At 68.4% G+C, this 51130-nt stretch carries 63 protein-coding genes, 1 tRNA gene and 1 other RNA gene; 34 read left to right on the top strand and 31 right to left on the bottom strand.

Translation table 11 applies throughout. The features are described from left to right. Positions 1 to 108 precede the first annotated feature (108 nt). Together MVF76_RS09110 and MVF76_RS09105 are read right to left on the bottom strand one after the other, a co-directional pair. Positions 109 to 242, bottom strand: a non-coding RNA gene (locus MVF76_RS09110) — RtT sRNA. A gap of 47 nt (positions 243 to 289) precedes the next feature. Further along, positions 290 to 374: transfer RNA gene (locus tag MVF76_RS09105), tRNA-Tyr, on the bottom strand. Between the two features lie 195 nt (positions 375 to 569). Between MVF76_RS09105 and MVF76_RS09100 the strand changes: the two genes are divergently transcribed. Next, positions 570 to 1928 carry a UDP-glucose dehydrogenase family protein gene (locus MVF76_RS09100; RefSeq protein ID WP_297528499.1) on the top strand — a complete coding sequence of 453 codons (1359 nt, stop codon included), beginning with the start codon at positions 570 to 572 and terminating at the stop codon, positions 1926 to 1928. A gap of 6 nt (positions 1929 to 1934) precedes the next feature. Here the strand turns inward: MVF76_RS09100 and MVF76_RS09095 are convergent, their stop codons facing one another. Next, entirely contained in the window at positions 1935 to 2405 is a 471-nt protein-coding gene (locus MVF76_RS09095) for an aminoacyl-tRNA deacylase (RefSeq protein ID WP_297528498.1), read from the bottom strand. A gap of 78 nt (positions 2406 to 2483) precedes the next feature. On the opposite strand from MVF76_RS09095, the gene MVF76_RS09090 reads away from it, so the two are divergent. The 6 genes from MVF76_RS09090 to MVF76_RS09065 all read left to right on the top strand — a co-directional run bounded on the left by MVF76_RS09090 (position 2484) and on the right by MVF76_RS09065 (position 8656). Beyond that, positions 2484 to 3167 (top strand): zinc metallopeptidase, encoded by a 684-nt coding sequence (locus MVF76_RS09090; RefSeq protein WP_297528497.1) that lies wholly within the window; start codon positions 2484 to 2486, stop codon positions 3165 to 3167. A 159-nt stretch (positions 3168 to 3326) separates the two neighbouring features. Continuing rightward, positions 3327 to 4391 carry an efflux RND transporter periplasmic adaptor subunit gene (locus MVF76_RS09085; RefSeq protein ID WP_297528496.1) on the top strand — a complete coding sequence of 355 codons (1065 nt, stop codon included), beginning with the start codon at positions 3327 to 3329 and terminating at the stop codon, positions 4389 to 4391. Then, positions 4388 to 5083, top strand: coding sequence for an ABC transporter ATP-binding protein (locus MVF76_RS09080; protein ID WP_297528495.1), 696 nt, complete (start codon positions 4388 to 4390; stop codon positions 5081 to 5083). Before MVF76_RS09085 ends, MVF76_RS09080 begins: the two co-directional genes overlap by 4 nt. After that, complete coding sequence (locus MVF76_RS09075; protein ID WP_297528494.1) at positions 5067 to 6278, top strand: ABC transporter permease; 1212 nt, start codon at positions 5067 to 5069, stop codon at positions 6276 to 6278. Before MVF76_RS09080 ends, MVF76_RS09075 begins: the two co-directional genes overlap by 17 nt. Before the next feature lies 1 nt (position 6279). Beyond that, the gene (locus MVF76_RS09070; RefSeq protein ID WP_297528493.1) at positions 6280 to 7479 is read left to right on the top strand and encodes an ABC transporter permease; all 1200 of its coding nucleotides are present in this window, start codon (positions 6280 to 6282) and stop codon (positions 7477 to 7479) included. A gap of 274 nt (positions 7480 to 7753) precedes the next feature. Then, positions 7754 to 8656, top strand: coding sequence for a matrixin family metalloprotease (locus MVF76_RS09065; protein WP_297528492.1), 903 nt, complete (start codon positions 7754 to 7756; stop codon positions 8654 to 8656). Between the two features lie 60 nt (positions 8657 to 8716). On the opposite strand, the gene MVF76_RS09060 is transcribed toward MVF76_RS09065, so the two are convergent. Further along, the gene (locus MVF76_RS09060) at positions 8717 to 9721 is read right to left on the bottom strand and encodes a zinc-dependent alcohol dehydrogenase family protein (protein ID WP_297528491.1); all 1005 of its coding nucleotides are present in this window, start codon (positions 9719 to 9721) and stop codon (positions 8717 to 8719) included. 90 nt (positions 9722 to 9811) lie between these two features. On the opposite strand from MVF76_RS09060, the gene MVF76_RS09055 reads away from it, so the two are divergent. Beyond that, positions 9812 to 10279, top strand: a complete 468-nt coding sequence (locus tag MVF76_RS09055; RefSeq protein WP_297528490.1) for a YbhB/YbcL family Raf kinase inhibitor-like protein — start codon at positions 9812 to 9814, stop codon at positions 10277 to 10279. Between the two features lie 245 nt (positions 10280 to 10524). Here MVF76_RS09055 and MVF76_RS09050 read toward each other — a convergent pair whose 3' ends face one another. From MVF76_RS09050 to MVF76_RS09040, 3 genes are all read right to left on the bottom strand, one after another. Next, positions 10525 to 10833: a hypothetical protein gene (locus MVF76_RS09050; protein WP_297528489.1), complete on the bottom strand. Its 309-nt coding sequence runs from the start codon at positions 10831 to 10833 to the stop codon at positions 10525 to 10527. Positions 10834 to 10909: 76 nt separating this feature from the next. Beyond that, on the bottom strand, positions 10910 to 12040 hold the full coding sequence (gene metX / locus MVF76_RS09045; RefSeq protein ID WP_297528488.1) for a homoserine O-acetyltransferase MetX: 1131 nt from the start codon (positions 12038 to 12040) through the stop codon (positions 10910 to 10912). 124 nt (positions 12041 to 12164) lie between these two features. Beyond that, a complete protein-coding gene (locus MVF76_RS09040; RefSeq protein ID WP_297528487.1) occupies positions 12165 to 13076 on the bottom strand; it encodes an ROK family protein in 912 nt (303 codons plus the stop codon). A gap of 340 nt (positions 13077 to 13416) precedes the next feature. On the opposite strand from MVF76_RS09040, the gene MVF76_RS09035 reads away from it, so the two are divergent. Together MVF76_RS09035 and ispG are read left to right on the top strand one after the other, a co-directional pair. Further along, positions 13417 to 14274 carry a sulfurtransferase gene (locus MVF76_RS09035; RefSeq protein ID WP_297528486.1) on the top strand — a complete coding sequence of 286 codons (858 nt, stop codon included), beginning with the start codon at positions 13417 to 13419 and terminating at the stop codon, positions 14272 to 14274. 74 nt (positions 14275 to 14348) lie between these two features. Beyond that, positions 14349 to 15578, top strand: a complete 1230-nt coding sequence (ispG, locus tag MVF76_RS09030) for a flavodoxin-dependent (E)-4-hydroxy-3-methylbut-2-enyl-diphosphate synthase (RefSeq protein WP_297528485.1) — start codon at positions 14349 to 14351, stop codon at positions 15576 to 15578. 64 nt (positions 15579 to 15642) lie between these two features. Here the strand turns inward: ispG and MVF76_RS09025 are convergent, their stop codons facing one another. Next, positions 15643 to 16356: an MBL fold metallo-hydrolase gene (locus MVF76_RS09025; protein WP_297528484.1), complete on the bottom strand. Its 714-nt coding sequence runs from the start codon at positions 16354 to 16356 to the stop codon at positions 15643 to 15645. A 74-nt stretch (positions 16357 to 16430) separates the two neighbouring features. Then, on the bottom strand, positions 16431 to 16949 hold the full coding sequence (locus tag MVF76_RS09020; protein ID WP_297528483.1) for a helix-hairpin-helix domain-containing protein: 519 nt from the start codon (positions 16947 to 16949) through the stop codon (positions 16431 to 16433). Between the two features lie 342 nt (positions 16950 to 17291). On the opposite strand from MVF76_RS09020, the gene MVF76_RS09015 reads away from it, so the two are divergent. The 7 genes from MVF76_RS09015 (at position 17292) to MVF76_RS08985 (ending at position 22011) form a co-directional block, all read left to right on the top strand. Beyond that, positions 17292 to 17870: a DNA-J related domain-containing protein gene (locus tag MVF76_RS09015; RefSeq protein ID WP_297528482.1), complete on the top strand. Its 579-nt coding sequence runs from the start codon at positions 17292 to 17294 to the stop codon at positions 17868 to 17870. Positions 17871 to 17884: 14 nt separating this feature from the next. Further along, positions 17885 to 18478, top strand: coding sequence for a hypothetical protein (locus MVF76_RS09010; protein ID WP_297528481.1), 594 nt, complete (start codon positions 17885 to 17887; stop codon positions 18476 to 18478). Between the two features lie 94 nt (positions 18479 to 18572). Continuing rightward, on the top strand, positions 18573 to 18878 hold the full coding sequence (locus tag MVF76_RS09005; protein WP_297528480.1) for a segregation and condensation protein A: 306 nt from the start codon (positions 18573 to 18575) through the stop codon (positions 18876 to 18878). Positions 18879 to 18939: 61 nt separating this feature from the next. Then, a complete protein-coding gene (locus tag MVF76_RS09000; protein ID WP_297528479.1) occupies positions 18940 to 19347 on the top strand; it encodes an antitoxin Xre/MbcA/ParS toxin-binding domain-containing protein in 408 nt (135 codons plus the stop codon). 205 nt (positions 19348 to 19552) lie between these two features. Further along, on the top strand, positions 19553 to 20407 hold the full coding sequence (locus MVF76_RS08995; RefSeq protein ID WP_297528478.1) for an MBL fold metallo-hydrolase: 855 nt from the start codon (positions 19553 to 19555) through the stop codon (positions 20405 to 20407). 34 nt (positions 20408 to 20441) lie between these two features. Next, positions 20442 to 21542: a cyclic nucleotide-binding domain-containing protein gene (locus MVF76_RS08990; RefSeq protein WP_297528477.1), complete on the top strand. Its 1101-nt coding sequence runs from the start codon at positions 20442 to 20444 to the stop codon at positions 21540 to 21542. Positions 21543 to 21729: 187 nt separating this feature from the next. After that, on the top strand, positions 21730 to 22011 hold the full coding sequence (locus MVF76_RS08985; RefSeq protein WP_297528476.1) for a DUF2934 domain-containing protein: 282 nt from the start codon (positions 21730 to 21732) through the stop codon (positions 22009 to 22011). Between the two features lie 175 nt (positions 22012 to 22186). On the opposite strand, the gene MVF76_RS08980 is transcribed toward MVF76_RS08985, so the two are convergent. Continuing rightward, positions 22187 to 24508: a YgiQ family radical SAM protein gene (locus tag MVF76_RS08980; RefSeq protein ID WP_297528475.1), complete on the bottom strand. Its 2322-nt coding sequence runs from the start codon at positions 24506 to 24508 to the stop codon at positions 22187 to 22189. Between the two features lie 144 nt (positions 24509 to 24652). Between MVF76_RS08980 and MVF76_RS08975 the strand changes: the two genes are divergently transcribed. Beyond that, positions 24653 to 24859 (top strand): YdcH family protein, encoded by a 207-nt coding sequence (locus MVF76_RS08975; protein ID WP_297528474.1) that lies wholly within the window; start codon positions 24653 to 24655, stop codon positions 24857 to 24859. A gap of 3 nt (positions 24860 to 24862) precedes the next feature. Further along, positions 24863 to 25156 carry a DUF3301 domain-containing protein gene (locus tag MVF76_RS08970; protein ID WP_297528473.1) on the top strand — a complete coding sequence of 98 codons (294 nt, stop codon included), beginning with the start codon at positions 24863 to 24865 and terminating at the stop codon, positions 25154 to 25156. A 49-nt stretch (positions 25157 to 25205) separates the two neighbouring features. Here MVF76_RS08970 and MVF76_RS08965 read toward each other — a convergent pair whose 3' ends face one another. Then, positions 25206 to 26264, bottom strand: coding sequence for a 2Fe-2S iron-sulfur cluster-binding protein (locus tag MVF76_RS08965; protein WP_297528472.1), 1059 nt, complete (start codon positions 26262 to 26264; stop codon positions 25206 to 25208). Positions 26265 to 26271: 7 nt separating this feature from the next. Next, positions 26272 to 26628: a hypothetical protein gene (locus tag MVF76_RS08960; protein ID WP_297528471.1), complete on the bottom strand. Its 357-nt coding sequence runs from the start codon at positions 26626 to 26628 to the stop codon at positions 26272 to 26274. Between the two features lie 184 nt (positions 26629 to 26812). On the opposite strand from MVF76_RS08960, the gene MVF76_RS08955 reads away from it, so the two are divergent. After that, positions 26813 to 27052 (top strand): hypothetical protein, encoded by a 240-nt coding sequence (locus MVF76_RS08955; protein ID WP_297528470.1) that lies wholly within the window; start codon positions 26813 to 26815, stop codon positions 27050 to 27052. A gap of 12 nt (positions 27053 to 27064) precedes the next feature. Next, the gene (locus MVF76_RS08950; RefSeq protein WP_297528469.1) at positions 27065 to 27520 is read left to right on the top strand and encodes a hypothetical protein; all 456 of its coding nucleotides are present in this window, start codon (positions 27065 to 27067) and stop codon (positions 27518 to 27520) included. 11 nt (positions 27521 to 27531) lie between these two features. On the opposite strand, the gene MVF76_RS08945 is transcribed toward MVF76_RS08950, so the two are convergent. Beyond that, positions 27532 to 27912, bottom strand: coding sequence for a hypothetical protein (locus MVF76_RS08945; RefSeq protein ID WP_297528468.1), 381 nt, complete (start codon positions 27910 to 27912; stop codon positions 27532 to 27534). A gap of 77 nt (positions 27913 to 27989) precedes the next feature. Next, complete coding sequence (locus tag MVF76_RS08940; protein WP_297528467.1) at positions 27990 to 28760, bottom strand: hypothetical protein; 771 nt, start codon at positions 28758 to 28760, stop codon at positions 27990 to 27992. A gap of 202 nt (positions 28761 to 28962) precedes the next feature. Here MVF76_RS08940 and MVF76_RS08935 point away from each other — a divergent pair, with 202 nt between their 5' ends. Beyond that, positions 28963 to 29277 carry a non-heme iron oxygenase ferredoxin subunit gene (locus tag MVF76_RS08935; RefSeq protein ID WP_297528466.1) on the top strand — a complete coding sequence of 105 codons (315 nt, stop codon included), beginning with the start codon at positions 28963 to 28965 and terminating at the stop codon, positions 29275 to 29277. A 13-nt stretch (positions 29278 to 29290) separates the two neighbouring features. Then, positions 29291 to 29674 carry a peptide-methionine (R)-S-oxide reductase MsrB gene (gene msrB, locus MVF76_RS08930; protein WP_297528465.1) on the top strand — a complete coding sequence of 128 codons (384 nt, stop codon included), beginning with the start codon at positions 29291 to 29293 and terminating at the stop codon, positions 29672 to 29674. A 6-nt stretch (positions 29675 to 29680) separates the two neighbouring features. Here msrB and MVF76_RS08925 read toward each other — a convergent pair whose 3' ends face one another. The 4 genes from MVF76_RS08925 to MVF76_RS08910 are packed head-to-tail and all read right to left on the bottom strand — an operon-like array spanning position 29681 to position 33525. Next, positions 29681 to 30859, bottom strand: a complete 1179-nt coding sequence (locus MVF76_RS08925; RefSeq protein WP_297528464.1) for a glycerol-3-phosphate dehydrogenase/oxidase — start codon at positions 30857 to 30859, stop codon at positions 29681 to 29683. Further along, positions 30846 to 31586, bottom strand: coding sequence for a glycerophosphodiester phosphodiesterase family protein (locus MVF76_RS08920; RefSeq protein WP_297528463.1), 741 nt, complete (start codon positions 31584 to 31586; stop codon positions 30846 to 30848). The genes MVF76_RS08925 and MVF76_RS08920 overlap by 14 nt, the downstream gene beginning before the upstream one ends. Beyond that, complete coding sequence (locus MVF76_RS08915) at positions 31583 to 32989, bottom strand: FGGY family carbohydrate kinase (RefSeq protein ID WP_297528462.1); 1407 nt, start codon at positions 32987 to 32989, stop codon at positions 31583 to 31585. Before MVF76_RS08915 ends, MVF76_RS08920 begins: the two co-directional genes overlap by 4 nt. Before the next feature lie 5 nt (positions 32990 to 32994). Further along, entirely contained in the window at positions 32995 to 33525 is a 531-nt protein-coding gene (locus MVF76_RS08910) for an FKBP-type peptidyl-prolyl cis-trans isomerase (protein ID WP_297528461.1), read from the bottom strand. Between the two features lie 118 nt (positions 33526 to 33643). Here MVF76_RS08910 and folE point away from each other — a divergent pair, with 118 nt between their 5' ends. The 3 genes from folE to MVF76_RS08895 are packed head-to-tail and all read left to right on the top strand — an operon-like array spanning position 33644 to position 36639. Next, on the top strand, positions 33644 to 34264 hold the full coding sequence (folE, locus tag MVF76_RS08905; protein ID WP_297528460.1) for a GTP cyclohydrolase I FolE: 621 nt from the start codon (positions 33644 to 33646) through the stop codon (positions 34262 to 34264). A 55-nt stretch (positions 34265 to 34319) separates the two neighbouring features. Beyond that, positions 34320 to 35825, top strand: a complete 1506-nt coding sequence (locus MVF76_RS08900) for a protein adenylyltransferase SelO (RefSeq protein ID WP_297528459.1) — start codon at positions 34320 to 34322, stop codon at positions 35823 to 35825. Positions 35826 to 35844: 19 nt separating this feature from the next. Next, positions 35845 to 36639 (top strand): inositol monophosphatase family protein, encoded by a 795-nt coding sequence (locus tag MVF76_RS08895; RefSeq protein ID WP_297528458.1) that lies wholly within the window; start codon positions 35845 to 35847, stop codon positions 36637 to 36639. Between the two features lie 294 nt (positions 36640 to 36933). Here MVF76_RS08895 and MVF76_RS08890 read toward each other — a convergent pair whose 3' ends face one another. Further along, positions 36934 to 37365, bottom strand: a complete 432-nt coding sequence (locus tag MVF76_RS08890) for a PilZ domain-containing protein (protein ID WP_297528457.1) — start codon at positions 37363 to 37365, stop codon at positions 36934 to 36936. A 94-nt stretch (positions 37366 to 37459) separates the two neighbouring features. Further along, a complete protein-coding gene (locus MVF76_RS08885; RefSeq protein WP_297528456.1) occupies positions 37460 to 37744 on the bottom strand; it encodes a hypothetical protein in 285 nt (94 codons plus the stop codon). A gap of 307 nt (positions 37745 to 38051) precedes the next feature. Between MVF76_RS08885 and MVF76_RS08880 the strand changes: the two genes are divergently transcribed. Next, positions 38052 to 38996 (top strand): hypothetical protein, encoded by a 945-nt coding sequence (locus MVF76_RS08880; RefSeq protein ID WP_297528455.1) that lies wholly within the window; start codon positions 38052 to 38054, stop codon positions 38994 to 38996. Between the two features lie 20 nt (positions 38997 to 39016). Here MVF76_RS08880 and MVF76_RS08875 read toward each other — a convergent pair whose 3' ends face one another. Continuing rightward, entirely contained in the window at positions 39017 to 39544 is a 528-nt protein-coding gene (locus MVF76_RS08875; RefSeq protein ID WP_297528454.1) for a DUF2914 domain-containing protein, read from the bottom strand. A gap of 198 nt (positions 39545 to 39742) precedes the next feature. Here MVF76_RS08875 and MVF76_RS08870 point away from each other — a divergent pair, with 198 nt between their 5' ends. Continuing rightward, positions 39743 to 40042 (top strand): TusE/DsrC/DsvC family sulfur relay protein, encoded by a 300-nt coding sequence (locus MVF76_RS08870; protein ID WP_297528453.1) that lies wholly within the window; start codon positions 39743 to 39745, stop codon positions 40040 to 40042. Between the two features lie 30 nt (positions 40043 to 40072). Here the strand turns inward: MVF76_RS08870 and zapE are convergent, their stop codons facing one another. Genes zapE through MVF76_RS08855 form a run of 3 tightly spaced genes read right to left on the bottom strand, consistent with a single transcriptional unit; the run spans position 40073 to position 42219 of the window. Beyond that, on the bottom strand, positions 40073 to 41191 hold the full coding sequence (gene zapE, locus MVF76_RS08865) for a cell division protein ZapE (protein ID WP_297528452.1): 1119 nt from the start codon (positions 41189 to 41191) through the stop codon (positions 40073 to 40075). 7 nt (positions 41192 to 41198) lie between these two features. Further along, positions 41199 to 41891 (bottom strand): DUF502 domain-containing protein, encoded by a 693-nt coding sequence (locus MVF76_RS08860; protein ID WP_297528451.1) that lies wholly within the window; start codon positions 41889 to 41891, stop codon positions 41199 to 41201. After that, complete coding sequence (locus MVF76_RS08855; protein ID WP_297528450.1) at positions 41884 to 42219, bottom strand: hypothetical protein; 336 nt, start codon at positions 42217 to 42219, stop codon at positions 41884 to 41886. Before MVF76_RS08855 ends, MVF76_RS08860 begins: the two co-directional genes overlap by 8 nt. A gap of 96 nt (positions 42220 to 42315) precedes the next feature. On the opposite strand from MVF76_RS08855, the gene xthA reads away from it, so the two are divergent. The 4 genes from xthA (at position 42316) to MVF76_RS08835 (ending at position 46013) form a co-directional block, all read left to right on the top strand. Continuing rightward, positions 42316 to 43134: an exodeoxyribonuclease III gene (gene xthA, locus MVF76_RS08850; protein WP_297528449.1), complete on the top strand. Its 819-nt coding sequence runs from the start codon at positions 42316 to 42318 to the stop codon at positions 43132 to 43134. Between the two features lie 397 nt (positions 43135 to 43531). Beyond that, the gene (locus tag MVF76_RS08845) at positions 43532 to 44941 is read left to right on the top strand and encodes an HDOD domain-containing protein (protein ID WP_297528448.1); all 1410 of its coding nucleotides are present in this window, start codon (positions 43532 to 43534) and stop codon (positions 44939 to 44941) included. 124 nt (positions 44942 to 45065) lie between these two features. Further along, on the top strand, positions 45066 to 45743 hold the full coding sequence (locus MVF76_RS08840) for a Crp/Fnr family transcriptional regulator (RefSeq protein ID WP_297528447.1): 678 nt from the start codon (positions 45066 to 45068) through the stop codon (positions 45741 to 45743). A gap of 75 nt (positions 45744 to 45818) precedes the next feature. Then, on the top strand, positions 45819 to 46013 hold the full coding sequence (locus MVF76_RS08835; protein ID WP_297528446.1) for a YgaP family membrane protein: 195 nt from the start codon (positions 45819 to 45821) through the stop codon (positions 46011 to 46013). Positions 46014 to 46148: 135 nt separating this feature from the next. Here the strand turns inward: MVF76_RS08835 and MVF76_RS08830 are convergent, their stop codons facing one another. After that, on the bottom strand, positions 46149 to 46493 hold the full coding sequence (locus tag MVF76_RS08830) for a hypothetical protein (protein ID WP_297528445.1): 345 nt from the start codon (positions 46491 to 46493) through the stop codon (positions 46149 to 46151). Beyond that, positions 46490 to 46876, bottom strand: coding sequence for a hypothetical protein (locus MVF76_RS08825; protein WP_297528444.1), 387 nt, complete (start codon positions 46874 to 46876; stop codon positions 46490 to 46492). Before MVF76_RS08825 ends, MVF76_RS08830 begins: the two co-directional genes overlap by 4 nt. A gap of 213 nt (positions 46877 to 47089) precedes the next feature. Between MVF76_RS08825 and MVF76_RS08820 the strand changes: the two genes are divergently transcribed. Further along, complete coding sequence (locus MVF76_RS08820) at positions 47090 to 48427, top strand: MATE family efflux transporter (RefSeq protein ID WP_297528443.1); 1338 nt, start codon at positions 47090 to 47092, stop codon at positions 48425 to 48427. A gap of 175 nt (positions 48428 to 48602) precedes the next feature. Here the strand turns inward: MVF76_RS08820 and MVF76_RS08815 are convergent, their stop codons facing one another. Then, positions 48603 to 48782, bottom strand: a complete 180-nt coding sequence (locus MVF76_RS08815; RefSeq protein WP_297528442.1) for a hypothetical protein — start codon at positions 48780 to 48782, stop codon at positions 48603 to 48605. A gap of 256 nt (positions 48783 to 49038) precedes the next feature. On the opposite strand from MVF76_RS08815, the gene MVF76_RS08810 reads away from it, so the two are divergent. Next, complete coding sequence (locus MVF76_RS08810; protein ID WP_297528441.1) at positions 49039 to 49911, top strand: alpha/beta hydrolase; 873 nt, start codon at positions 49039 to 49041, stop codon at positions 49909 to 49911. Between the two features lie 82 nt (positions 49912 to 49993). Here MVF76_RS08810 and MVF76_RS08805 read toward each other — a convergent pair whose 3' ends face one another. From MVF76_RS08805 to MVF76_RS13070, 4 genes are all read right to left on the bottom strand, one after another. Further along, positions 49994 to 50290 (bottom strand): type II toxin-antitoxin system RelE/ParE family toxin, encoded by a 297-nt coding sequence (locus MVF76_RS08805; protein WP_297528440.1) that lies wholly within the window; start codon positions 50288 to 50290, stop codon positions 49994 to 49996. After that, positions 50280 to 50519 carry an addiction module protein gene (locus MVF76_RS08800; RefSeq protein WP_297528439.1) on the bottom strand — a complete coding sequence of 80 codons (240 nt, stop codon included), beginning with the start codon at positions 50517 to 50519 and terminating at the stop codon, positions 50280 to 50282. The genes MVF76_RS08805 and MVF76_RS08800 overlap by 11 nt, the downstream gene beginning before the upstream one ends. 122 nt (positions 50520 to 50641) lie before the next feature. Then, positions 50642 to 50947 (bottom strand): hypothetical protein, encoded by a 306-nt coding sequence (locus MVF76_RS08795; RefSeq protein WP_297528438.1) that lies wholly within the window; start codon positions 50945 to 50947, stop codon positions 50642 to 50644. A 74-nt stretch (positions 50948 to 51021) separates the two neighbouring features. Further along, on the bottom strand, positions 51022 to 51130 hold a 109-nt coding region (locus MVF76_RS13070), incomplete at its 5' end, for an IS3 family transposase (RefSeq protein ID WP_411293544.1).

Raw genomic sequence — 51130 nt, 5'->3', positions numbered from 1 at the left:
AGGCCGCTACGCGGCCTGTCGAACCTCTCTCGGTTCAAATCCTCCCCCATATCCGGGGAAGCACTTCCGTTCGCTGCCGGCCATCAGCCGACCGCTTCGCAACCTGTATGGTGGAGGGGGGAGGATTACTCCAGGCCTTCGGCCTTCCGCCCTCCGGGCCGCCGCGCTGCGCGCGTCGTTCAGGCCGCTACGCGGCCTGTCGAACCTCTCTCGGTTCAAATCCTCCCCCATATCCGGGGAAGCACTTCCGTTCGCTGCCGGCCATCAGCCGACCGCTTCGCAACCTGTATGGTGGAGGGGGGAGGATTCGAACCTCCGAAGGCGGAGCCAGCAGATTTACAGTCTGCCCCCTTTGGCCACTCGGGAACCCCTCCCCAAGCGAAGCAGCGTATTTTGGGTGAGCGCCTGCCCCGTGTCAACTCCAGCAGCCGCAATGCGGTCACCCCTGCGCCCGGCAGTTCCGTTCTGGTAGCATGGCGTCCTCGGCCCGGCCCGGACAGCACGCCAAGTGACTGCCGGGCAGGGCATTTTGCCCGAGGCCGGGATCGCCATTCAGGACAGGGGAAGCCATGAAGGTCACCATCTACGGTTCCGGCTACGTCGGCCTGGTCACCGGCGCCTGCCTCGCCGAGGTCGGCAACGAGGTCCTGTGCGTGGACGTGGATCCCGCCAAGATCGAGATGCTCAACCAGGGCCGGGTGCCCATCTACGAGCCGGGACTGGATCGCATGGTACAGGACAACGGCCGCGCCGGCCGGCTCCGTTTCACCCTGGACCCGGCCGAAGGCGTGGCGCACGGACTGTTCCAGTTCATTGCCGTGGGCACGCCCCCGGACGAGGACGGCTCGGCCGACCTGCAGCACGTGCTCGCGGTGGCGCGGACCATCGGCAGCCACCTGGAGGACTACCGCGTGATCGTTAACAAGTCGACGGTGCCGGTAGGGACCGCCGACCGGGTGCGCGAGGCCATCGCCACTACGCTCGCCGACCGCGGCGTTCAGCGCGACTTCGATGTGGTGTCCAATCCTGAATTCCTCAAGGAAGGCGCAGCCATCGGCGACTTCATGAAGCCGGACCGGATCATCGTCGGCACCGACAATCCGCGCACCACCGAGCTGATGCGCGCGCTCTACGCCCCCTTCAACCGCAACCACGACCGGCTGCTGGCCATGGACATCCGCTCCGCGGAGCTGACCAAGTATGCGGCCAATGCCATGCTGGCGACCAAGATCAGCTTCATGAACGAGCTGTCGAACATGGCAGAACGCCTCGGCGCCGACATCGAACAGGTGCGGGTCGGCATCGGCTCGGACCCCCGCATCGGCTACCAGTTCATCTATCCGGGGGCCGGCTACGGCGGCTCCTGCTTCCCCAAGGACGTCAAGGCCCTGGAACGCATCGCCCGCGACATCGACTACGAGGCGCAACTGCTGAGCGCGGTGGAGTCCGTGAATGATCGCCAGAAAAGGGTGCTCTTCGACAAGATTTCACAGCATTTCGGCGACGTTCGCGACAAAACCATCGCGCTCTGGGGCCTGGCATTCAAACCCAACACCGACGACATGCGCGAGGCGTCGAGTCGCGTGCTGATGGAGGCACTGTGGGCGGCGGGCGCCCGGGTGCAGGCCTACGACCCGGTGGCCATGGACGAGTGCCGCCGCATCTATGGCGAGCGGGAAGACCTGAGGCTGGCCGAATCGGCGACGGACGCACTGGAGGGCGCCGACGCGCTCACCGTCATCACCGAGTGGCAGGAGTTCCGCAGCCCGGTCTTCGACCAGATCCGCGCCCGCCTGCGCGAGCCGGTGATCTTCGACGGGCGCAACCTCTACGACCCGGCGCGGCTGGCCTCGCTGGGCTTCACCTACTACGCCATCGGCCGCCCGGTGGCCCGTCCGACGGACACCCGAACCGATTCAGACGCCTGAACCGATTCAGAGGTGCTCGCTGAAACGGCCGAAGCGCGCGTCGCCCATGACCTGGGCGAAGGTTTCGCCATTCATGTGCACCAGCTGCTCGTGGTCACCGGCCTCGAACCAGACCTCGGCCTGTTCGGCCAGCCGGTCGTCCACGACCTCGGGGATACCCCAGGGCGCACCCACCGGCGGCATGGCGCCGGGCTCGCAGTCCTCGAACAGACCGGCGATCTCGGCCTCCGGCGCGAACTCGAGATGGCGATTGAGCTGTCGGTCCAGCTCGCCCAGATCGAGGCGGTGACTGGCGGGGATGACGGCCATCAGATAGCCTTGCTCGTCCTCGAGCAGCACCGGCTTGGCGACGCAGTCGGCGGGAACGTGCGCGAGACGGGCCGTTTCCAGGCTGGTGGCACTGCGGGGATGGGTCACCAGGTCGAAGGTGACCTCCTGATCGGCGAGATAGCGATAGAGCGTGCCAGACATGGTCATGAGCCTGCCCTCCGGAATGACTGCCCTGTGCCTCGATTATAGTTCGCCGGCCGGCGCCCCGCCGGTCCTCGCCCCGCCATGCCGCTGACCCTGGGTATCCTGGCCCTGCTGATGCTGCTGTTCGGGCCGCAGCTCTGGGTGCAATGGGTGCTGCGCCGCCACGCCCGGCCACGGGACGACTTCCCGGGCACCGGCGGCCAGTTCGCCCGCCACCTGCTCGACCGGCTCGACCTCGGGGACGTGCAGGTGGTGACCACCGAGGCCGGCGATCACTACGACCCGCGCACGCGACAGGTGGCGCTGTCCCCGGAACACCACAACGGCCGCTCGCTCACTGCCGTGGTCGTGGCCGCCCACGAGGTCGGCCATGCCCTGCAGCATGCCCAGGGCGACGGCTGGTTCCGGCTGCGCCAGCGCCTGGTCGGTCTGGCGCAAGGCGCGCAGATGCTGGGCAACCTGCTGTTCGTCGCCGCGCCCCTGATCGGCCTGGTCACCCGCACCCCGGTCGCCGGCTGGCTGACGCTGGCCGGCGCCCTGGCCGCCTTCGGGGCCTCGGCGCTGGTGCATCTGGTGACCCTGCCCGTGGAGCTGGATGCCAGCTTCCGGCGCGCCCTGCCGCTGCTGGAGGCGGGGCGTTACCTGCCGCCGCCGGACCGCCCGGCCGCCCGCAGCATCCTGCGCGCGGCGGCCCTCACCTATGTCGCTGCCTCGCTGGCCAGTCTGCTCAACCTCTGGCGCTGGGGCCGGCTGCTGCGGCACTGATGCGGGTTTGACCGCACCGCTGCCAGCCCGTGTAATGCCCGCATAGCGGACAGGGAACCGACCGACATACCGACACCTCGCAAGGGCCTGATCGCACTGCTGCTCGTCGCCGCCGCCGGCGTGACGCTCTACGCCGCCACGCGCCCGGAGCCTGTACCGGTGCGGCTGGCGACCGTCGATCGAGGCGCGGTGGAGGCCACCGTCGCCAACACCCGCGCCGGCACCGTCAAGGCCTGCCGCCGGGCGCGGCTGTCGCTGCCGGTGGGCGGCCAGATCCAGACCCTGGCGGTGCGCGAGGGCGACCGCGTCGAACAGGGCGAGCTGCTGCTCGAACTCTGGAACCAGGACCTCAAGGCTGAACGCACGCTCGCCGAGCAGCAGCTCGCCGCCGCCGGTGCGCGCGCCGAGGAGGCCTGCGTGCTGGCCGAGGTGGCCGAGCGCGACGCTCGCCGCATCGAGCGCCTGTACCGGCAGAAGGCGGCCGCCGAGGAACGGCGCGACCAGGCCGCGGGCCAGGCGCGCGCGGCCCGGGCTCGTTGCGCCGCGGCCCGGGGCGAACGCGAGGTGGCCGCGGCCCGGTTGCAGGTGGCCGAGGCCGCGGTGGCCCGCACCCGGCTGCTGGCGCCCTTCCCGGGCATCGTCGCCGAGATCAACGGCGAGCTGAGCGAGTTCGTCACCCCCTCGCCGGTCGGCGTGGCCACGCCGCCGGCGGTCGATCTGATCGACGGCTGCTGCCTGTATGTCAGCGCGCCGCTGGACGAGGTCGATGCCCCGCGCGTGCAGCCCGGGCAACCGGTGCGCATCCATCTCGACGCCTTTCCGAAGCGCAGTTTCCCCGGCAAGGTGCGCCGGGTGGCACCCTACGTCCGGGACCGCGAACGCGAGGCGCGCACGGTGGAGATCGAGGCCGACTTCGATGTCCCCGGCGTGACCGACGATCTCAAGCCCGGCTACAGCGCCGATGTCGAGATCCTGCTCGAGCGCCACGAGGACAGCCTGCGGGTACCCACCGAGGCGCTGCTGGAGGGTCCGAAGGTCCTGGTCTACGACGCCGACAGCGGCACCCTGCACGCACGCACCGTGAAGACCGGCATCGCCAACTGGCAGTGGACCGAGGTGCTGGAGGGGCTAGAGGCCGGCGAGCGCGTGGCCACTTCCATCGACCGCGAAGGCGTGGTCGACGGCGCCCGCGTGCAGCCGGAATCGGAGCCGACCGGCCCGTGATCGAGCTGGAGGGCATCCATCGCCACTACCGGGTCGGCGACCAGGAGGTGCGCGCCCTCGATGGCATCGACCTGCGCATCGAGGACGGCGAATACGTCTCGGTGATGGGCCCCTCGGGCTCCGGCAAGTCGACCCTGCTGCACCTGATCGGCCTGCTCGACCGTCCCACCGCCGGCCGCTACCGCCTCGACGGCCGCGACGTCACCGCCCTCGACGACAAGGCGCTGGCCGAGGTGCAGCGCCGGCACATCGGCTTCGTGTTCCAGTTCTTTCACCTGGTGCCGCGCATGACCGCGGCCGAGAACGTCGAGCTGCCGTTGATCCTGGAAGGCGTGGACCCCGCCGAACGCCGCGAAAGCGTGGCGCGCGCACTGGCGGCGGTGGGCATGAGCGACCGCGCCGATCACCGCCCGGACCAGCTCTCCGGCGGCCAGCGCCAGCGCGTGGCCATCGCGCGGGCCACCATCATGCGCCCCGGCCTGCTGCTGGCCGACGAGCCCACCGGCAACCTCGACCGCGCCTCCGGCCACGACATCGTCGCCGTGCTGGAAGCGCTCAACCGCGAGGGGGTGACCCTGATCGTCGTCACTCACGACCCGGAACTGGGCAATCGCGCCGGTCGCCGGCTGAAGCTGCGCGACGGCCGTCTGGTAAGCGACCTGCGGGCCGGGACGGATGCTGCGCGCGACTGACCTGGGCCGCTATGCGGCCGGCGCCCTGCGCGGTTTCCGCCTGCGCAGCGCGCTCATGGTGCTGGCCATGGCCATCGGGGTGGCCGCGGTCATCCTGCTGACCGCGCTGGGTGAAGGCGCGCGCCAGTACGTGATCGGCCAGTTCGCCTCGCTGGGCAGCCACCTGCTGATCGTCGTGCCCGGCCGCAACGAGACCGGCGGTGCCGGCGTCGCCATGGCCATGGGCGCCACCCCCCGCGATCTCACCCTGGACGACGCCCTGGCCCTGACCCGCCATGCGGCGGTGCGGCGCGTGGCCCCGGTGGTGGTGGGCTCCGCGCTGGTCGCCGCCGGCGGGCTGGAACGGGAGGCGCCAGTGCTGGGCTCGACCGCCGAGCTGCTCGCAATCCGGCACTGGCCCCTGGCGCAAGGCCGCTTCCTGCCGGCCGGCGACCCCGGCCTCGCCAGCCCGGTGTGCGTACTGGGCGCCAGGGTGCGCCACGAGCTGTTCGGCGCCCAGCCGGCCCTGGGCCGGTGGCTGCGGGTCGCCGACCGGCGCTGCCGGGTGATCGGCGTCCTCGCGCCCGAGGGGCGTTCCATCGGCGTGGACGTTGAGGAGCTGGTGATCGTGCCGGTGGCCAGCGCCCAGCAGCTCTACGACACCCGCTCCCTGTTCCGCATCCTGATCGAGGCCCGCAGCCGGGAAGACATGGAGACGCTCAAGGCCTTCGTGCGCCGCACCCTCACCGAACGCCACCAGGGCGAGGAGGACTTCACGGTCATTACCCAGGACGCGGTGCTCGGCGCCTTCGACGACATCTTTCGTGCGCTCACCCTCACCGTCGCCGGCATCGCCGCCATCAGTCTGGGCGTCGCGGGGATACTGGTGATGAACGTGATGCTGATCGCGGTCGCCCAGCGCACCACCGAGATCGGCCTGCTGCGTGCCATCGGTGCCTCGGGGCGCATGGTCTCCCTCCTGTTCCTGGCCGAAGCGGCCCTGCTGGCACTGACCGGCGCGCTGCTGGGCCTCTTGCTGGGCCTGGCCGGGAGCTGGGTCCTGGGCCGGCTGGCACCGGCCCTGGCCGGTGGCGCGCCGGCCTGGGCGCTGGCCGGCAGCCTCGGCATCGCCCTGTGCACCGGGCTGCTGTTCGGCTGGCTGCCGGCGCGGCAGGCGGCGCGCCTCGATCCCATCCAGGCGCTGGCGAGGCACTGAGATGCGCACCCGCGACCTGCTGCAGCTCACCTTTTCCAGCGTGCGCGCCGCCCGCGGTCGCAGCCGGCTCACCGCGCTGGGCATCGCCATCGGCATCGCTGCCGTGGTGCTACTGACCGCTGTCGGCGAGGGCATACACCGCTTCGTGGTCGCCGAGTTCACCCAGTTCGGCACCCACATCGTGGCCATCAACCCCGGCAAGGCCCAGACCCATGGCGCCTCCATCGGCATCTTCGGCAGCCCGCGCCCGCTCACCCTCGACGATGCCCTTGCGCTGGAGCGCCTGCCCGCTGTGCGCGCCGTAGTGCCGGCCCTGTGGGGCAACGCCGAGGTGCGCGGCAACGGCCGCAAGCGCCGCACCATGGTCTATGGCGTCGGCCCCGAATTTCCGGAGGCCTTCCGCTTCGAGGTCGCCGCCGGCCGCTTCCTCGAGGACGGCGACCCCCACGCGGCGCGCACCCAGGCCGTGCTCGGCAGCCGGCTGAAGCGGGAACTGTTCGGCAACCGCAGCCCGCTCGGCGCCCAGGTGCGGGTGGCCGGCCATCGCTTCCGGATCATCGGCGTCATGCGCCCCAAGGGCACCATGCTGGGCTTCGATCTGGACGACACCCTCTACCTGCCCACCGCCCGCGCACTGGAGCTGTTCAATCGTACCGGCGTGATGGAGATCGACGTGCTCTACCAGCCGGGCACCGACGAGGACGAGCTGGTGGCCGGTATCCGCCGCCTGATCAGCGCCCGCCACGGCCGCGACGATGTCACCATCACCACCCAGAAACAGATGCTCGAGGTGCTGGGCTCGGTCCTCGACGTGCTGACCCTGGCCGTGGCCGGTCTCGGCGGCATCTCGCTCGCCGTCGGCTCGGTGGGGATTCTCACCATCATGACCATCGCCGTCAGCGAGCGCACCGCCGAGGTCGGCCTGCTGCGGGCGCTGGGCAGCACCCGGCGGGACATCCTGCTGCTGTTCCTGGGCGAATCGGCTTTGCTGGCCACCCTCGGCGGCCTGCTCGGGCTCGGGCTCGGCCTCGGCGGCGCCCTGCTGCTCGGCCAGCTGCTGCCCAGCCTGCCGCTGCACCCGGCCTGGCCCTACGTGATCGCGGCGCTGGCCGGTTCCACCCTGATCGGGCTGGCCGCCGGTATCCTGCCGGCGCGACGGGCGGCGCGGCTGGACCCCATCGAAGCGCTGCGCTCGGAGTGATGTCGAGACAGCTAACAGGGCCTGAATCGCTGCCGGTGTGCCCGACCATCATCATCCCTTGAAATACCGGTATGGAAAGCGTAAAAAGCCGCTGCCAAGAGGTCGACACCCGCGTCGGGTTTCCTTGCATCGCTCGACAGCAGCGACCCCAGCAGCGGGTAACCTGCTGATTGCCCGCAGGGAGACGAGATCAGGCATCCAACTTGCATTGACCCGCGCCTCGCCCGAACTCGGTATTCAGACAAACATCACACCAATCAAGGAGAATCGCTTCATGGCCTGTCACCGCCGCGTTCGTTCCAGCCTTCTGGCTGGCATGCTGCTGGTCGCTGCCGCGCCCGCCTCGGCACTGACCATCCAGATCGACTACAGCTACGACAGTGGCTTCTTCGGCCCCACCCAGCAGGCGGTCATGGAAGCCGCCGCCAGCTATCTCGGCAACCGCCTCAATGACCAGTTGACCGCGATCGACAGCCAAGGCATCAACGACTTCACCGCCATCTTCGACGACCCGGGCACGGGCACCGAAGTCAGGCTCGGCAACTATGATGTCGCCGCCAATACCATCGTTGTCTATGTCGGCGCCCGGTCGCTCGGGGGCACCACGCTCGGTGCGGGTGGACCGGGCGGCTGGAGCGCCCGCGGCACTACAACCTTCCTGGACAATGCGCGAACCCGCGGCCAGGCCGGTGTCGACGATTCGCCGCCCACCGACTTTTCGCGCTGGGGCGGCGCCATTACCTTCGACAACGCCACGAGCTGGTATTTCGACGACGACGTCACCACCGACGAGAGCTTCTCCGGCTTCGACTTCTTCAGCGTGGCACTGCATGAACTCGGCCATGTGCTTGGCCTGGGCACCGCGCCCTCCTGGGACAGTTGCGTGAGCGCGAGCGGGGACTTCACCTGCAGCAACAGCATCAGCGTCTACGGCGGGGCCGTGCCCCTGAGCAGCGACCTGGGCCACTGGGCGACGGGCACCCTCAGCCCGGGCGAGGGCGAGCCCGCCATGACCCCCAGTATCGCGGCCGGTGAGCGCAAGCGCTTCACCGAACTGGACTGGGCCGGGCTGCGCGACGTGGGCTGGGAGGTCCAGGCCGTGCCGGTACCGGCCGCCGTGTGGCTGTTCGCCAGTGGCCTCGGCCTGCTGGCCGGCGTGGCGCGACGCCGCGGCTGAAACCCGCCCGCATATTGCCCAAGGCGGGCCGAGGCCCGCCTTGTGCGTTCCGCTCCCCGATCAGAGATCGTTCACCAGCAGGATCTTGCCCGTCGCCTGCCCGGACTCCAGCCGGGCATGGGCATCGGCCACCTGCGAGAAACCGAAGCGTTGCGCATCCAGCAGCGGACGCAGCCGACCCGCATCGACCAGCCCGGCGATCTCGCGCAGGATGGCACCGTGCGCCTCGCGGCCCATGCCGGTGAGCATGGGCAGGAGCATGAACACCGTGTGCAGGCTCGCCCCCTTCTGGAACAGCGGCTTGATATCCAGGGTGGACCGGCCGCTGATGGTCACCACCCGACCCTTGATGCGAATGGCGGAAATGGCGTCGGCGAGCACCTGTCCCCCGACGGTATCGAACACCAGGTCGAAGCCGACGCCATCGGTCTGGCGCTCGACCCAGTCCGCCGGGGTGCTGGCGGTGTAATCGAGTGCCGCATCCGCGCCCAGCGCCCGGGCCTGCGCCTGCTTGATGTCGCTGCCGCAGGTGGCGACCACCCGCGCGCCCCGCCACTTGCCGAGCTGGACCGCAACGTGGCCAACGCCGCCGGTGCCACCATGCACCAGGATGTTCTCGCCCGACTGCACCGCACCGCGTTCCACCAGCGCCTCCCAGGCCGTGATCGACACCAGCGGCAACGCGGCGCTCTCGACCAGCGGCAGGCTGCGCGGTGCGGGCGCGACCAGTCTCGCGTCGGCGACCATGTACTGCGCCAGCGCCCCCGGCAGACCGCGCACGCCGCCGGCACAGCCATAAACCTCGTCGCCGGGCGCGAAATCCTCGACACCTTCACCGACCGACGCCACCACGCCCGCGACATCGGCATGCAGCACGGCCGGAAATTCCGGGCCGACCGGCACCTCGCCACGACGGATCTTGGCGTCCACCGGATTGACGCTTGAGGCCGCCACCCGGATCAGAACTTCCCCCGGGCCCGCTTCCGGTCGCGGCAGTTCGGCCCGCTCGAACACCTCCGGCGGTCCGAAGCGCCGGATGATCATGGCTTGCATCGTTGCCGACATGTCTTCTCCCTTGTCCGGTTCCGATCGATCGAACGACAGAAAGTCGTCTAAGCTTAGGACGGACGCCGGACCCGCGCCAAGGAGCACTGCATGCCACTGACCCTGCATTCCCCCGTCTTTGTCCATGGCGGCGAGATCCCCCGCCGCCATACCTGCGACAGCGACGACGTTTCACCGCCCCTGGCCTGGGACGAGGTGCCGGAAGGCACCCGGAGCTTCGTGCTCATCGTCGACGACCCGGACGCGCCCGATCCCGCGGCCCCGCGCATGACCTGGGTGCACTGGATCCTCTACAACCTGCCGCCGGACTGCCGGGCGCTGCCGGAAGGCGTCACCGCCCTGCCCCCGGGAACCCTCGAAGGCCTCAATGACTGGAACAGCACCGGTTATGGCGGCCCCTGCCCGCCCATCGGGCGCCATCGCTACTTCTTCAAGCTGTATGCGCTCGACGCCCTGCTGCCGGATCTGAACGAACCGACCAAGGCGGAACTCGAGCTGGCCATGGCCTCGCGCATCATCGAGGAGGCCGTACTCATGGGCACCTACCAGCGCGGCTGAAACCGATCCCGATCCGGCAACCTGTCAAACCGGCAAACGTGCCCACGGCACCCAGCCCGGCAAAGGGCAGATCCGCCATCTGGCGGATGCCGTCGGCGACGCACTCCAGCACGGGGAATGACTCCGGGAATCAGCCGGCGAACAGCGGGACGATGTTGTCGTGGCGCTGCTTGAGCGCACGTCGATGTTCGAGCAGGCCTTGGCGACGTTGTGTTTGAGACCGACCCCGCTGTTAACCCGGCGCTTCAGTCGTCGTCTCGGGGCTCGGCGTCCCAGCCCAGTTCGCGGGCACGGGCCAGCGCCTCATCGTGGATGCGCCGGTGCCGCTCGCGGAGTTCGTCGGGCAGGCGGCTGACGAGATGGCCGTAGGGCTCCCAGGCGGAGAATACCTGGTCATACAGTGCCTCCAGCCGACTGTACTCCCAACCCTCGCAGGTCTGGGTCTCGGGGAGGATGCCGAACACCCAGGCATCGCGGATCATCTTGCCGATGTCCGTCATGCCGCCGAATTCGTCATTGTGGATTCCGGGATAGACGCGCTTGCTTCTTCTCATGACAGCTCTTGCACATCGATGTCACCATGCACCGAGGTTCCGCCAATCCGGACCTCGGTGGCCCCGCTCGTCTGCGTCACAGGCCGACCAGGCGGTTCACGCGGCCACTGGCGCGCGCCTCGCGCTTGAGAAAGCGGCCGATCGCGTCGCTGAAGCGGGCCTGGTCGCAGAGGAAGGCGTCATGGCCCTGCAGCGAGGGCAGCGCGGCGAATTCGACCCGCAGGCCGGCCTCGCGCATGGCGTCGGCAATCTCCTCCTGCTGGGCGAGCGGAAACAGGAAATCGGTTTCCACACCCACCACCAGGTTGTCGCGCGTGGCCAGGCGCGCCATGGCGGCGTTGAGCGTACCGCCATGCTCGGCCAGATCGAACCAGTCCATGGCGCGAGAAAGATAGAGATAGCAGTTTGCATCAAAGGTGCCGATGAATTTTCGCGCATTGACCTCCAGGTAGGACTCGACCTGGAACTCGATGCCGAACGGTGGCCGTTCCTCCGCGCCCGGCACCCGCTCGCGACCGAAGCGCTGGTTCCACTCGACGGCCGAGCGGTAGGACAGCAGCCCGATCTTGCGCGCCACGCGCATGCCCTCGACCGGTTCGGTCTCGTAATCGCCGTTCATCCAGGCAGGATCGTTGCGGATCACCTCGCGCTGCAGCGAGCGGATGGCCAGCGCCGTGGGCAGGGCGTGGGCGGCCGAGGAGATGGTCACCAGCCGGTCCAGGGCCTCGGGAAACTGGACCGCGAAGGCCAGCGCCGTCATCCCGCCCAGCGAGGCGCCGATCACGGTGTCGACCCGGGGCAGGCCGAGCGCCGCCAGCGCGGCATGCGCGGCGGCGGCGATGTCCTCGATGGTGAGTTCCGGAAAGCGCATGCCGTAGCGGCGGCCGGTGGCGGGATCGATGGAGGCCGGGCCGGTGGAGCCGAAGCAGCTGCCCAGGGAATTGAAACAGATGACGTGATAGCGGTCGGTGTCGATCGGGCGCCCCGGGCCGATCATGAATTCCCACCAGCCGGGCGTCGGATCCGCCTCGCTGGAGGCCGCGTGCGCCGAGGGCGACAGGCCGGTGAACAGCACCACCACGTTGTCGCGCGCCGGGGCCAGCTCGCCCCAGGTCTCGTAGGCCAGCCGCGCGCCCCGCAGCACGCCACCCCGGCGCATCGCGAAGGGATCGGGCAGATCGACGAAACGGCTGGCCCTGGGTGTCATATCTCGGCTCCGGTTGCTCGCGGGGACACTGCCCCATTCCCGATCAAAGCAATCAGGAATTATGAATCACACGGGCCGCCAAGTATACCCGCTGTCACCGGTGGTTGGAGACGCCCGCTGCGGCTCAGCCCGGCCACTCGCCGGGGGCCCACAGCCAGGCCGCCCCGCGCACCCCGCTGGAGTCCCCGTGCCGGGGCGGCACCAGCCGGGTAATGACGCGATCGGAAAAGATCCAGCGTGCCCAGCGCGCGGGCACTCTTTCGTACAGAGCGGTGATGCGACCCAGGCCGCCGCCGAGCACGATCACGTCCGGATCCAGCAGGTTGATGACCTGGGCCAACGCACGGGCCAACCGGTCGGCATAGCGGTCCAGCGCGGCCTCCCCGTTCGCGTCACCCCGCGCCGCGGCCGCAACCATGGCCTCCGGGCTGGCGTAATCCAGCCCCGCCGCCTGCTCGCGCGCCAGCCAGCCGGGACCGGACAGAAAGGTCTCGATGCAGCCCTGCAGCCCGCACCAGCAGCTCGGCCCGGGTGTCTCCCCGGGCCCGGGCCAGGGCAGCGGATTGTGCCCCCACTCGCCGGCGATGCCGTTGGCGCCGCTCAGGATGGTGCCATCGACGGCAATGCCGGCGCCGGTGCCCGTGCCGAGGATGGCGGCGAACACCGTGCCAGCGCCGGCCGCGGCCCCGTCTCGGGCCTCCGACAGCGCCAGACAGTTGGCATCGTTGGCCAGCCGCACCGGACGATCCAGCAGCGCCGCCAGATCCTCGCCCAGCGGACGGCCGTTCAGGCACACCGAATTGCTGTTGCGCAGGCGGCCGGTTCGCGGTGACAGCGAACCCGGCGTGGCCACGCCCACGCTGGCACGCGCACCCAGTTCCGCCTCGGCCTCGGCCACCAGCGCCGCCATCGCCCGCAGGGTGGCCTCGTAGTCGCCCCGGGGCGTGGGCACGCGCCGCCGCCAGCGGATGGCCCCCGAATCCTCGATGGCTGCCAGTTCGATCTTGGTCCCGCCCAGGTCGATGCCGAAGCGCATCCGCCTTTACCCCCGCGCCCGCCCGTTGCAAAATCCGCCCATTGCGCCGCGCAACCCGCGGCCGCCCGCCGCAGGGGAGGCCAGCCCGCACAGGACACCAGGGCGCGCGCGCGAGGGCAGAACGCAAGCTAGCATACAAGGCCGGGGAGGCCATAATGTGCCTGCATTTGGAACGATAGTGTGCCTGTTCGATTTCAGGGCGAATCCGGCTTCACAGCCTGACCGATCCCCCTTGAACCATGGCGATGGCCATGCTGCTGCGGGCGATCGCCCAGCCTGCCTTGCCAGCTTCGCCCTGAGAATCGAATCCCTGGCGCCCCATGCGGGCTAGAACAACCAGATGACCCACTCAACCATCGTTTCCACCGCCACCCTCGCCGAACACCTCGAGGACCCGGACTGGCGCATCATCGACTGTCGCTTCGACCTGCTGCATCCCGAGGCCGGCGAGGAGGCCTGGCAGCAGGGCCACATCCCCGGCGCCCTGCACGCCCATCTGGAACGCGACCTGTCCGGTCCGGTCACGTCGACCAGCGGCCGTCACCCCCTGCCCGATTCCGAAACCCTGGCGCGTACCTTCGGCCTTTGGGGCATAGGTCCCGATACCCAGGTGGTCTGCTACGACGCCCAGGGCGGGGCCACCGCGGCCCGGCTGTGGTGGCTGCTGCGCTGGCTCGGTCACCCGGCAGTGGCGGTACTGGACGGCGGGCTGGAAAAGTGGACCGACGAACACCGGCCGCTGTCGACCGAGCGGCCGCCCGATCCGGCGCCCGTGGTCTTTCACCCACGGCCCGATGAGGCACTGACGGTGGATGCCCGACAACTGTGCGACAGCCTCGACGACGACGGCGTCTGCCTGCTGGACGTGCGCGACGAGGAACGCTTCCTCGGCGAGCGCGAGCCCATCGACCCCGTGGCCGGCCACATACCCGGCGCCCGCAACCTGCCCTGGCGCAAGAATCTCGATGCGTCGGACTGCCTGCTGCCGCCCGAGGTCCTGCGCAAGATGTACGGCCGCATCCTCGGCAGCGACGACGCCTCGCGCTGCATCGTCATGTGCGGTTCGGGCGTCACCGCCTGCCAGACCCTGCTGGCGCTGGAACACGCCGGGCTGGGCGGTGCCCGCCTCTATCCCGGTTCCTGGAGCGAGTGGATCAGTGACCCTGCCCGGCCGGTGGAAATCGGCGCCGGCGACTGACCGGGCTGGTGGTGCGGGCGCCGGGCGCCTGCGATAATGCGGCCGCATTCCCAGGCAACGCCCCAAGAGTTCCCATGAACCAGAGCCCCATCCGGCGCCGCCGCAGCGTGCCCGTTCAGGTCGGCCCCGTCACCGTCGGTGGCGAGGCACCGATCGCGGTGCAGTCCATGACCAACACCGACACCGCCGACGTCCAGGCCACCACGACCCAGGTGGCCGAACTGGCCCGCGCCGGGTCGGAACTGGTGCGCATCACCGTCAACTGCGAGGCCGCGGCGGCAGCCGTACCACACATCCGCGACCGCCTCGACGCCGTGGGCCTGCGCGTACCCCTGATCGGCGACTTCCACTTCAACGGCCACAAGCTGCTGGAACGCCATCCCGCCTGCGCCGAGGCACTGGCCAAGTACCGCATCAACCCGGGCAACGTCGGCCGCGGTCGCAAGCGCGACGAACAGTTCGCCACCATCATCGAGCTGGCCTGCCGCCACGACAAGCCGGTACGGATCGGCGTCAACTGGGGCAGCCTCGACCCGTCGGTGGTGGCGCGGCTGATGGACGAAAACGCCCGGCGCCCCGAACCGCTGGAGGCCGATGCCGTGATGCGCGAGGCGCTCATCACCTCGGCACTGGAGAGCGCGCAGCAGGCCGAGGCACTGGGTCTCGGCCACGACCGCATCATCCTGTCGGTGAAGATGAGCGGGGTTCAGGACCTGATCGCCGTCTACCGCGACCTCGCCGGCCGCTGCGACTACCCGCTGCACCTCGGACTGACCGAGGCCGGCATGGGCATGAAGGGCGTGGTCGCCTCCACGGCGGCCCTGGCCGTGCTGCTGCAGGAAGGCATCGGCGACACCCTGCGCATCTCGCTCACCCCCGAGCCCGGCGGCGATCGCACCGAGGAGGTCCGGGTCGCACAGGAGATCCTGCAGGCCATGGAACTGCGCGCCTTCGCCCCGGCGGTGGTGTCCTGCCCCGGCTGCGGCCGCACCACCAGCACCTATTTCCAGCAGCTCGCACGCGACATCCAGGATTATCTGCGCCGGCAGATGCCCGCCTGGCGGACACGCTATCCCGGCGTGGAAAACATGACCGTGGCGGTGATGGGCTGCGTGGTCAACGGCCCCGGCGAAAGCCGCCACGCCGACATCGGCATCAGCCTCCCCGGCACCGGCGAACGCCCCGTGGCCCCGGTCTACATCGACGGCGAAAAGGACGTCACCCTCAAGGGCGAGCGCATCGCCGAGGACTTCCAGGCCATCGTCGAGGCCTATGTGGCGCGGAGGTTCGGGCGTGAGACGTGAGCGGCGGGCGTTAGGCGAGGAGTGTCCGCAAGCCGTCCGGTTCCCGCGACCCTTTCCTCACGCCTCACGCCTCCACCATCTCCTGCCCCTTCGGCACCGGCCCGTAGGGTTCGTGGCGATGGCGGTCGTGGTAGTGCATCCGGTAGTGGGTGAAGCGCTTCAGGTCATCGAAGTGGAGGAAGGGGTTGCCCTCGATCTGTTCGCGCAGGGTCGATACCTCGGCCACGGAATAGTTGTGACCCGGGTGGATGCAGGTGTCTTCCGGCAGCTTGTGCACCAGGTCATTGAGGGTATGAAACATCTGCTCGGGATCGCCGCCGCGCAGGTCGCAACGACCACAGCCATAGACGAACAGGGTGTCGCCGGTAATCAGATCGTCGCCGACCCGATAGCAGGCCGAGCCCGGCGTGTGCCCCGGTGTGTGCAGCACTTCGATCTCGGTCTCGCCAACGCGGATGCGGTCGCCGCCGTGATGCAGCGTGGGCAGGTCCAGGTGCTGCCCCCAGAACTCGGCCTCGGGCTTCAGCAGGTGGAGCTGGGCATCGGAGGCCGCCAGCACCTCCTCGATGCCGTTGATGTGGTCGTGGTGGCTGTGAGTGAGCAGGATGTCGCTGATACGCACGCCCAGCCGTTCAGCCAGGGCCAGGATCTGCGGCACTTCCCAGGCCGGGTCGACCACTGCGGCGCGCCCGCTGGCGTGGTCCTGGATCAGGTAGATGAAGTTTTCCATGGGCCCCAGTTCGAGGGCATGGATGCTGTAGGGTCGCTCGGCGTTCATGGTGACGCTCCCTTGATGCGGGAAAATCACCTTTGCACGTCGCAGGCGACGATGCAATCCGCCGCGCGACGGGTTCAGCCCTGGTCGAGGTGGGCGCGCAGGCGCCGCACGGTGGCCGGGCCGACGCCGCGGATGGCCAGCAGTTCGGCATCGCTGGCACGGCGCAGGTCGTCGAGCGACCGCACCCCGGCGGCATACAGGGACCGCGCGATGCGCACATTGACCCCGGCACGCCGGACCTCGGTCAGGAAGGCGGTACCGGCCAGTCGGGGCCGAGGCGGGACGGCTCGGGCCGGCCGGGAGGGCGGGGTCGGTCGCGCCGCCTGTTCGGCAGCCGCCAGCAGTCGCCCAGCGGGCCAGGGAAGCAGGAGCGCGGCGAACAGATGGGCGGTCGCCGCCGGCCCGCCGAGCCAGGCGGACAGCAACTGGAACACCGCCAACAGCAGCAGAAGCAGCCCGCCCGTGGCCAGCACCAACGCCCAGCGCAGCTCAATGCGCGCCGGCAGCCGGCCCCGCACGGCGGCCGCCAGCCGCGCCGCGGCCCGGTCGAACAGGGTGGCGTCGCGATACAGTGAAAAGGTCGATCCGGCCATGAATTCACCTCTCTCGCCCGCATGTTGCATCAAGGGCTGCGGATGATGGCGGATCTGCAGCCGGGCTCGGGGAGGGCTGGCGCTCAAGCCATAGCCGTCGCTACGGCTTGAGTGAAGCGCCCCCGAGGGCGGGCGAAAATCCGCCAGGGCCGCAGCAGGAAGCGGGCGGACACAAACCGGGGTCTGGACCATGGGGGCAGGAATCCGGTTTATTGCCCGCCAGCCCAACAAATGACCCGCCGCCCGCTTCCGCCTTGGTGCAATATGCGTGCTAGGTCTTTATCGGCTATGCTGGTGCCCAGTTGAACGCCACGCCGTGACCCGCATCACACCTCCGATCATATGACTGCCCGCCTGCTGCCCGACATTTTGTACCGCATCCTCAAGGCCCATCCCGCCGGGCTCAGCGAACATGCGCTGATCGTGGCGTTGCGCGAGCATCCCGACTGCGATCTCGAGATCCCGTCGCTGCAGGACCCCGAGGTTCTGTTCCGGATCCATTTCCTGCTGTTCAACGCCCTTTACCGCTTGCAGGAGCGCCTGCACGCAGCCGGCCGCGGGCGGTTGCGCATCTCTGCGTTGCAGATCCAGCTGCTGCCCTGGCGGGAGCAGACGGGCAAAGGCATCGGCGACACCGATCCGCTGCGCGACTATTACCTGGATATGGGCAACCTCGAACGCACCGGCCGGGCCGAGGTGGAACGCCTGCTGGACAGTTTCTGGCGCCGGTTCGCCCGCTTCGACCAGCGCGGCGACGCCCTCAAGGTACTGGGCCTGCCGGCGGATGCCGACGAGGCGGCCATCCGCCACCGCTACCGCAAGCTGGCCATGGAACACCACCCGGACCGCGGGGGCGACACGCGCCGGCTGCAGGAGATCAATGCCGCGGCCGATTGCCTGCTCTCCCGCCGCGGGCGCTGAGGTTCACGACCGCCATGCGCACGCCCAAGCTGCTGCTGTATCCCACTGATATAACGCCGATTCCGGATCTGGAGGCGCGACTCCGCTCGGCACTGAGCGAGCTCGGCCTGCTGGGCGCACCCTTCGAGCTGGACGGCCGCCGTCACTTCGAGGCCGGCGACCGCTTCCTGGAGCTGGTGAGCCTGGTCGGCTGTTCGCCGGCCCTGGAGCTGGCCCCGCCGGACGATCCGGGCGCCCGCGCGGAGGCGGCACGTCTGGGCCGCTTCTGTCATCTGCATCTCGGCCCCCTGTTTCCGATACCGGTATGGCGCGCGGGCAGCCGGGCGCGGCCGCGCTGCCCGCACTGCCGTGCCAGCGCACCGGCCGCCCAGGTCCTGAACGCGGGCGGTCGCTGCCGGGCCTGTGGCGGGCAATCGGCCCCGGAGACCTGGCGCTGGCGTCACCAGGGCGCCCGCGCCCGCCTCTTCCTGGAAATCTGGGGCATCCATGAAAGCGAGGCCGCCCCCACCCCGGGATTGACACAACCGATTGAATCTATTACAGACACCCCTTGGTCCTATTGCTTCGTGGACGAAGCCGCCCAGGCCGCCGAGGCGACCAGCGGGTGAAACGGACGGGCCAACATGGCATAATATCCGACCGTTTCGATCAAGAACCACGCCGGGCAACGGCCTCCGGCGGTTCCATGAGGTAGTCAACAGCATGTCCGAACAGCCGGAACTCACCAAGGAAGAGCGCATCCTGCGCATGATGAAGCGCACCCTGACCAGCGTGGCCAAGGATACCCATGCCAAGCCGGGCTTTCGCCACCCCCTCACCGAGGAAACCGTCAACCTGATCCGCAACTGCCTCTCGCTGATCGCCTCGCGCGAGCAGGAGCTGGCCGAGGAACACGGCCGGCCCATGAACATGCGCCCGCGGTTCATCGACGAACCGCGCAGCGAGGTGGTGGTCAAGCTGGACGTGAACAGCCTGCGCGGCGGCAAGGACGGCAAGCCGGAACACTGAGCGCCGGCGAACAACGAATTTGAAATACCGGCCGCGGCGCGGCCGGCACAGGAGCAGAACCATGCTGGAAAATCTTACCGACGAAGAACGCAAGGCCCTGACCCGGGCGGTCATCAACATCCTCGACCGCTGGGGCATGGACAACAGCGACCAGGTCCGCATCCTGGCGCTGCCCGAGGGCACCCCGGCGCGGCGCATCAACCGTTACCGCGACATGGGCGAGGCCCTGCCCGACAACCCGGCCACCATGGAACGCATCGAGCAGCTGCTCGGCATCGCCGATGCCCTGCGCACCATGTTCCCGCACAATCCGCAGATGGGGTTGCACTGGCTGCGCAAGCGCAACAAGCACCTGCGCCGCCGCACGCCCGCCGAGTGCATGGTGGAGGACGGCATGTCCGGCCTGATCCGGGTGCGCACTCACCTCGACTGCACTTACGCCTGGGACATGTCCGGCTCGCACGCCTGACCCGGCCGCGAACCGGTCCGGCGAAACCCCGCCCCGGCGGGGTTTTTTGTTGTCCGTGACCAGGCTTCGCTGCGGAATTCCCGCCGCGAACCGTGTCAGAATACCTTGATATTCACTCTCAAGCGCCCGCGTCCGCGGCCGCTAACACCCTTGCTCGCGACACCAGCCGAAGCCCCCATCGAACAAGCCGACAGGAAGCCCCGCAATGCAGGTTGAAGCCTTCTTCGACGACGGACGCACCTTCACCATGACCTACGTGGTCCATGACGAGCACACCGGCGATGCGGTGGTCATCGACCCCGTGCTCGATCTCGACACCGTGCCCTGGCGCACCTTCACCGAGTCGGTCGAGCGGGTCGAGGCCTTCATCCGCGAGCACAAGCTCAAGGTGCACTGGATCCTGGACACCCATGTGCATGCCGATCACCTCAGCGGCGCCAGCGAACTCAAGTCGCGCCTGGGCGCGCAGTTCTGCATCGGCGAGAACATCCGCGTGGTGCAGGAAATCTTCGCCGGGATATTCAACTTCAAGAATTTTCCCGCCGACGGCAGCCAGTTCGACCGGTTGCTGGCCGACGGCGACCGGCTCGAGGCCGGCAGCTTCACCGTGGAGGTGATGCACACGCCCGGCCATACGCCTGCCTGCCTGACCTACCGCATCGGCGACATGCTGTTCACCGGCGACGTCCTGTTCGTCCCGGACATCGGCGTGGCCCGCTGCGACTTCCCCCGCGGCAGCGCCCGGGACCTTTACCGTTCCGTGACCCGGCGCCTGTATACCCTGCCCGACGACACCCGGGTGTTCGTCGGCCACGACTACCCCAGCGGTCGTGACCTGCAGTACATGACCACCATCGGCGAATCGAAACAGCGCAATGTCGATCTGCCCGCCGACATCGACGAGGAGACCTTCGTCGCCCGCATCACCGAGCGCGACAAGGGCCTCTCGGCACCGCGCCTGCTGTTTCCCAGCCTGCAGGTGAACATCAACGCCGGCCACCTGCCGGACCCCGAGGACAATCAGGTTGCCTACCTGAAGATCCCGCTGAACTATCTGTGACGAATGCCCTGACCACCCAGTGGAGGACCCGACCATGATGAGCGCCAAGATGGATCACATCCTGGACCGCCTGTCCAGGCACTACCAGCCCTTCAACCTGCTGTCCGAGGAACGCATCAGGGAGGTGGTCAATATCGTCCGCTTCGTGGAAATGCGCGCCGGCGAGATCTTCCAGATCGCCGGCGGCAAGGACCAGGACTACCTGTTCGTGGTCGAGGGCCGGCTCGAGGTCATCTATTCCGGCGCCATCAAGACCATCGCCGGCCCCGAGGACACCCGCAAGCGGCCCGTGCTGCTGCCGCCCGCACCGCAGAGCAGCACCCTGGTGGCCCGCGAGGACGCCATCATCTGCCACGCGGACCGCGAGCTGCTGGACAACCTCATCTCCTGGGACGAAGTGGTGCACATGATGGAGGACACCAACGACGAGGTGGCCGAACTGCTGGAGCGGGTGCGCAACTCGCTGGTGTTCCGGCGCCTGCCGCTGGAAACGGTCGAGGCCGCGTTCCATCGCATGCGGACCCGCGAGGTCAAGGCAGGCGAATACGTCATCCAGCAGGGTGAACAGGGCGACGCTTACTACATCATTACCCGCGGCCGCGCCGAGGTATACCAGCGTGGCCTGTACGATGACGAACTGCACAAGATTGCCGAGATCGGCGAAGGCGATGCCTTCGGCTGCGAGGCCCTGATCTCGGGCAGCACCCGCAGCGAGTCGGTGAAGATGCTCGAGGACGGCGAGGTGCTGGTGCTGGACAAGGGCGCCTTCGAGGAGCTGATCAGCAACCCGCTGATCAAGACCGTCCACCCCAGCGTCGCCAAGACCATGCTCGAAACCGGCTACGAGATGATCGACGTGCGCTACCCGGAGGAGTTCGACGACCACCACATCCCGGGCGCGACCCTGATCCCGCTGTTCGAGCTGCGCAATCGGATGGAGGAACTGGACCGGAACAAGAAGTACATCGTCTACTGCCATGGCGGCGCCCGCAGCGCCGTGGCCACCCTGATCCTGGCCCAGAACCAGTTCGACGTACTCTCGCTGGAAGGCGGCATCCGCGACTGGCCGTTCGAGACCACCAGCATCTACGAAAAACAGATCGTTACCAGGGACGACGAAGAAGCCGCCGCCTGAACCGCCTGTATCCCCCTGATCTATCGACGGGTCCTTCGGGGCCCGTTCTGCTTGTCCTTCCGGTCTTGTGGCGAGATCCCCTTGCAGCCCGAAAATGGCCGACTACACTCAGGCGGGAAGGCCCCGGACGCAGCCGCAACGGCATAGAGGGCAGACAGGGATTCACCGTCACACAGGGGAAGCAGGCATGACCACCAGCAGCAAGCGCACGCGCCAGACCACTGCGGAGAAGACCACCACCGCCCGCCGAACCCCGCGCAAGACGCGCACCATCAAGCCCGCCGACATTCCTGGCGACAGCGAGGCAATCACCCCGGAAACCCGACGTCAGATGATCGCCCTGGCCGCCTATTTCCGCGCGGAGCAACGCGGTTTCGCCCCCGGCGATCCGGTCGCCGACTGGCTCGATGCCGAACGCGAAATCGACGAACGCCTCGGCCTGCGCAAGGACAGCAGCGGCAAGAACTGACGCGCCGGGTTCATGGCGCCCGCAGTCCATTGCGAATAATAGCCACGGCATCCACTGGATCCACGGAACCTGTCGGTCACTCTGCCGGTTTCCTTCCAAGTGTGTTGAATGATCGTTTCCGTGGATACGGTGGGTTCCGTGGCCATCGATCGGGGGCCAGGGCCAGTCGGCCGACTCAGCGTCGCCGGGAACGGCGCCCCGGCTTGGCCCGTGTGCCCCGCCCGCCGGGGGGCTTGGGTGTCCGCGGCAATCCTGTGTGCTGGGTGCGGAAGGGCCGCGCCGCCGATGCATTGGCTCCACGCCCGCCCTTCCGCACCCAGCACACAGGATTGCCGCGGACACCCAAGCCCCCCGGCTTGGCCCGTGTGCCCCGCCCGCCGGGGGGCTTGGGTGTCCGCGGCAATCCTGTGTGCTGGGTGCGGAAGGGCCGCGCCGCCGATGCATTGGCTCCACGCCCGCCCTTCCGCGCCACGCGCTCGCCGCGCGGCTGCCAGGCCGGCACCAGGTGCCGCTTGCCGTTGCCGATCAGGTCCGCCCGCCCCATGCGCTTGAGCGCTTCCCTCAGCAGCGGCCAGTTGTCCGGGTCGTGGTAACGCAGGAAGGCCTTGTGCAGGCGGCGGGTCTTCAGTCCCTTCGGTACGGTCACCCGTTCACCGTCGCGCCGCACCCGCTTCAGCGGATTGCGGCCGGAATGGTACATGGCCGTGGCCGTGGCCATGGGCGAGGGCAGGAAGGTCTGCACCTGGTCGGCACGGAAGCCGTTGCGCTTCAGCCACAGCGCCAGCGCCAGCATGTCCTCGTCGGTGGTACCGGGGTGGGCGGCAATGAAGTAGGGAATCAGGTACTGTTCCTTGCCGGCCGCCCGCGAATAGCGCTCGAACAGGCGCTTGAATCGGTCATAGGTGCCGATTCCCGGTTTCATCATCTTCGACAGCGGCCCCGGCTCGGTGTGTTCGGGCGCGATCTTGAGATAGCCGCCGACATGATGGGTAACCAGCTCGCGCACGTATTCCGGTGACTCCACCGCCAGGTCGTAGCGCAGGCCGGAGGCGATCAGGATCTTCTTCACCCCGGGCAGCTCGCGCGCGCGGCGGTAGAGACTGATCAGCGGCGCATGGTCGGTATTCAGATTGCTGCAGATCTTCGGATAGACACAGGACGGCCGCCGGCACAGGGCCTCGATCTCCGGATCGCGGCAGGCCAGCCGGTACATATTGGCCGTGGGGCCACCAAGGTCGGAGATGACGCCGGTGAAACCCGGCACCCGGTCGCGGATGGTCTCGATCTCGCGAATGATGGAATCCTCGGAACGGCTCTGGATGATGCGCCCCTCGTGCTCGGTGATGGAACAGAAGGTACAGCCGCCGAAACAGCCGCGCATGATGTTCACCGAAAAACGGATCATCTCGTAGGCTGGAATGCGCGCATCGCCATAGGCCGGATGCGGCACCCGCTGGTAGGGCAGTTCGAACACCCGGTCCAGCTCCTCGGTGCGCAGCGGCAGTGCGGGCGGATTGAGCCAGAGCTCGCGATCGCCATGGCGCTGCACCAGCGCCCGCGCATTGCCCGGGTTGGTTTCCAGGTGCAGCACCCGCGAGGCATGGGCATAGGCCACGGGATCGTCGCGTACCGTCTCGTAGGCCGGCAGCCGCACCACTACCGGCCCCTCCGTATCGCGCGGCCGGAACCGCAGCGGCACACCGGTCTCGCCACCGGCGGCCGGCGCCTCGGACTGCACCGGCGTGGCGGCATAGGGGTCGGGATGCGGTTGCACCGGCCCCGGCAGGTCGACCCGACTGGAATCGATCTCGGTCCAACCCGCCGGCGGACGCTTGCACACGAAGCCGGTGCCACGGATGTCGCGCAGCTCCCGCACCGATTCCCCCGCCGCCAACCGATGCGCGATCTCCAGGATCTGGCGCTCGCCATTGCCGTACACCAGCAGGTCCGCGCGGCTGTCGAAGAGGATGGAGCGGCGCACCTTGTCGGCCCAGTAGTCGTAGTGGGCGATGCGACGCAGGCTGGCCTCGATGCCACCAATCACGATGGGCACATCGCGGAAGGCCTGGCGCACGCGCTGGGCATAGACGATCACCGAGCGATCGGGCCGCCGGCCGCCGGCCCCGCCGGGGCTGTAGGCATCGTCGGAGCGGATCTTGCGGTCGGCAGTATAGCGGTTGACCATCGAATCCATGTTGCCGGCAGTGATGCCGAAGAACAGGGTGGGCGCACCCAGGCGCTCGAAGTCGCGGGTGTCTCGCCAGTCGGGCTGGGCGATGATGCCGACCCGGAAGCCCTGTGCCTCGAGTACCCGGCCGATGACCGCCATGCCGAAGCTGGGGTGATCGACGTACGCATCGCCGGTGACCAGGATGATGTCGCAGGCATCCCAGCCCAGATCGTCCATCTCCTCTCGCGACATGGGCAGGAAGGGCGCCGTACCGAAACGCCGCGCCCAGTAGGGCCGATGGGAAAAGAGGTCGGGGGGCGGATTCATGGGGATGCTTGAGATCGATCCGCGGGGAGCGGAGAATGAAACGGCGAGGCCGGGACCTGGACCCATTATAGCAGTGCACCGCCCCATTGCCTCGCGCTTTCCCACACAGCATTCGGGGTTATCCCCGCCGCAGGGTATTCAGGTATGGACGAAGCCGAGGCTGCCAGCATCCGCAGACGCATCGAGGAACTGACCCTCGAACACCGCGACCTGGACCACGCCATCACCCGCCTGTCGCACGATCCGCACATGGACCAGCTCGCCCTGTCGCGGATGAAGAAACGCAAGCTGCTGCTCAAGGACATGATCGAGCGCCTGGAGAGCAGCCTGATCCCCGACATCGACGCCTGAGCCGTGCCCTCCCCCCTGCTCGCCCTGCTCGGCGTCGCCGGCCTGGTCTGGTTCTGGCTGGATGGTCTGCGCGCACGGGAAATCGCGCTCGGCGCCGCCACCCGCAGCTGCGAGGCCCAAGGGTTGCAGCTGCTCGACCAGTCGGTGAGCCTCGCCCGTTTGCGGCTGCGGCGCGACGCCGGCGGCCGGGTGCGGCTGGCACGCACCTACCGCTTCGAGTTCAGTACCGATGGCATCATCCGCCAGCAAGGGTTCGTGCTGTTGCTGGGGCATGCAGTGGAGTCGGTGGGCATGTAGCCCTAACCCGCATATTGCACCAGGTCGGAAGTGGGGGCCGGGTACGGTGTTACCCCGGGAAGCGCTCGAACTCGTCCACGAACAGCCGGTCCTCGCGCAACCCGTGCGCCCCGAGCAGGGCGCGGGCGGCCGTTATCACCGACGCCGGCCCGTTGGCATAGATGTCGAAGGGGCCGACATCGGGAAAGTCCTGCGTCATGCGCCAGGCGCCGTGCAGCACGGCGCGCGCGGCGGAATCGAGCTGTGCCGGCAGGCCCGGCACCGTCTCCGGCGGCAGCCAGTCGGTCCGCCCCCCGTCGCCGGCCACGGGGATGAAATGGAAATCATCGAGCGCGTCCTGCCAAGCACGGCAGTAGTTTTCCATGTAATGGTCGCACGCGTCGCGGGCCACCCAGTACAGCCGCATCGGCTGCGGCAGCTCAAGGGAGATGGCGTGCTCGATCAGACTCTTGATCGGCGCGAAGCCGGTCTCGAAGGCCAGAAACATGATCGGCCGGCGCGAATCCTCGTCCAGCACGAAGTCGCCCCAGGGCCCTTCCAGCTCGACCTTCTGCCGTGCCTTCAGCTGCGTGTGCACATACTCGGAAAAGGCATCGCCCGGCACGCGCCTGACATGGAACTGCAGCAGCATGCCGTTGCAGGGGCAACTGGCGATGGACTTGTTGCGCGGCGGCACACCCGGCAGCCGCAGGGTGACATGCTGGCCGGCAAGAAACCGCAGGGTCCGCGAACGCGGCGTGCGCAACTGCACTTCGAGCACGTCGTCGCAAAGAGGGGTGAGCCTGGCCACGGTCGCGGTCAGCCGCTGGCGGGGGATGTCCGCCGCGCTGCGCGCCTCGCCGGCCTCGATCACCAGATCCGAGGCAGCCGTGGCCCGGCACATGAGAAAGGCGCCGCGGAACCGCTCCGCCCCGGGGATGACGAAGTCGTGATGGCCGACCGGGCCCAGCTCGCCTTCCACCAGCCGCGCCAGGCATTCACCACAACTCCCGCTGTTGCAGCTATAGCGGATATTCAGGCCGGCGCGCAGCGCGGCATCCAGCAGCACCTCGCCGGGCTCGACCTCGAAACTGTGCCCGGAAGGCAGCAGGGTGACGCGATGGCTCATGCCCGGCTCACATCAGCCGGTACGGCGTCTCGTCGCCCAGGTTGAGCAGCTTGCGCAACACCGCCAGCCCGTCCTCGGTGAAACGGTGCAGGTCGCGCCAGCCGTCTTCCTGGCCCAGCAGCTCGGCCCCGTCACGCATCACCAGGCGCATGCCATAGGCGCCCCCGCTACGCTGCTCGGCCGGCAGGCGCTCGCAAGTGAGATAGACGCCGGGCTCGGGATCGCCCTCCCGTACCACGGCCATGATGTAGCGATAGTCCTGCGCATCGCCGCTCTCGACCTCGCCGAGCACCACCACTTGGAACTCGCCAAGCTGGTAGCGATGCTTCGGAACGGCGGTGCGTATGTCAGGCTTGTTGACCATGTCTCGGGATTCCTCCGGCGCGAGTGTCAACCTCCATTGTAGCGCGGGCACGCATCGCCGGGTGACACCGAAAACCCCGCTGCCGCTGCGGTTGCATGGGGCGAACGGTCCCGAACTGCTAGAATGGTGCGCCCGCGGACTCCTGTCCGCACGTCGTCACACGTTGAAGAGGATCGACAGGACCATGCCCTATTTCGTCTATCACATCACCTCGGACCCGACCGGCCTGGTCAAGAACCTCGACTACCAGACCGAGTTCGACAGCTTCCAGGACGCCAAGAAGTTCGCCCGCGCACGCCGCGCCGAGCTGGGCCGCGATACCGGGATCACGGTCAAGATCATGTTCGCCGGCAGCCGGCTGGAAGCCGAGGAGCGGCTGATGGAAAAGCGCGAGAAGCCCATCGTCATGGAATGGGAGAAATAGGCCGGCGCTGTCATGGAAGAGGACGAGTACCGCGCCACCTACAAGACGGTCAACGCGCGCCGCTGCATCTATGAAAAGGCGCTCAATGCCCGGCAGGTCGGCTGTTCCTGCATGCGGCGCTTCTACCTCGCTGACCGTGAGGGTGTAGGCTGCCAGTCCGACGAGGCCCTGGCCCGCTGCACGGCCTTTCTCGAACGCACCCGCAACAGCGCCCGCTTCGCCCTGCAGATGCCCAGCATCGGCGGCCCCCTGCCGCACAACAAGGAAATCCGCGTGCAGGCCGGCGGCCTGCTCGGACTGCAGGCCCTGCTCGACCCGGAACGGGAAGGCGCCGCCACCGTGGACGATGCCTTCGACCTGCTCAATCGCGCCGAGGCGCGCTTCGGCGACATCGACCGGATTCCCTACCATGAGGTCGTGAAGCAGGTGACGCGCTTCCGCGGCCGCGAGCGCCGCTCCCGGCGCTGATCCGGGCCGGCTCAGTCAGCCAGCGCGGCCTTCACCGCCGCCTCCAGTTCCGCCTCCTCGATCGGAAAGGCCAGCACCCGGAAAGGCTCGAAACGGCTCCTGAGGCGCGCGAGCTGCGCTTCCGCGTCCCGGTCGTAGAAGACGATCACCCGCGTATCCGGCAGGCGCTGCACCACCGCCTGCAGGGTCTCCAGGCTGCTGGTGCGGTCGCGAAAGTCCGACTGGTAGTTGAACTCGGCTACGATCACTCGCGGCTTGCGCTTGCGGGCCGTGGCAACGGCCTTGCGCATGGTACGTTCGACGACCACCTCGCAACCGAGGCGGCGATAGAGCGGCGAGAAATCGGGATAGCCGCCCAGTTCGACGATGGCCAGCAGCAGGGGCGCACTCATGCGGTGTCTCCATGGAAAGCGCGGGATTCTACCCGCATCGGACAGGCGAAGGCGACATCACGCAACGGCCTGGCGGGTCAGGGCCGGAGCCAGCGGATCTCCGCCGCCGTCACCGGGCCCACCACCACCTGCCGCAGACTGCGCGGAATCTCGGCCCGGGTCGCGGACAACGGTATGCGCCCGCCCATCAGCTCCGCACGGCGTTGCGGATGACGCGGAGAGCGGTCGGGTTCGGCGTAGCCCTCGGGCCAGATCGGCTGCAGGGTCTGCATGTCGTACTTGTCCGTGGCGCCCACGATATGCAGCAGCTCGTGGGCAACGATGACCTGGTTCTGGCCGCGCATGCCGCGGCTGGCATAGGCATTGACCACGCCCAGCAGGCCCTTCTGCAACCCCACCGAATGGGCCAGCCGCTGGTGCCGCGCGGGATCGTGGTACTTCACGAACAGGGTGATGTTGGCTGGCGGACCGCCGGCATCACGGGTCCGCGACCAGGCCCAGTAGCGCATCTTCAGGCTCCACCACATGATGGCGAACGGCCCGTCGCGCGGCGGCTCGGGCGGCAGTTCCTGCACCTCGGGCGCCAGCCGCAATACCATGGGGTGAGCCAGCGACAACCCGTAACGCCTGGCCTCGCGCGACAGGAAGGCCTCGATCGGCTCGAAGGCGGCGTCATCGAGGCCCTCGATGTAGGCCCGGGTCACCGGACTGCCGTCGGCATTGATGGGATACACCGCCACCCACAGCGGGGCATCCCAGTCGGTGGTGCGCAGCCGGCTGAGATAGCTCTCGCCCGCGACCGCGGCGAGCACCACCAGCAGCACCGCCACCCGGAGGGTGCGCAGCACGCCGGCCTGTCGTCCTGGATACCGGTGCTTCATCATTCCCCTGTCATCGGCCCGGCGGTCGCCTTCCTGAACGGGGCTGCGGCCAGCCCCCATGTTGGGCCAGAGGCAGCGGATGATGCCCTGTTTGCAGCCGCGCCCGGGGAGGGCTGGACGCCCTGCCGCGGAACAGGCACACTCCCGGGCATCTGAACGGGGAGCCTCAATGAACGAAAGCTTCGTGGAAATCGGATACCTCGACGACGTGCCGCCCGGCACCCTGAGCCGCGCCCGGGCTGCCGGCCGCCGGCTGTTGATCGCCAATGCCGATGGCGAGATCCTGGTCACCGACGAGATGTGCACCCACGAGGATGCCTCCCTGTATCTGGGCGCGCTCAAGGACCACTGCGTGTCCTGCCCCCTCCACGGCAGCCGCTTCGACCTGCGCACCGGCCGCCCGCTGGAAGAACCGGCCACCGAGCCGTTGCGCACTTACCCCGTACGCATCGAGGACGGTCGCATTCTGGTGCGTATCGCGTAACGAGACGGCCCCCATGAGTGACGACAAGTGGCGCGAGACACTGACCGAGGAACAGTACCGCATCACTCGCTGCGGTGGCACCGAGCCGCCCTTCACCGGCGCCTTCCACGACTTCAAGGGTGACGGCCGCTTCCACTGCGTCTGTTGTGACGCCCCCCTGTTCGACTCGCGCGACAAGTTCGATTCCGGCACCGGCTGGCCCAGCTTCAGCAACCGCGCCGAGGACGCCCAGATCCGGGAACTGACCGACACCCGTCACGGCATGGTGCGCACCGAGGTCCGCTGCGGGCACTGCGACGCGCACCTCGGCCACCTGTTCCCCGACGGCCCGCCGCCCACCGGGCTGCGCTACTGCATCAATTCGGCCGCCCTGCGCTTCCATCCCCGCGAGCCCTGATCCGCCTCACGCCTCACCCAAACCCAACCGCAACGTCGCCGTGTCCGCCCGCCGCGCCCGCCGCGGCAGCCGCGGGACCAGCAGCCCGGCGACGCGCGCGGCCGTGACCCGATAGGCGGTCAGCTTGCCGCCCAGAATGGACACCAGGTGCCCTTCCTGGTCCTGCTGGAACAGCGTCTCGCGGGCACGGCGGAAGGGATCGCCGTCGGCGGCTGGCAGGACCCGCAGGCCGGCGAAGGCATCGGCCGGCTCGAGGGCAGCGAAGGCCGGCATGTAATGCGCCGCGGTACGGCGCAGGTAGTCGACCTCGGCTGCACTCGGCGCCACGGCGCCCGGTTCGCCATCCCAGGGGCGTTCAGTGGTGCCCACCAGGGTGCGCTCGTCCTGCCAGGGCATCAGGAACACGGCACGCCCGTCGTCCGGGGCCTCGACGTAATACACACCCGCGCGCAGCGGCCGGTCGAATACCAGGTGAGTCCCTGCCACCAGCTCCACCGCCGCGCGGGGCGGCCGCGGCTCGATCCGTGCCAGCACCGCGTTCACCCAGGGACCGGCGGCGTTGACCAGGGTACGGGCCGTGGCCGACTGCACCGCCCCGTCCTGCTGCCAGCACAGCCGCCAGCGGCCTTCTTCCCAGCGCGCGCCCTCGAAGCGGGCAGGCATGGCCAGCCGCGCTCCCAGCGACTCGGCCGAGGCCATCACGGCGCGGGTCAGGGCGGCATCGTCGGTCTGGCCGTCCTGATAGCGGAACAGCGCCCGCAGACCCTCGCGGCGCAGGCCGTCGGGATTCGGCCAGTCGCGCAGGCGCAGCCGATGGTGACGCACATGCGGCCCCAGCCCGCCCAGGAGGGCGTACAGGACGAGGCCAAGGCGGATCTTCCATGCCGGCCGGCGCATGCCGGGATAGACGGGAATGAAATGCGGTGTCAGGCGCACCAGCCGCGGCGCCAGGCGCAGCAGGCGCTCGCGCTCGGCCAGGCACTCGCGCACCAGTGCGAACTGGCCCGTCTCCAGATAACGCAGGCCGCCGTGGATCAGCTTGCTGGACCGGCTGGAGGTACCGGCTGCGACCGCCGTCTGCTCCAGCACCAGCACCCGGTGCCCGGCGGCGGCCAGCGCCTGGGCACAGCCTGCACCATGGATGCCGGCGCCGATCACCACCGTGTCCCAGTCAGCCCGACGCATCGGCCAGTCCCTCCATCAGCGCACCCACGGCCATGGTTTCCAGGTGACGGATGCCACGCGCCATGAGCGCGCGCGCCAGCGCCAAGCTGTCGATCTCGTAGCTCACCCACTGCCAGCGACCCGGCCACAGGGGCGCGGGCTCGGGTGGCAGGCGACGGTGGTTCACGAACAGGAAGTCCGGCGCCAGTGCCTGCGCACGCTGGCGATGGGCATCATCCCAGGCCGACAGCACCCAGCCAGCGCCGGCAAAACCGGCGTCCCGGGCTGCGGCTGCCACGGCGGCGTCGTAGCCGATCAGCCAGCAACGCGTGGCCACGCTCCCCAGGGCCGCGCCGATGCCGGCCAGGCAGGCATCGAGACCGAAGGCGGCAATGCTCTCGTCCTTGAGTTCGACGAAGGCGCGGGCGGCGGGATGGGCGGCGAGGAGTTCCGGCAGGGCATCGAGGCGCATCGGTCGCACCGACTCGAAGCGCCGGCCGAAGCGGGCCGGTTCGCCGACGGGGCATTCGGCCAATCGTGCCCAGTCGCTGTCGAGCACCGACACCGGCCTGCCTGACACCCGCGCCAGATCGGCGTCGTGCAGGCACACCGGCACCCCGTCGCGGCTGAACTGCACATCCAGCTCGATGAAGGGCGCGCCCAGGCCCAGTGCCGACTCGAACGCCGGCCGGGTGTTCTCCGGAAATTCGCGGGCGTGACCACGGTGGGCAACGATGACCGGCTTCATGACGTGGGGTCCGGCAGTGCGGACTCCGGCGGCCCGAAGGCCTCGACCATGGCGCGGTACCAGCGCTGGAAGCGCGCTTCCAGCACCGCGTCCGGCCGCGGGCGCCGGGCATCGAACCCTGCGGCTTCCGGCCCGCCCGTCAGTGCGGCCAGCCCCTGCAGGGTCAGCTCGGGATCGCGCGCGATCTCGACCGTGCGACCGAGGCCGTCGGCCAGCAACTGCGCCAGGCCGGCCACGGCACTGAGGCCGCCGCCGATGCAGAGCCGGGCGATCGGACCTGCGGCGACGACCATGGCCTCGACATTGACCCGCACCAGGAACACCAGCGACTCCAGCACCGCGCGCAGCCGGCGCGGCAGGTCGGCCGCCTCGCCCAGCCAGCGGCTGCGCGCATCGGCCCGCCACCAGGGCGCGCCCAAACCACCCTCGCAATTGAGAAACAGTGGAACACCCTCCCGCTCGGCCAGGGCCGCCGCCAGCAGTTCCGATCCGAGGGCAACGCCGCTCGCCGCGGCGACGGTATCCAGGGCGTTGGCCGCGCCGTTGACGGTCGCCTCGAGGGCGAAGCGCCGGCGGCCATCGACCTCGCCCAGTCCCGTGGTCAGCAGTCCCGGTGCCGTGGTGAAGTCGGCCAGAGGCCGCAGCAGGAAGGCACCCGAACCGAGGTTGAGCACGGCCGTGCCCGCGGCATGGACCGCGGCAGACTGGTCGCCAATCAACAGGCGCAGCGGCACGCGGCGCCCGCCCGCCGCCAGCGTGCCGAAACCGGCGCCGGGCGCACGCACCTCGGGCAAGGCAGACCGGGGCAGACCGAAGGCCGTGACCAGCGAGGGCGCCCACTCACCGCGGCGCACGTCGAGCAGCAGGGTGCGGGCGGCCGTGGTCTCGTCCACGCCGTCGTCCCCGGTCAACGCGGCCACCAGCCAGCCCGCCAGCGGGCCCAGCCGCAGCCGGCCCGCCGCGGCCAACGCCCGCAGGTCGGGACGCGATCGGTACAGCGCCGCCAGCTTGGGCGCGCCATAATGCGACGACAGCCGCAGGCCGGTGCTGGCCCGCAGTCGCCCGGCCTCGTCCGCCGTCAGCCCGGGCAGCCAGGCGGATGCATGCCGGTTCCAGCGCAGCAGGGGCGAGAGCGGCTGTCGGGTCTGCGCATCCCAGGCGAGCACGCTGGCCCGCTCGGTCGCCAGGGCGGCCTCGATCGGGACATCGGCTGCGGCCTCTGCCACCAGGGCATCGATCAACTCCTGCAGGGCCGAGGCCAGCACCGCAGGATCGGGATCGGCGGCGGGGTCCAGTCCCACCTGTTCCGACCGCAGCAGCGCGCCGTCGGGCGCCAGCAGCCGGCCACGCAGCGAATGCCCGCCCTGGTCCAGCAACAGCCGGCAGGGCAGGGTCCCGGCCACGGATCTCAGCCCCGATCCCGATCGGCGCCGGGCGCGAAGGCATAGCCGGCCTCGATCTCCTCCGGCCGCGCCTCGCGGATGTCCAGCACCTCGAGCACGAAGCGCAACCGGCGCCCGGCCAGGGGGTGATTGCCGTCCAGGGTCACCACGCCGTCCTCGACCCGGGTCACGCGGAAGCGGCGGGTGTCGCCGTTCTCGGCCTCGCCCTCGATCTCGGCACCCACCCGGCGCACCTCCGGCGGCAGCTCGTCGGCCAGCACCTGCAGCACCAGGCCGGGATCGCGTGACCCGTAGGCCTCCTCCGGCGCCAGGTCCACCTCGACCTTGGCATCCACGCCCAGGCCCTCGAGCGCCTCCTCCACCTTCGGGAAGGCGCCGCCATAGCGGCCATGCAGGTAGTAGAGATCGTCGCGATAGGCCAGCACCTGCTCGCCGGCATCGAGGTCGAACAGCGCATAGCGCAGCCGCACCACCTTGTCCTTGACGATGCTCTGGTAGTTCCGTCGCTTGACGAAGTGCAACGGCTTCTCTGTCATCTCGGTTCTCCACTGTCCGCCGATCCGCAGATTCCATGGGGAAAAGTGCGCCGGTCGGGGGAACTGCTATAGTCTGTCCCACCGCCGAGCATATCAACCCGACGGTTCGAGGACGCCCATGACCAAGCGCATCACCCCGGCCAATCCCGTCTACGACGACTACGACACCGATTCCGAGGAAAGCCACGATCCCCAGTTCGAGAGTCTGGTGCGACAGATGCTGGAGCGCATCGGCGAATCGCCCGAGCGCGAGGGATTGAAGCGCACCCCGCTGCGCGTGGCCAAGGCCATGGACTTCCTCACCAGCGGGTATCGCACGACGGTCGAGGACATCGTCCGCAACGCCATTTTCAGCGAGGACTGCGAGGAAATGGTGCTGGTCAAGGACATCGAGTTCTACTCCCTGTGCGAGCACCACATGCTGCCCTTCTTCGGCCGCGCCCATGTCGCCTACCTGCCCAGGGGCAAGGTCATCGGCCTGTCCAAGATCGCCCGCATCGTGGACGTGTTCGCCCGCCGCCTCCAGGTACAGGAACGGCTCACCAACCAGATCGCCGATGCCATGATGGACATCCTGGGACCCCATGGCGTGGGCGTGGTGATGGAGGCCAGCCACTTCTGCATGATGATGCGGGGCGTGGAAAAGCAGAGCAGCTCGACCGTGAGCAGCGCCATGCGCGGCACCTTCAAGACTGATGCCCGCACCCGTTCCGAGCTGATGGAACTGATGCGCCGCTGAATTCCCGTACCCGGCGCGGGTTGTGCAGCCTCCCGGCGCCGGCCATCATGCCCCAATGAGCAGCCCACATCCCGACACGCCGGCCTCGCTGCTCGAGCGCCTGCGGTTCAGCAACAGCTTCGCCAGCCTCGGCGAGGCCTTCTTCAGCCGCGTGCAACCGACGCCGCTGCGCGACTGCCGGCTGGTGGCCGTGAGCCCCGACGCCGCACGGCTGCTCGACCTGAGTCCCGACGAAATCCGGCATCCGCAGCTTGCGGCCTTCCTCACCGGCAACGCCCCGCACCCGGCCGCCGAACCGCTGGCCATGCTCTACGCGGGCCACCAGTTCGGCCACTGGGTGCCGGAGCTGGGCGATGGCCGCGCGATCCTGCTCGGCGAGGTCACCAACAGTGCCGGCGAGCGCTGGGAACTGCAACTGAAGGGCGCGGGCCTGACCCCCTACTCGCGCGACGGCGATGGCCGCGCGGTGCTGCGTTCGACCATCCGCGAATACCTGTGCTCGGAGGCCATGGCCGCGCTCGGCATACCCACTACCCGCGCCCTGTGCATCGGCCACTCGCCCGAGGAGGTCTACCGCGAGCGTATCGAAACCGGCGCGGTACTGCTGCGCATGGCACCCAGTCATGTCCGTTTCGGTTCCTTCGAGGTGTTCTACTATCGTGGCCAGTTCGAACGGCTGCGTCGGCTCGCCGATCATGTCATGGCACACCACTTCCCCGGGCTGTCGCCCGGCGACTACCTGGGCTGGTACCGGGAGGTGGCCCGGCGTACCGCCGACCTGATGGCGGACTGGCAGCGGATCGGCTTCGCGCACGGGGTGATGAACACCGACAACATGTCCATCCTCGGCCTGACCCTGGACTATGGCCCGTTCGGCTTTCTCGATGCCTTCGAACCCGGCTTCATCTGCAACCACTCCGACCACCAGGGCCGCTATGCCTTCGACCGCCAGCCCGACGTGGGGCTGTGGAACCTGAGCTGCCTGGCGCAGGCCCTGCTGCCCATTCTCGCCGACGATGCCGCCGAGGCGGCGGAGGCCGCAAAGGCCGAGTTCGATACTTATGTCGAACGCTTCCGCGCACGCTACGCGCAGGGCATGCGTGCCCGCCTCGGCCTGCTGGAGGCACGCGAAGGCGACGATGCCCTGATCGAGCGCCTGCTGACACTGATGGCCGACGCAAGCCTCGACTACACACGCAGCTTCCGGCTGCTCGCCGAACACACGCACGCGAACGAAGCGCCCGGCCCCGCGCTCGTCGAGCACTTCGCCACCAGCGAGGCCTTTCCGTCATGGCATGCCGACTACCGGCAGCGGCTGCGCGCCGAGGGCCGCGACGATGCTGAGCGCCGGCAGCGGCAGTGCCGCGAGAACCCGAAGTACATCCTGCGCAATCACCTTGCGCAGCGCGCCATCGAGGCCGCCGGGCGCGGCGACTTCAGCGAGGTCGAGCGGCTGCAGCGGATCCTTTCGCGCCCCTTCGACGACCAGCCGGTGGACGAGGCCTACGCCCTGCCACCGCCGCCCGATGCGCCACGCGTCGCCATCAGCTGTTCTTCCTGACTCCATGCGGAAAGCCTCCATGCCCCTGCCCGATCCCACGACCCTGGCGGAACTGGTCCGCCGCGCCGCCCGCGAGGAACTGATGCCGCGCTTCGAGCGCGTCCGCCGCAGCTTCAAGGCCGATGGCAGCGTGCTCACCGAGGCCGACCTGGCCATGGACCGCCGGCTGCAGCAGGCGCTCGCCCGCGACTGGCCGGAGATCGGCTTTCTCAGCGAGGAAATGGGCACCGACGAACAGACCGCCCTGCTGGCGGAGGGCCGGCCGCTCTGGTGCCTCGACCCGCTCGACGGCACCAGCAACTTTGCTGCCGGTATTCCCTTCTTCGGTGTCTCGCTGGCGCTGATCGAGGCGGGACAGCCGGTAGTGGGCGTGATTCACGACCCGGTGCGCGACGAGTCCGTATACGCCAGCCGCGGCAATGGCTGCTTCCGCAACGGCGAACGGCTGCAACTGGAACCGCGCGACACACCGCTGTCGAAGGCGATCGCGCTGGTGGACTTCAAGCGGCTGAAGCCGGCACTTCGCCGCGCCTGCGCCGAGCGACCGCCCTGGCATTCACAGCGCAACTTCGGTTCCTGTGCCCTGGAATGGGCCTGGCTGGCGGCCGGTCGCGGCGATGTCTATCTGCACGGCGGGCAGAAGCTGTGGGATTTCGCGGCGGGCACCCTGCTGCTGGAAGAGGCCGGCGGCTTCAGCGCCACGCTGGAGGGCGATCCTGTGTTCCGCGCCGACATGGCGCCGCGCCCGGTGGTCGCCTCGCCGGACGCGGAACTGTTCGCGGCCTGGCAGGCGTGGCTGCGCGCGGCGGGCTGAACCGGCCCGCTGCAGCAAGGCATCGCGACGGGCAAGAGGGCAGGCATGCCGTTTCCTGTTCTGCAGCGGACACGGAACAGGGCGTACGCGGAGGCGCAAAGGACGTTTGATGGGCACGCTTCGCTTTGCCCATCCTACATTGCAGCGGAAAGAAACTGACAGCGCATAGCGCGTAGGATGGGTAAAGGCCCGGAGGGCCGTGCCCATCATGACCCACGCGGTTTCCCGATGGGCACGCTGCGCTTTGCCCATCCTGCGATGCTGTGCCTTCGCGATCATGGCGTGGCCCGTGACTCAACCCTCGCCGAGCACGCCGGTCAGTTCGGGAAAACCGGCGGCGTACTTTTCTATCCACTCCCGGGCGGCCTGATCACCGGTGAGTCGCCGACCCTCGGTGCGTAACACCTCGCGCTTGTAGTGCTCGATGTGGCAGATCTGTTCCACCATGCGGGCGCGGTATTCGTCTTCCGCCGCCAGAAACTCCACGCCAACCTCGTAACGGCCGTCACGCGGCCGGCACCAGCTCACCCGCACGGGCGCCTCGAATACGGGATTGACATGGGTGATTCGGATCCACAGGACCAGCCCCGGCTCCACGGCGTGGTGGCAACTGAAGGCCACGCCACCGAAACTGACGTTTGTCATCCGTTCCTGCTCGATCCGCGCGCCCGGGGCGGGGCGGAACTCGATCGGGATGTCTGACGGGTGCCTGATGTAACTGCGCATAGGACCCCCTCTTGCACTGCCGCGGACCATGCCGCACGGGTTCCCGTGCGGGATTCCGTGCATATTCCAGGCCAGTCCGCCGAGGGGGCGGGGGTCAGTCCTCTATCCAGCCCTGCAGGGCCTCGATCAGGGCCCTGGCCTGGTCCTTGCTCGATATATTGAACTTCGACTTCGGTATGTATTCGCCGTTCCGCTTCTGGTAACGGCGGATGCTGTATTTCTCGGGACCGTATTCTTCCTTGCGCCGGTCCCAGTCCTGGTAGCGGAAGATCACCGTGGACCAGGCGCCCTTGGACAGCACCACCTTGTCCAGCTGCTTGACCAGCTTGATGCCGCCTTCCTCGTACTCGATGCTCAGTTCGTCGACTGTCGATGCCATCAATGCGCCCTCTCGCGCGTCGAAATCGGGCTGCATACTCTGCGCGGCCGGGCCCGTTTCGTCAAATCGCTCACATTTCACGCAGTTGCCGGGCCGGTGCCCTCAAGCCCGGGTTTTCGCCGGCCGCTAAGCCTCATGCCGGAAGTACGGCCTGTCGGACCGCGGGATGCAGCACTGAACGCGAACGGCTTGTCGGTTCTGCCACGGGGTTCACGCACGGACCGGAACGGGCGACCGGACACTGCTCGCGGCCGTCTCCAGACTGGCCGACGACACCTTGAAAGGATCCACAGGGGCAGGAAAGGGCATGCGAAACAGGCACATCACCATCGAGGGCGGACAGGACGCGCCCGACGCGACGAGTGGAATCGCGCCCAGCGCGGCCACTGGCGCCGATCGCGTGCGCGAACTGGAACACCTGCTGGAAACGGCCCGCAAGGTCCGCGACCAGGCCGATGCCGAGCTAACCAGCACCCGCTTCATGAACGAGGCCGCCCGCAAGCGTATCGAGGCCGCGCGGCGCATGGAACAGAAGGTAGAGGCCGAACTGCGGCGGCTGCGCCTGGAAACGGCCCGCCGCGAGGGCCGCAATGTCTGGGCCCCCGGCGATCCGCTGCCCACCGAGACACCGGCATCCGACACCGACTTCGAGGTGGCCCTGCTCACCGGCAGCCCGCGGCCGCGCCTGCGCCGCGATCCGTCGGAATCGGACCTGCGCCTGGCCGAGGACGCGCCGCGTCCGGCTCCGCCGCCGCAGGCCGCTGCCCCGCAGGGCCGGTCACGCAGCAGCACCCGCCATGACCGCCAGCGTCCTGCCGCTGCCGCACCCGCGCGCCGCCGCGGGAGCACCCTGCGCAGCCTGGCCATTGCCGTCATCGTCGCCCTCGGCATCGGCGTGGGCGCGGCGGCCACGCTCGTACTGCTGCAGCCGCAGCTAGTCGATCGCGCACTCGCCGGCATACCGCTGAACCACCTGCTGCCGGGCGGCAAGGCCACCCCGGCAACACCTGCCGCGCCCAAGGCCACGACACCGCCGTCCCCGGGCAACGCCGGACAGGACAAGGCCACGAACAAGGCACCTTCGGCCAGCTGGCGCAGCCGGGTGGCGGCCGAGGAAATGCGTCTGCGACGGGCCGCGGAACAGCGTTACCAGGCCCGCCTGCGCAGCCGCCGCGCCGCGCCGCCGCCCGCCGCACCAGCGACGATGCCGGAGCCCGATGTCGCCGTCGTACCTTCCGCGGCGTTGTTCTGAATCCACCGCACGCCCGCGGTTCAGGGCGCCGGCTCGGCCTCCGCCGGAGCGGGCGGCGCGCTGTCTGCCGGAGGCACCATCGGTTCGGCCGGCATGGGCACAGCCTCGGGTACCGGCTCCGGCTGGGACGGCGCCTCCACATAGCGGAACACGTCCACGTGCAGCGGCCAGCCGGTTTCCTCGTCCACCACCACCACGCTCCACTTCCCGGTCTGGGTCGGCAGCAGCGCCTTGCGCGAGAACACCCGCCAGCGCGGCCCGCCCACGTCGAAACCCACCTCGGCCATCACCCGGCCCTGGTACTCCCAGCGGTGCACCACCCGGCGCCCTGCGAGGCCCCGCAGGTCGGTGAAGAAGAAGATCTCGCGCGCACTGTTGGGCAGCTCCAGCACCTCGTCCACGGGTTCGCGGTTGACCACCGCGCGGGTGAACTGGGCGCGCGCCACCTCGCCATCCGGTGGCTGCGGCTCGGCGGCCCGCAGCGGCACCGCCAGCGCGGCGGCGCCCAGCGCCAGCAGACTGCAGAGGAAAACACGTCTGGATTTCATGGGCAGGCCTCCCTGTCGGTCGTTGATCGAGGCTAGCACAGGGCGGAAACAGCAACCGGATGCGCCGCACAATTCCGCATACCCCAGGGTTTCCAGGGCATTTGCCGCTGGACGCGCCGCCAATACCTGATAGAATTACTCAAGATTTTAATCCGGCCCGGTCGGGCCGATATGCCACATCCCTAGAGGAATGAGAACATGAGTGCTGTACAGGTAGAACTGGATCCGGAAGGCTTTCTGGTCAATCGTGACGACTGGAGCGAAGAGGTGGCCACCGAACTGGCCAGGGCAGACGGCTTCGAGATGACCGAGGAGGTCATGAACTACATCCGCGCCGCGCGCCAGATGTACGAGGAGGATGGCGTGGTGCCGCCGATCCGCAAGTTCGCCAAGGCCGTTGGCGTCAGCACCAAGGACCTCTACGACATCTTCAAGAAGGGGCCGATGAAACTGATCTGCAAGTGGGGCGGACTGCCCAAGCCCACCGGCTGCGTCTGATCCCCCGGAACCGGTCCCGAAGACGGTCCCTCAGGGGGCCGTTTTTGGTTGTGTCCGTCCGCTACCATGCAGCCGATGCGGGCGCGCCAGATAGGCGTGGCTGCCCATCTCCGCCAGCCGGCTCACCGTGCGCTGGAAGGGAAATGCCAAGTAGCGCCCCTGGTAGAGCCTGTCCACCGGGACCGCGGCTGCCACCACCAGTTTCACGCCATGGTCGTAGAGGGCATCGACCAGGTGCATGAAGCGCTTGGCGTGGTCGTCGCGATCCTCGTCGAGCGCGGGCACATCCGACAGCAGGAGGGTGTGACACAGCCGCGCCAGCTCCAGATAGTCGCCGGCCCACAACGGCCGCTCGCAGAGCTCGGCAAAGCGCACCCAGGCCACGTCGTCGGCCAGCGCCACCGCCGGCACCTCCCGCTGCCCCAGTCGCAGCACGGCATCACGCGCTGCTTCCACCGGCGCCAGCCGCGCCAACTGCGCCTCCATCAGCGCCTCGGCGGCCTCGCCCGTGCACACATGATAGGTCCCGGCCGCGTCCAGCAGCGCGCAGCGGAAGTCAGTCTCGCCGGCCAGATGCACCGACTCGGTATGGCGTTTCAGCAGATCGATGGCGAACAGGAAGCGGTCGCGCTGCAGCCCGTTCAGATAGAGTTCGTCGATGGGGACGTTGGAGGTCGCAACCAGGGTCACACCCTGTTCGAACAGGGCCTCGAGCAGCCCGCCGAGCAGCATGGCATCGGCGATGTCCTGCACCTGGAATTCGTCGACACAGAGCACGCGAATCTCGCGTGCCAGGCCGCGGGCGATCACCTTGAGCGGATCGGGCGTGCGCGGCAGCACGCGCAGGCGCTCATGGACTTCGCACATGAAGGCATGGAAGTGGACGCGGCGCTTTTCCGCGAAGGGCAGGCAGTCGTGAAAGCTGTCGACCAGCCAGGTCTTGCCGCGCCCCGTGCCGCCCCAGAGATAGAGCCCGCGCACGGGCGGCCGGCGGCGCCGCAGCCAACGTGTCCATCGGCTCGCCGGCGGCTGCGCCAGCAGCGCCTGATACAGCCGTTCCAGATGATGGACGGCCTGTTCCTGGGCGGGATCCGGCCGGATGTCGGGGCGCGCCAGATCCGCCTGGTAGCGCGCCAGCGGCGTGGTCATCGTGGCCTCACGTGTCTCCGGCCGGTGGTGGCGCAGTCTCGCGCCGGTAGCAAAAACGATCGGGCGCCACCGCGCCGCCGGATATGATGAAGGTCATCGCCTCGTCCATGCTCCAGTCCGTGGGTACCAACCGTTCTATCGGCACGATCTCCAGATAACCTGATGTCGGATTGGGCGTAGTGGGCACGTACACCGCGGCAAGCTGCTCGCCGGTGACCTCGTCGGTCAATACCCGCATCACGAAGCCAACCGCCTTCATCTCCGGCGACGGGAAGTCGATCAGCACCACACGGTGGGTACCCTCCGGCTTCTGCTGGATCACGCCCAGCAACTGCTTGGTGGCGCCATAGACCTTCTGCACCAGCGGGATGCGATTGATGACGGCATCGAACAGCGCCAGCAGCTTGCGCCCCACCACCCGGGTCACCGCCCAACCCAGCAGGTAGAAGCCGACCAGCGCCAGCAGCACCGCCAGCGCCGACTCGAACCAGGGCGCCAGCAGCCAGCGCGACAGGTTCGGCCACTGGTCGCGCAGCGGCTCGGCCAGCGCCTGGATCCAGGGCCGGCCCAAGCGCGAAAGCTGGGTTACCAGCAGCTCGACAATCAACCAGGTCACCCACAGTGGAATGGCGGTGAACACGCCTGTCAGCAGATAGCGGCGCGTCCGCACCCAGAAGCCGGGCGCGTTCGTTTCAGCCACCGTTCGCCCCGGCGTCGTTGGCAGCGCCGACCGGCAGGCCCAGCACCTCGCGCGCCTCGCGCAGACCCATGGCATGGCCATGGGCATAGGCCTGGCCCCAGGCCAGCGCTGCCCAGTCGGCCGCGACATCCTGTGCATCGGGCGTCAGCCGCGCCGCCACCCGCTCGCCGGCACCGGCCTCGCGCAGGGCCTGGATCATGCCATTGGCGTAACCGCGGTCGTACCAGAGTTGCTGCTGCCCGGGCTGGTCGAGAAAGCCCTCGGTATCGGCATAGAGGCGCTCGGCCAGCGCCAGCAGGCGTTCGATGATTCGGGGATGATCGGTCATTGCAGGCTCCGGATGAATGCGCACAGGGTACCGGCATTCGGCCCTGCGGGGAACGCCGCTGCGGTACAATGCCGGCTTTCGGACCAGGAGCCCCGCATGCGTCTCGTTTCTTTCAACACCAACGGCATCCGCGCCCGCCAGCACCACCTCGAGGCCCTGCGCGAACGCTACGCGCCGGACATCATCGGCATCCAGGAAACGAAGGTCCCCGATCCCGACTTCCCCGAGGCGGCCATCCGCAGCCTCGGCTATGTCCCCCACTATCACGGCCAGAAAAGCCACTACGGCGTCGCCCTGCTGTCGCGCGAGGCACCGGAGTCCGTCCAGTGCGGTTTCCCCTTCGACGGCGAGGAAGCGCAGCGACGGCTCATCACCGGCCGCTACGCCCTGCCCGACGGCCAGTCGCTGACCGTCATCAACGGCTACTTCCCGCAGGGCGAGAGCCGCGACCACCCGGTCAAGTTCCCGGCCAAGCGCCAGTTCTATGCCGACCTGATGCGCTACCTGCAGGAAAACTTCACGCCCGAGCAGCCGCTGGTGGTGATGGGCGATTTCAACATCGCGCCCGAGGACACCGACATCGGCATCGGTGCCGACAACGCCAAACGCTGGCTGCGCACCGGCAAGTGCAGCTTCCTGCCCGAGGAGCGCGAATGGTTCCGCGCCCTGCTCGACTGGGGCCTGAGCGACAGCTTCCGTATCCTTCATCCCGAGGCCGACGACTGCTTCAGCTGGTTCGACTACCGCAGCCGCGGCTTCGAGCGCGAGCCCAAGCGCGGCCTGCGCATCGACATGATTCTGGTCACCGAACCGCTGGCCGGACGCTGCCGCGAGGCCGGCATCGCCTACGACATCCGCGCCATGGAGAAGCCCTCGGACCACTGCCCGGTGTGGGTCGACCTGGATCTCGGCTGACCGCTGCCGCACTGCGGGATCCGGCACCCGGCCCCGGGCCCACGAAGACCGGTTGAAGAGTGCCACGGACAGCACGGAAGGCACGGACCGAAGTCATGTGCATCGCCCAGCCTTGCGCGCTGAACGCCCGCGGGGCGAACAACGCGAGCAATCCGGCACACCTGAACGCGAGTATCGGCGATTCCGGATTCCGGCCAGGCTAGCTACCGGACCGGGGCAGCGGGGAACCCGGTTCCCTGCGGCCGGTCTCACCCCCTGTGCACCCGCGAACTGTGACACCGTCCACGACCGGGTGCCGGAAAACCGACTAGTCTAGGTACAAAAGGGGTCGCGTGCGTAGCCCGCGGCCGGACAAGGACCGTCCGTTACAGGTCGGCGCCATTCCGGGGATCCAGCCATGCAGCTCGCCAATCGTCTGCAGAAACATCTCGACCAGCGCAAGGTGCGCTACGAGCTGCGCCTGCACGAACCCACGGACACCCTCGAAGAGGCGGCCAGCGCCAGCAATCTGGACCCGCACAACCTCGCCCGCGCCGTGCTGCTGGAGGACGATCGCGGCCTGCTGCTCGCGGTGCTGCCGGCGCATCACCTGCTGGACTTCCAGGCCCTGAAACAGGCCCTGGGCCGCGACCTGCGCCCGGCGCCCCACCCCGTGGTGGCGGCGACCTTCCACGACTGCGAGCCCCGTTCCGTGCCCGCCATCGGCGAACCCTGGGGACTGCCCACGGTGGTGGACAACCAGCTCTTCGGCGAGGGCGACATCTGTTTCGAGCCCGGCCACCACCGCGCCCTGGTGTGCCTGTCACGGCAGGACTTCGAGCGGCTGCACGAGGACAGCCGGCGGCTGGACCTGTCCCGGCCGCTGTCGGTGCTGGAGAGCCGCGACCCGCGCGACTTCGTGCTGCCCGGCAATCTCGAGCGCAGCCACCCCATTCTCGCCCTGCGCCCCGCCAGCGACATCCGCCACGAGATCGAGGCCATCGAGCGCCTGCCCGCCATGCCCGAGATGGCGCGGCGCCTGCTGCGGGTACGCAACGATCCCCATGCCACCATTCACGACCTGGCCGACATCGTCGCCGTCGATCCCAGCCTCACCGCCCAGGTCATCCGCTATGCCCGCTCGGCCTTTTTCAACTACCAGGGCCGGATCGACACCCTGGATCAGGCCATCGGCCGGGTGCTCGGCTTCGACAACGCACTCAGCATGTGCCTGGGACTGGCCGCCAGCCGCACCTTCCGCAACCCCGCCGACGGCCCGCTGGGGCTGCAGGCCTTCTGGCGCCATGCCACTTACAGTGCGGCGCTGGCACAGGCGCTGGCCACGGCACTGCGCGCGCGGCTGGCGATCAACCCCGGCATGGCCTATCTGGCCGGACTGCTGCACAACTTCGGCTTCCTGCTCGCCGGGCACCTGTTCCGCTCCGAGTTCTTCCTGCTCAACCGGGTGGTGGCGGCGAATCCGCAGATCCCGGTCCCGCTGATCGAGAAGCGGGTGATGGGGGTGGAACACACCGAGATGGGCGGCTGGCTGATGAGCGCCTGGGAGATGCCCGAACCGGTGATCACCAGCGTCACCGAGCACCACAACGAGACCTACGCCGGCGAACACGCCATGTACGCCAACCTGGTACTGCTGGTGGACCACCTGCTGCGCGCCGAGGGCATCGGCGACGGCGCCGACAGCGAACCCCCGCCGCTGGTGCTCAACGCCCTGGGGCTGGATCTGGAAACCGCGCGCGAGATCTGCACCCGGGTGCTGGAATCCGCCGAGGCACTGGACGCCATGGCACGCCAGCTGGCGGCCTGATTCCCCCTGCCTCAGCGCGTGCTGCCCGCCAGGCTGCCTTCCTGGTCGAAGGGCAGCGCCCACACCCCCGCCCAGCGCTTCCTGCGTACAATGGTCATTACGCCCTCCCCCGTCCGGAGACTGCATGATGAAGGCATCCGAGCGCTGGCTGCAAACCTTTCCCGAACTGGACCCGCGGCAGGACCCGGCGCTGGAAGCACTGGCGGCCGGCCTGGCCGTGGTTCGGTTGCCCGCCGGCACGCCCGTGTTCGCGCCGGGCGCCGCCTGCAGCCGGTACCTGCTGGTGGCCGAGGGCAGCGTGCGGGTGGAACTCCTCACCGAGTCCGGGCGCGAGGTGGTGCTGTACCGCGTGGGTCCCGGCCAGTCCTGCGTGCTCACCACCAGCTGCCTGCTGGCCCACGAGCGTTATCCCGCCGCCGGCTTCGCCGAGACGGACGTCACCGCCTTCGCCATTCCCGAGCCGGTGTTCGAGCGCGCCCTGAGCGCCTCTGCTCGGTTCCGTACCTTTGTCTTTCATCGTCTCGGGGAACGGCTCGCAGAAGTGTTGCGACGCATGGAGGCCATCGCCTTCGGCGACATCGACCGCCGCCTGGCCGGCTGCCTGCTCGGCCTCGCCGACGAGGCCGGCTGCGTGCACCAGACCCACCAGGCGCTGGCCGCCGAGCTGGGCACTGCCCGCGAAGTGGTGACCCGCCACCTCGGCGCCTTCGCCGACCGCGGCTGGATTGCCGCCGGCCGCGGCCGGGTACAGCTGCTGGATCGCGCCGCGTTGAAGGCCGTGGCCGGTGCCGGGCTTGTGTGACCGGGTCACTGACCCCATCGAACAGCCGGCGCACACTGCCGGCATATCGATCCACAAGCGAGAGGAGACAGAACCATGCAGTGCAATGTCGGAGGTATCGACCGCCTGTTGCGGGTCATCGTGGGCGTGGCGCTGATCGCCATGGTGTTCGTGGGTCCGAAGACGCCCTGGGGCTGGATCGGCCTGATCCCGCTGATCACCGCCATCGTCGGCTTCTGCCCGGCCTATGCCCTGATTGGCTTCGGGACCTGCAAGCAGGAAGGCAAGTAGGCGCAGCGCAGGCCCGCGGTGCGGGTGGATGGGCAAGAGGCCATGGCGCCGTGCCTATCCGTCCGCTGGTGAGCGTGCGATGGGCACGTCGCTGCGCTCCTTTGCCCATCCTGCGACGCCCGCGCCGGCGGCAGGCTATCCCTCGTCGCTGAAGGACAGGCGTACGTCGAGTTCGGCACCGGCATCCTCGATGCGGATGGCATCCAGCCGCGGTACCCGCTGCACCAGCCAGCGGCCGAGCATGTCCAGCATGCGGGTGTCGTTGCGCAGCACCGCATCTACCACCTCGCCGATCATGTAGCGCAGCCGCTGCTGCTCGTCCGGCCGGCGGATGAACTCGCCGTCGAGTTCGATGCCCTTGTCCAGAATCCCGTCCATCTTCGCCACGTACGCGAACTGCATGCGCGCCCGTGCCTCGCGCCGGTCGCAGGCATGCACGCAGGCCCCGTTGCGATAGACCGCCAGCGCCTCGCGGCTCATGCATCACCCCCGGGCCGGTGAAACTGCACCGTCTGTTCCGGGACGTGATCGCGATCGAACACCAGGTCGATGACCCGGCCCGCGGCCGAGTGCCGCACCGCCACCTGGCGCAACTCCGGCAGGCGGTTCGCCAGCCAGGCCAGGGTGGCCGCGGCCAACGCCTCCTGTTCCGTGTCGATGGCCGCCACCAGTTGCTCGGCCACGAACCGCGCCCGCTGCAGCGGGTCGGGCTCGGGCACCTCCAGCCCGGCCAGGCGGATGCCGCCGTCCATCCTGCGGTCCATGGCCTCCAGCGCGGCCTGCTGCTGCGGCGCCAGCGGCCGGGTACGGTCGTACTCGAGCTGGGACACGCCGTCGATCGCCACCACCAGTTTCTGCACCATGCCTCAGCTCCGCTTCGCAGGGAATTCGAAACCGCGGATATTACCCGCGATCGGGCCGCGATTTCCTGCGCAGACTGCCGGGAATCGCCGCGCCGCCCGAAACCGGGCGCAGCCCGCATGTTGCACCACGGCGGAAACAGGCAGCGCCGGCGGCACGTCCGCCGCGCGCGAACGACTGGTAACAACGCACCCGACCGGGCACACTGCGCGCCCATGTCTTCACCGGCCCCGCAGGATGGATCCCACCGCCACGTCTGGCAGCTTGCCGGGCCCATCATCCTGTCCAACCTCTCGGTGCCGCTGCTGGGCATGGTGGATACCGCCGTCGTCGGCCACCTGCCGGACCCGGTCTACCTGGGCGCCGTGGCCATCGGCTCGGTGCTCATCCACTTCCTGTTCTGGGCCTTCGGCTTCCTGCGCATGGGCACCACCGGGCTGGCGGCGCACGCCTGCGGCGCGGAGGATGGCCGCGAGCTGCGCGAGGTGCTGGGCCGCGGCCTGATCCTGGCTGCGCTGCTCGCGGCGTTGCTGCTGCTGTTGCAGCCCTGGCTGACCGCGGCGGGGCTGGCGCTGATGGGCGCGGAGACAGGCATCGACGCCGAGGCGCGCGCCTATGTCGAGGTGCGCTTCTGGGCGGCGCCGGCGACGCTGGCGAACTATGTGTTCTGGGGCTGGTTCCTCGGCCTGCAGGACAGCCGCGTGCCGCTGATCGTTACCCTCACCATCAACGGTCTGAACGCCCTGCTCGACGTGCTGTTCGTGTACGGCCTGGGGATGACGGCCGACGGCGTGGCGCTGGCCTCGGTGCTCGCGGAATACGTCGGCCTGACCATGGCGGTGATGTTCGCGCGCCGGCGCCTGCGGCGGATGCCGGGCGACTGGGAACCGGCCCGGCTGTGCAACCTGCGCGCCTGCCGCGCGCTGCTCGCCGTCAACGGCGATCTGTTTCTGCGCACCGTGGGCCTGCTCGCGGCCTTTGCCTTCTTCACTGCCCAGGGCGCGCGCTTCGGCGAACTGATCCTGGCCGCGAACGCCGTGCTGCTGCAGTTCCAGACCTTCATGGCCTATGGCCTGGACGGCTTCGCCCATGCCGCCGAGGCCATGGTCGGCAAGGCCATCGGCGCCGGACGGCGCGAGGCCCTGCAGCGCAGCCTCGCCACCACCCTGCAATGGTCCGCCGGCACGGCACTGGTGTTCTCGCTCGGCTACGCCCTGTTCGGCCCGGAACTCATCCGCCTGCTCACCGGCATCGAGGCCGTGCGCGAAACCGCGCTGGAATACCTGCCCTGGGTGATCGCCACGCCGCTGCTGTCGGTGTGGGCCTTCTGGCTGGACGGGATATTCATTGGCGCCACCCGCAGCCGTGACCTGCGCAACGGCATGCTGGTGAGCGTGTTCCTGATCTACCTGCCCGCCTGGGCGCTGCTGAGTCCCTGGGGCAACCACGGGCTGTGGGCCGCGCTCATGACCTTCATGGCCGCGCGGGCGTTGTCACTGGCATGGTTTCTCCGCCGGCAGCCGCTGGCCTTGGCAAACACCCGCAAGCTGTAGCGACGTGCCCATCAGGTTCACACCACCGCTGTGATGGGCCCGGCCCTTCGGGCCTTTGCCCATCCTACCTGACTGGCGGTGGCAAAGACCCGCAGAACGTAGGATGGGCAAAGGAGCGCAGCGACGTGCCCATCGGATTGACGCCGCCATACGTGACGGGCACGCCCGCGACGGCTTACTCCTCGTCGGAAAAGACGTCGTAGCACTGCTGGCGCAGCATCTCGGCCTCGCGCCGCTCTTCCAGCCGGCGGCGGGCCAGCGCCTGGCGCAGCGCGGTTTGCGAAACCCGCGCGCGATGCTTCTTGGCGGGCGTGTTCGGTGATACGTTGGTCATGTGGCGTTTGCTCGGGCTCATGGCGTGTCTCCCCTGTGGCCTGGAGGTGACAACCCTGTCTGCCCTGCAGGACATCCCTTGCCCTAAGCAGGGTATCGGCCGAAGGTTTCACGCCCTTTACCGGCCTGTTTCACCCGGACAAAAGGGCGCCACGGAAGCACCAGAATGAAAGGACAGGAAGAACACCTCGCATGATCGGAAACCTGTGGTGGCTTCGCTGGCCAACCCATCCGCGCAAAAGCCAAGGACCCGGAATTTCGGACATGAATTCAGGCACATGAACAAACGACATCGCAGCAGCCCCCGCCAGCCCGCACGCCTGCGCCTGCTGCGGCTGGCCTTTCGCTGGCTGGGACCGGTCGCCCCCCGCCCCTTCGGCCGGCTCGCCAGCGAACTCTGGTTCCGCACCCACCGCTTCCCCGAACCACCGCGCGAGACGCGCATTCGCGAACGCGCCCGCGAAGGCATCCTCGAAGTGGACGGGCTGGAACTCGCGGCCTACCAGTGGGGTCCGGAACAGGCCCCGACCATCGCCCTGGTGCACGGCTGGAACGGCCGCGCCACCCAGCTCGGCGCTTTCATCGACCCCCTACTGGCGCGCGGCTTCCGCGTGGTCGGCCTCGACGCGCCCGGCCACGGCCGCTCAGCGGGTAATGCCACCGACCTCTACCAGTGTGCCCGCGCCCTGCGTGCGCTGGCCGACCGCGAAGGCCCCCTGCATGGCCTGATCGCCCACTCCTTCGGCGCCCTGATCACCGCCCAGGCGCTGGGCGAGGGGCTGGCGCTGCAACGCTGCGTCCTGGTCGCCCCGCCCGCCGGCCCCGACCTGCTGCTCGAACGCTTCCAGGCCATGTTGGCCATCCCGCCCGCCGTGATGGCCGACATGACCCGCCGCATCGCCCAACGCTTCGGCGAAGACTTCCGCGAACGTCTCCAGGTCGCCCGCATGCTCGGCGACCGGGCCTGCCCGGCACTCATCATCCACGACCGGGACGACCGCGACGCACCCCTCACCGACGCCGAGGCACTGGCCGCCCACTGGGCGCGCGCGGAACTGATGATTACCGAAGGGCTGGGGCATCGGCGGATTCTGCGCGATGCGGAGGTGATTGGGGCGGGGGTGGGGTTTATTGATGGCGAGTCGAAATAGAGCGGTCGTTTTCAGGTCGGCGCTTCAACCAGCTAACGTTCCGCTTCAGCCGCGCGTTGTTTGCGTCGGCTGGAAGCGTTTGTTATCGGCCAACTCTGTCGCGCCAGTATCCTGGCTTGCGCCGCTGGTGGGCGACAGCAACTATCAATAACGTCTCTTCTTCAAGGCAGTAGATGGCAGAAAATGGGAAACGCACCAACACCACCCTACGAAATATTTCGTCTATTGGACTTCCAAGGAAGGGGTGTTGCTTTATCAATTCCGCCACCCTTTCTAACTCGGTGATAAATGCACCCCCCAGGCCGGGGACTTCCTCTTCATAGTAAGCAGATGCTGCCGTGAATTCAGCGGCTGCTTCGGGATGAAACTCAACTTCCATCTTTTAGGCGATCCCTCGCGCTTCTAAATACTTCTTCAGCGGACAGCGCTTCAACATCTCCCTGCTGAAGCTCTCGAAGCCTGCGCCGAGCCTCTTCCAGCCAAGCTCTTTCTACCTCGGGGTCAGGATTCCCATCAAGATCCGCCACCAAGTCCCTTAGCAAATGATTTCGCTCGTCATCACTCAGTGCGCGTATTTCACGTTCTATCTCCTCAACTTTTCTCGCCATATCGATCTCTCCAAATTTGCCCGTATTGCCATCTTACACCGCACTCACCTCTGGCCGATAACAATTAAGCTGAGGGGCGCCGCGTTTTATGCGGCGCCCCGCTCAAGTGCATTGTTATGCGCTCACTCTGATACTGCCACATGCTTTTTCTTCTCATTACGTTTAATTTTGCCTTCCTTCATTAAAATTCCGAGGATACTGTAGCTCAAGTAATCCTTTGACCCACCACCATAATCAGATTGCAGACCCAAATATTTCGCTGTATCGGAATTTTTTATGCCGTCTGGATTGGCTTTTGCCAGCTCCATGACAGCAGATTTAACGAGTTCTAGACCCATCTGCGCCTTTTCATAACATCCTTCTGGCACATTTACTTTTATTCTACGGCTGATGTTATTCGGGTTAGGTCGGACTTTATTTGTAAGCATGCCCCCGTACTTTCGTATTCCGAATGCAGAAATTAACTCTGCTTCCAACTTAAGAGTGAATCGCCCCGGGTTCTCTAGACACTCTCGAGCTTCATAAAATATCTTTTCTCGTACTCCACCGGCGAGAGCATGTCATTGTAGCCGTGCTTGCGACGGCGGTTGTAGAACATCTCGATGTAATCG

The sequence above is a fragment of the Thiohalobacter sp. genome, assembly GCF_027000115.1.
In the GTDB taxonomy this organism is placed as follows: domain Bacteria; phylum Pseudomonadota; class Gammaproteobacteria; order Thiohalobacterales; family Thiohalobacteraceae; genus JALTON01.
Note: the sequence above shows the minus strand (reverse complement) of the source record. Positions and strands in the feature narration are given on the sequence as shown.

Bases quoted from the DNA above. Each gene is read 5' to 3' on its own strand.
- MVF76_RS09015 (WP_297528482.1), top strand. From the start codon at position 17,292: ATGACTGCCCGCCTGCTGCCCGACATTTTGTACCGCATCCTCAAGGCC.
- MVF76_RS08880 (WP_297528455.1), top strand. From the start codon at position 38,052: ATGCGAAACAGGCACATCACCATCGAGGGCGGACAGGACGCGCCCGAC.
- MVF76_RS09065 (WP_297528492.1), top strand. From the start codon at position 7,754: ATGGCCTGTCACCGCCGCGTTCGTTCCAGCCTTCTGGCTGGCATGCTG.
- MVF76_RS08870 (WP_297528453.1), top strand. From the start codon at position 39,743: ATGAGTGCTGTACAGGTAGAACTGGATCCGGAAGGCTTTCTGGTCAAT.
- MVF76_RS09055 (WP_297528490.1), top strand. From the start codon at position 9,812: ATGCCACTGACCCTGCATTCCCCCGTCTTTGTCCATGGCGGCGAGATC.
- MVF76_RS09050 (WP_297528489.1), bottom strand. From the start codon at position 10,833: ATGAGAAGAAGCAAGCGCGTCTATCCCGGAATCCACAATGACGAATTC.
- MVF76_RS09070 (WP_297528493.1), top strand. From the start codon at position 6,280: ATGCGCACCCGCGACCTGCTGCAGCTCACCTTTTCCAGCGTGCGCGCC.
- MVF76_RS08975 (WP_297528474.1), top strand. From the start codon at position 24,653: ATGGACGAAGCCGAGGCTGCCAGCATCCGCAGACGCATCGAGGAACTG.
- MVF76_RS08895 (WP_297528458.1), top strand. From the start codon at position 35,845: ATGCCCCTGCCCGATCCCACGACCCTGGCGGAACTGGTCCGCCGCGCC.
- MVF76_RS08795 (WP_297528438.1), bottom strand. From the start codon at position 50,947: ATGCTTACAAATAAAGTCCGACCTAACCCGAATAACATCAGCCGTAGA.
- MVF76_RS09025 (WP_297528484.1), bottom strand. From the start codon at position 16,356: ATGAACGCCGAGCGACCCTACAGCATCCATGCCCTCGAACTGGGGCCC.
- MVF76_RS08820 (WP_297528443.1), top strand. From the start codon at position 47,090: ATGTCTTCACCGGCCCCGCAGGATGGATCCCACCGCCACGTCTGGCAG.
- MVF76_RS08965 (WP_297528472.1), bottom strand. From the start codon at position 26,264: ATGAGCCATCGCGTCACCCTGCTGCCTTCCGGGCACAGTTTCGAGGTC.
- MVF76_RS08935 (WP_297528466.1), top strand. From the start codon at position 28,963: ATGAACGAAAGCTTCGTGGAAATCGGATACCTCGACGACGTGCCGCCC.
- MVF76_RS08955 (WP_297528470.1), top strand. From the start codon at position 26,813: ATGCCCTATTTCGTCTATCACATCACCTCGGACCCGACCGGCCTGGTC.
- MVF76_RS09090 (WP_297528497.1), top strand. From the start codon at position 2,484: ATGCCGCTGACCCTGGGTATCCTGGCCCTGCTGATGCTGCTGTTCGGG.
- MVF76_RS09095 (WP_297528498.1), bottom strand. From the start codon at position 2,405: ATGACCATGTCTGGCACGCTCTATCGCTATCTCGCCGATCAGGAGGTC.
- MVF76_RS09000 (WP_297528479.1), top strand. From the start codon at position 18,940: ATGCTGGAAAATCTTACCGACGAAGAACGCAAGGCCCTGACCCGGGCG.
- MVF76_RS08925 (WP_297528464.1), bottom strand. From the start codon at position 30,859: ATGCGTCGGGCTGACTGGGACACGGTGGTGATCGGCGCCGGCATCCAT.
- MVF76_RS09075 (WP_297528494.1), top strand. From the start codon at position 5,067: ATGCTGCGCGCGACTGACCTGGGCCGCTATGCGGCCGGCGCCCTGCGC.
- folE (WP_297528460.1), top strand. From the start codon at position 33,644: ATGACCAAGCGCATCACCCCGGCCAATCCCGTCTACGACGACTACGAC.
- MVF76_RS09010 (WP_297528481.1), top strand. From the start codon at position 17,885: ATGCGCACGCCCAAGCTGCTGCTGTATCCCACTGATATAACGCCGATT.
- MVF76_RS08995 (WP_297528478.1), top strand. From the start codon at position 19,553: ATGCAGGTTGAAGCCTTCTTCGACGACGGACGCACCTTCACCATGACC.
- MVF76_RS09060 (WP_297528491.1), bottom strand. From the start codon at position 9,721: ATGTCGGCAACGATGCAAGCCATGATCATCCGGCGCTTCGGACCGCCG.
- MVF76_RS08990 (WP_297528477.1), top strand. From the start codon at position 20,442: ATGATGAGCGCCAAGATGGATCACATCCTGGACCGCCTGTCCAGGCAC.
- MVF76_RS08835 (WP_297528446.1), top strand. From the start codon at position 45,819: ATGCAGTGCAATGTCGGAGGTATCGACCGCCTGTTGCGGGTCATCGTG.
- MVF76_RS08885 (WP_297528456.1), bottom strand. From the start codon at position 37,744: ATGGCATCGACAGTCGACGAACTGAGCATCGAGTACGAGGAAGGCGGC.
- MVF76_RS09035 (WP_297528486.1), top strand. From the start codon at position 13,417: ATGACCCACTCAACCATCGTTTCCACCGCCACCCTCGCCGAACACCTC.
- ispG (WP_297528485.1), top strand. From the start codon at position 14,349: ATGAACCAGAGCCCCATCCGGCGCCGCCGCAGCGTGCCCGTTCAGGTC.
- MVF76_RS08920 (WP_297528463.1), bottom strand. From the start codon at position 31,586: ATGAAGCCGGTCATCGTTGCCCACCGTGGTCACGCCCGCGAATTTCCG.
- MVF76_RS08815 (WP_297528442.1), bottom strand. From the start codon at position 48,782: ATGAGCCCGAGCAAACGCCACATGACCAACGTATCACCGAACACGCCC.
- zapE (WP_297528452.1), bottom strand. From the start codon at position 41,191: ATGACCACGCCGCTGGCGCGCTACCAGGCGGATCTGGCGCGCCCCGAC.
- xthA (WP_297528449.1), top strand. From the start codon at position 42,316: ATGCGTCTCGTTTCTTTCAACACCAACGGCATCCGCGCCCGCCAGCAC.
- MVF76_RS09005 (WP_297528480.1), top strand. From the start codon at position 18,573: ATGTCCGAACAGCCGGAACTCACCAAGGAAGAGCGCATCCTGCGCATG.
- MVF76_RS08945 (WP_297528468.1), bottom strand. From the start codon at position 27,912: ATGAGTGCGCCCCTGCTGCTGGCCATCGTCGAACTGGGCGGCTATCCC.
- MVF76_RS09100 (WP_297528499.1), top strand. From the start codon at position 570: ATGAAGGTCACCATCTACGGTTCCGGCTACGTCGGCCTGGTCACCGGC.
- MVF76_RS09020 (WP_297528483.1), bottom strand. From the start codon at position 16,949: ATGGCCGGATCGACCTTTTCACTGTATCGCGACGCCACCCTGTTCGAC.
- MVF76_RS08855 (WP_297528450.1), bottom strand. From the start codon at position 42,219: ATGACCGATCATCCCCGAATCATCGAACGCCTGCTGGCGCTGGCCGAG.
- MVF76_RS08840 (WP_297528447.1), top strand. From the start codon at position 45,066: ATGATGAAGGCATCCGAGCGCTGGCTGCAAACCTTTCCCGAACTGGAC.
- MVF76_RS08985 (WP_297528476.1), top strand. From the start codon at position 21,730: ATGACCACCAGCAGCAAGCGCACGCGCCAGACCACTGCGGAGAAGACC.
- MVF76_RS08810 (WP_297528441.1), top strand. From the start codon at position 49,039: ATGAACAAACGACATCGCAGCAGCCCCCGCCAGCCCGCACGCCTGCGC.
- MVF76_RS08800 (WP_297528439.1), bottom strand. From the start codon at position 50,519: ATGGCGAGAAAAGTTGAGGAGATAGAACGTGAAATACGCGCACTGAGT.
- msrB (WP_297528465.1), top strand. From the start codon at position 29,291: ATGAGTGACGACAAGTGGCGCGAGACACTGACCGAGGAACAGTACCGC.
- MVF76_RS08890 (WP_297528457.1), bottom strand. From the start codon at position 37,365: ATGCGCAGTTACATCAGGCACCCGTCAGACATCCCGATCGAGTTCCGC.
- MVF76_RS08950 (WP_297528469.1), top strand. From the start codon at position 27,065: ATGGAAGAGGACGAGTACCGCGCCACCTACAAGACGGTCAACGCGCGC.
- MVF76_RS09040 (WP_297528487.1), bottom strand. From the start codon at position 13,076: ATGCGCTTCGGCATCGACCTGGGCGGGACCAAGATCGAACTGGCAGCC.
- metX (WP_297528488.1), bottom strand. From the start codon at position 12,040: ATGACACCCAGGGCCAGCCGTTTCGTCGATCTGCCCGATCCCTTCGCG.
- MVF76_RS08900 (WP_297528459.1), top strand. From the start codon at position 34,320: ATGAGCAGCCCACATCCCGACACGCCGGCCTCGCTGCTCGAGCGCCTG.
- MVF76_RS08980 (WP_297528475.1), bottom strand. From the start codon at position 24,508: ATGAATCCGCCCCCCGACCTCTTTTCCCATCGGCCCTACTGGGCGCGG.
- MVF76_RS08805 (WP_297528440.1), bottom strand. From the start codon at position 50,290: ATGGAAGTTGAGTTTCATCCCGAAGCAGCCGCTGAATTCACGGCAGCA.
- MVF76_RS08875 (WP_297528454.1), bottom strand. From the start codon at position 39,544: ATGAAATCCAGACGTGTTTTCCTCTGCAGTCTGCTGGCGCTGGGCGCC.
- MVF76_RS08960 (WP_297528471.1), bottom strand. From the start codon at position 26,628: ATGGTCAACAAGCCTGACATACGCACCGCCGTTCCGAAGCATCGCTAC.
- MVF76_RS08830 (WP_297528445.1), bottom strand. From the start codon at position 46,493: ATGAGCCGCGAGGCGCTGGCGGTCTATCGCAACGGGGCCTGCGTGCAT.
- MVF76_RS08910 (WP_297528461.1), bottom strand. From the start codon at position 33,525: ATGACAGAGAAGCCGTTGCACTTCGTCAAGCGACGGAACTACCAGAGC.
- MVF76_RS08845 (WP_297528448.1), top strand. From the start codon at position 43,532: ATGCAGCTCGCCAATCGTCTGCAGAAACATCTCGACCAGCGCAAGGTG.
- MVF76_RS08825 (WP_297528444.1), bottom strand. From the start codon at position 46,876: ATGGTGCAGAAACTGGTGGTGGCGATCGACGGCGTGTCCCAGCTCGAG.